Source organism: Bradyrhizobium sp. CIR18 (assembly GCF_014198295.1).
GTDB lineage: Bacteria > Pseudomonadota > Alphaproteobacteria > Rhizobiales > Xanthobacteraceae > Bradyrhizobium.
Map to the genome: position 1 here is coordinate 1 of NZ_JACIHF010000010.1, position 56690 is coordinate 56690.

Genomic DNA, 56690 nt, shown 5'->3' on the forward strand with positions numbered 1-56690 from the left:
GAGGGCGAACACTACAGACTTGGCTGGCAATTGCCGTGACCGCGCCCCTCTCTCCTCATGTCCTCAGCCTCCAAGACCGATAACGCAACAGGCCCCTCGTGGGAGAAGGAGGCTCGCCGCAAAGCGGCGAGACGGATGAGGGGTATCTATCGGCGCGGAAACTCGCGAGATCCCGAGGCGCGGAAACAACCCCTCATCCGGCGCTGCCATCCCTTCTCCCACAACAAGGGGAGAAGGGATGGCAGCGCCGATGACGCTAGAAGCCTACGTGAACAACGTCGGCTGCCGTGCGGCGCGCTCCTGCGCTTCGACGACCGCGACGGCCGTCATGTTGAGGATGCCGCGCGCCGTCACCGAGGGGGTGAGGATATGCGCCGGGCGCGCCGGGCCGACCAGGATCGGGCCGACGGGCAGCGCGTCCGCAAGCGACTTGATCATCTGATAGGCGACGTTGGCGGTGTCCAGCGTCGGCATGATCAGGATGTTGGCCTCGCCCTCGAGATTGGAGTGCGGCAGCACCATTTTTCGCGCCGCAGCCGAAAGTGCCGTGTCACCCTGCATCTCGCCGTCGGCCTCGATCTCCGGATGCTTATCCTTCAACAGCTGGGTCGCGCGGCGCATCTTGCGCGAGGAATCGGTGTCGTAGCTGCCGAAATCCGAGTGCGAGACGAAGGCGATCTTCGGCTTGATGTTGAAGCGCTGGACGTGGACCGCGGCGAGCGATGCGATCTCGGCGAGCTCCTCCGCGCTCGGATTGGGGCGAACCTGCGTGTCGGCGATGAAGAAGGCGCCCTTGCTGGTGATCAGCAGCGCCAGCGCCGCGTAGTCGCTGATGCCCGGGCAAAAACCGACGATCTCGCGGACATGGCGCAGATGGCTCATGTAGCGGCCCTCGACGCCGCAGAGCATGGCATCCGCCTCCCCGCGCGTCACCGCGAGCGCAGCGATCACCGTGTTGTTGGTGCGCACCACCGTGCGCGCCGCATCCGGCGTCACGCCGCGGCGACCGGCGACCTCGACATAGGACTGCACATAGGAGCGATAGCGCGGATCGTCCTCGGGATTGACCAGGTCGAAATCCTTGCCGGCGCGGATCGAAAGACCGAAGCGCTTGATGCGCGCCTCGACGACCGAAGGACGGCCGACCAGGATCGGCCGCGCCAAATTCTCCTCCAGCACCACCTGCGTGGCGCGCAGCACGCGCTCGTCCTCGCCTTCGGCATAGATCACGCGCACCGGCTGGGTCTTGGCCTTGGCGAACATCGGCTTCATGACGAGGCCGGAGCGGAAGGCGAAGCGCTCGAGCAGCGCGGTGTATTCGTCGAAATTGGTGATGGGCCGCGTCGCCACGCCCGACTCCATCGCCGCCTTCGCCACCGCCGGCGCGATGCGTAGAATCAACCGGGGATCAAAGGGACTCGGGATCAGCGAGCCCGGGCCGAACCCCTGCGTCTCGCCGGTGTCAAAACCCTGCGCGACCGCATCCGAGGGCGCCTCGCGCGCGAGCTGCGCGATGGCCTCGACGGCAGCGTGCTTCATCTCCTCGTTGATGGCGCTGGCGCCGACATCGAGCGCGCCGCGGAAGATGAACGGAAAGCACAGGACGTTGTTGACCTGGTTCGGATAGTCGGAGCGGCCGGTGCAGATCATGGCGTCAGGGCGCACCTTGCGCGCCTCCTCCGGCATGATCTCCGGGGTCGGGTTGGCGAGCGCCATGATCAGCGGCTTGTCGGCCATCGCCTTGGCCATCTCGGGCTTGAGCACGCCCGGCGCCGAGAGACCGATGAAGATGTCGGCGCCGCCGATGACGTCGCCGAGCGTGCGCTTGTCGGTCTTCTGCGCATAGACCGCCTTCCAGCGGTCCATCGTGGTGTTGCGGCCCTCATGCACGAGGCCGTCGATGTCGCAAACCCAGATGTTCTTGCGCTGTGCGCCCATCGACACCAGCAGATTCAGTGTCGCGATGGCCGCGGCCCCTGCGCCGGAGGCGACGATCTTGACGTCCGACAGCTTCTTGCCGTTCAGCCTGAGCCCGTTGGTGATGGCGGCGGCGACGATGATCGCGGTCCCGTGCTGGTCGTCATGGAAGACCGGGATCTTCATGCGCTCCTTGAGTTGCGCCTCGATCTCGAAGCACTCCGGTCCACGGATGTCTTCCAGATTGATGCCGCCGAAGGTCGGCTCGAGCGCCGCCACGGTCTCGACCACGCGGTCGATGGTGTCGGCGGCGATTTCGATGTCGAACACGTCGATGCCGGCGAATTTCTTGAACAGGACGGCCTTGCCCTCCATCACCGGCTTGGAGGCCAGCGGTCCGATATTGCCGAGGCCGAGCACGGCGGTGCCGTTGGAGACCACGGCGACCAGATTGGCGCGGGTGGTCAGCGTGGCGGCTTCCGCCGGGTTCTTGGCGATCTCGGTGCAGGCCGCGGCGACGCCCGGCGAATAGGCCAGCGCGAGATCACGCTGGTTGGCAAGCGGCTTGCTTGCCTGGATCTCGAGCTTCCCAGGGCGCGGCAGACGATGGTAGGCGAGCGCCGCCTGGTGGAGATCATCAGAATAGGACGACATGCGGTGTCTCGCCTCGCGTTACCGGCCTCAAAAATGCACGATCCGAAGCCGCGGTCCAAGCGGACCGTATTTCCGGGTCATGGAAACGGGATGAAGCACGCCGGGCGCCCCGGTGGCAACATCCGATTGCGCGCCCATCAACAGGGCGCGCGGTCAAATATTTGAAAACCATAGCTTTCCCTGGACCGCGCGGCGTTTCGCGAATATGGCAGGTTGCGCGGTGCAAAACGAGCAACTGGAGCTGGGAATGAAGCGAATCCTGATCGGCCTGATCGTGGCAGCCGTGCTCGGCGCGGGCGGATGGTTCGGCTTCAACCTCTATGTCCAGCATCGGATGACCAGCGAGGTCGAGGCGGCGTTCGAGCGGCTTCGCGCCGGCGGCAGCAAAGCCAGCCACGGCAAGATCGCCTTCGAGCGGTCGAGCCGGACGCTGACGATCGAGGACATTGCAATCGATCCCGGCAACCCGTTGCAGGGGCACGTCAAGATCGGCGCCTTCAAGAGCTCGGGCGTCCGCCAGATCGGCGAGACTCGCTTTGCCGCTGACGGCATCGACATCTCGGGTGTCGAGATTGCGTTGGATGAAGTCGGCCCCGGCAAGCTGAAAGTGGCCTACAAGATCCCGCAGGTGACGCTGCGCGACTATGCGGGCCCCCTGCGCGTTGAAAACGTGCCGGCATCGAGCTCCTTGAGCGACATGTACCGGTTCGTGCTCGACCAGTTCGCGAGCCTGACGGCAACGTCCGTGATGATCCCGTCCATCAACATCAGTTTCGACGCCGGCAGCAGCGGCGGCAGCGGTGAAGTGGTCTATTCGGGCCTCGCGCTCCAAAACCTCGGCCGCGGCAAAGTCGATGCAATGAAGATGGACCGCGCCACCTTCACGATCAACGTTACGCAGCCGGGCAAGGCGGACAAGCTGACTGGCGAGATCTCCGGCATGATCGTCAATGATTTCGACTCGACCCCGATCCTCGCCGCACTCGATCCGCAGACGAGCGGTGACGACAGCTACCGCCGGGTCTACCGACAAATCTCCGCCGGCCCTTCTGTACTCAAGTCCGCGCTGGGCCTGCGTATGGATATCGACGGCATCGCCATGGAAGACATCGACGTGCAGCCGTCGAAGCTCCATTTGTTCGAGATGTTTGCCATGCTGCCGCAGGATAAGTCGGCCTCGCCAACGCCGACGCAAACGCGCGAGCTGATGGAGAAGGTCGCCGGATTCTACGACGCTATTCGCATCGGCAAGGCCGAGATCGGCCAGACCTCGATTGGCACACCGCAGGGAACAGGGAAGATCAACGCGATCCGCTACCGGCAGGGCGAATTCGCGATCGAGGGCGTCGATGCACCTTCGCCGCAGGGTCAGTTCAAGATGGAGCGCTTCGCGCTCAAATCCTTCAGCATGCCGAACCTGATGCGCTGGGCTTCGGGTCTCACCAATCCCGGGCAACCGCCCTCGCCCGATCAGATGCTCGGACTGTTCCGCGTGCTCGAAGGCGCCGAGATCAAGGGCGTGGTTGCGCCGCATAACAACTCGCGGCAGCCGATCACCGTCGACACGATCAGCCTGAACTGGGGCCAGCTGGTGGGATCGATCCCGAGCAAGGCCAGTCTGGTCGTGAAGATGGTCACGCCGACCGATCCCGCCAATCCGGCGCTGCAGCCGCTGATCGTGGCAGGCGTGGACAAGCTCGCGATCGACCTCGATCTCGGCGCGGCCTGGACGGAAGCGTCAGGCGCATTCGCGCTGGCGCCGGCCACGCTCGATCTCGGCAACCTCGCCAAAGCGCAGGTAAGCGTGGCGCTCGCCAAGGTGCCGCGCGACCTCTTCACCACGACGGACCCGCTCGAGGCCATGGGCCAGTTGGCGCAGGTCGAGACCGGCGCAATCGAGCTGTCGTTGCGCGATCGCGGCGTTGTCGATCTTGTCGTGGCCCAGTTTGCGCGCGTGCAGAATGTCAGCCGTGATGCCGCGCGCAGCGCCCTCGTTGCGATGATCCGGGCGCAGGGCGAGAAGATCGCCGCCTCAAATCTCGATGCCAAGGCCGCGGTCGATGCGCTGGCCGGCTTCGTCGAGGCATCAGGCCAGACGCTGACCATCAAGCTGACGCCGCTCGGCAAGCTGCCGGTACTTCAGCTCATGGACGTCCTCGACAACGAGCCGATCATCGCGCTGGCGCAGTTCAGGATCGAGGCGTCGACGGGGTTGTAGGTGACGGCGGCGGTGCGCTGCCTCGCCCCGTTCTTACGGGGGAGAGGGTTGGGGTGAAGGGCCGCCTCCGCAATCACGGTGAGAGTTAGACTCGCTGAGAGTCCCCCTCACCCGCCTCGCATCTTCGATGCAAGGCGGCCTCTCCCCGCATGGGGGGAGAGGCAAAGCACACTCACTTCTGCGGCAGGTTCACCCGCACATGCAGCTCGCGAAGCTGCTTGGTCGTCGCTTCCGACGGGGCGCCCATCAGGAGGTCCATGGCCTGCTGGTTCATCGGGAACAGCGAGATCTCGCGCAGATTCGTGGTGCCACACAGCAGCATCACGATGCGGTCGACGCCGGCGGCCATGCCGCCGTGCGGCGGCGCGCCGTACTGGAACGCGCGGTACATGCCGCCGAAGCGGTCGACCACTTCCTGCTCGCCGTAGCCTGCGATCTCGAACGCCTTCACCATCGCTTCCGGCACGTGGTTGCGGATGCCGCCCGAGGCGATCTCGTAGCCGTTGCAGGTGATGTCGTACTGGAACGCCTTGATGGTCAGCGGATCCTGGCCCTTCAGCGCATCAAGGCCGCCCTGCGGCATCGAGAACGGGTTGTGCGAGAAGTCGACCTTCTTGTCGTCCTCGTTGTACTCGTACATCGGGAAGTCGACGATCCAGGCGAGCTCGAACCGCTCCTTATCGGTGAGGTTCAATTCCTCGCCGACCTTGTTGCGGGCGAGCCCTGAGAACTTCCAGAACTTGTCGGGATCGCCGGCGACGAAGAAGGCGGCATCGCCTTCCTTGGTGCCGATCTGCGCGCGGATCGCAGCGGTGCGCTCGGGACCGATATTGTTCGCAAGGGGACCTGCACCCTCGCCGCCCTCGCGCCACATGATGTAGCCGAGGCCGGGCTGGCCTTCGCCCTGCGCCCACGAATTCATGCGATCGCAGAAGGCGCGGCTGCCGCCGCCCGGCGCGGGGATCGCCCAGACCTGGTTCTTGGGGTCTTCGAGCATGCGCGCAAAGACCTTGAAGCCGGAGCCGCGGAAATGCTCGGAGACGTCCTGCATCTCGATGGGATTGCGCAGATCCGGCTTGTCGCTGCCGTATTTGCGCAGCGCCTCGGCGAACGGAATCCGGCGCCAGCCTTTGGTGACCGGCTTGCCCTTGGCGAACTCCTCGAACACGCCCGTGATCACGGGCTCCATCGCCGCAAAGACGTCTTCCTGCGTCACAAAGCTCATCTCGACGTCGAGCTGGTAGAACTCGCCCGGCAGGCGGTCGGCACGCGGGTCCTCGTCGCGGAAACAGGGCGCGATCTGGAAGTAGCGGTCGAAGCCACTCATCATGAGCAGTTGCTTGTACTGCTGCGGCGCCTGCGGCAGTGCATAGAATTTGCCGGGATGGATGCGCGAGGGCACCAGGAAGTCGCGCGCGCCTTCCGGCGAGGACGCGGTCAGGATCGGGGTGTTGAACTCGAAGAAGCCCTGCCCCTCCATGCGCCGGCGCATCGACTTGATGATCTCGACGCGCGTCATGATGTTCTGGTGAAGCTTTTCGCGACGCAGGTCGAGGAAGCGGTACTTCAGGCGGATGTCTTCAGGATATTCCTGGTCGCCGAACACAGGCAGCGGCAGATCACCGGCCGGACCCAGCACCTCGATCTCGGTGACATAGATCTCGATCTTGCCGGTCGGCAGATCGTCATTGTCGGTGCCCTCGGGGCGGCGGCGGGCCTTGCCGTCCATCCGCACCACGAATTCCGAGCGCAGCTTTTCGGCCAGCGAGAACGCCGGCGAGTCCGGGTCGACCACGCATTGGGTCAGGCCGTAATGGTCGCGCAGGTCGATGAACAGCACGCCGCCATGGTCGCGGACGCGATGGACCCAGCCTGACAGGCGGACCGTCTCGCCGATGTTGCTCTCGCGGAGCGCGCCGCATGTATGTGACCGGTAGCGATGCATGGTCGTCCCAAAAATGATGTCGGTGGAAGCGAATCGGACCGCCTGTCACGGCCGGTCCGAGATTGCGGCAGGGTTTACCCGACGAGGCCGGGGGCGGCAACCAAGGGAACGGCCTGTTTTGGGCCGGAAGCGCCCATTTTTGCCCGATCTGGGCCCATCCCTTTGCCATCAGCCGTTCCAGCCCTATCTTGAGGGCATGACGGTGCATTTCCCCTTCCAGAACTCCTATTCGGCGCTGCCCGACAGCTTCTTTGCCCGCGTCGCCCCGACCCCTGTCGCCGCCCCCCGGCTGATCAAGCTGAACCGGCCGCTGGCGGTCCAGCTCGGGCTCGATCCTGACCTGCTGGAGACGGCGGAAGGCGCGGCGATCCTGGCGGGGAAGACGGTTCCCGACGGCGCCGATCCGATCGCCATGGCCTATGCCGGCCACCAGTTCGGGCAGTTCGTCCCGCAGCTCGGCGACGGCCGCGCCATCCTGCTCGGCGAGGTCATCGACAAAGACGGCGTCCGCCGGGACATCCAGCTCAAGGGCAGCGGCCCCACCCCGTTCTCCCGCCGCGGCGACGGCCGCGCCGCGCTCGGACCGGTCCTGCGCGAATACATCGTCAGCGAAGCGATGTATGCACTGGGCATCCCGACCACCCGCTCGCTTGCCGCCGTCGTCACCGGCGAGCACGTCATCCGCGAGACCGCGCTGCCGGGCGCGGTGCTGACGCGTATCGCCTCCAGCCATATCCGCGTCGGCACCTTCCAGTTCTTCGCCGTGCGGCGTGACACCGAGGCGATCCGCCGGCTCGCCGATCACGTCATCGCCAGGCACTATCCGGAGCTGCGTGATGCGGAGCGGCCCTATCACGAACTGCTCGCCGGCGTCGTCGCCCGCCAGGCCGAGCTCATCGCGCGCTGGCTGCTGGTCGGCTTCATCCACGGCGTGATGAACACCGACAACACCTCCATCTCGGGCGAGACCATCGACTACGGCCCCTGCGCCTTCATGGACGCCTACAACCCTTCGCAGGTGTTCTCCTCGATCGACGAGATGGGCCGCTATGCCTATGCCAATCAGCCGCGCATCGCGCTGTGGAATTTGACCCGCCTCGCCGAGTGCCTGCTGCCGTTGTTCTCCGACGAGCAGGAGAAGGCGGTGGCCGAAGCCCAGGACATTCTCGGCGCCTTCTCCGAGATTTTCAGCACGGCTTATCAAGCCGGCTTGCGCAAAAAGGTCGGCCTGTTCACGGAGCGTGAAGGCGACGACGCCCTGATCCAGGATCTGCTCGAAGCCATGGCCAAGAACCAGGCCGACTTCACCCTCACCTTCCGCAAGCTCGGCGATTCCGCCGTTGATGACAGCGCCGATGCGCGTGCGCAGTTCATGGAGCCCGCAGCCTTCGACGAGTGGTCCCGCCGCTGGCGCGCACGCATCGCGCTGGAGCCGCAGACCGCAGCCGAGCGGCAGGCCGCCATGCACGCCGTCAATCCGGCCTTCATCCCGCGCAACCACAGCGTCGAGGCCGTGATCCAGGCCGCGGTCAACGACGACGACTACGCCCCGTTCGAGGAGCTGGTGCAAGTGCTGGCCAAGCCGTTCGAGGACCAGCCGGAGTTTGCCGCCTACGCCGATCCGCCGCTGCCGGACCAGCGGGTGTTGCGGACGTTTTGTGGGACGTAAACCTGTTCTGGATTGCAAGATGACGCAGCTCTCGGCCCTGACAGATGACGAGATCGAAGCGATTAAGGCGCGCTGCGAGCAGGCGACCGCGGGTCCTTGGAAATCGTTCATCGAGAAGCGCGATGAACTAAGCGGATCGGACTTCGTCCAGACCGGAGGCGAAGACATCTACCTCACTGGCGCGACGCTCGCCGATCAGGAATTCATCGCCAACGCGCGACAGGACATTCCGAGATTGATCGCCGAGATCAAGCGCCTGCGCGCGATCGACCGTTAGCTCGATCCGCGGGACAAGAACCAAGTTTGCGCGCTTAGATTAGCTCTGCTCCGCGCAGCACCGCAACTCAAGGTAAGCCGGAACTTTGAATTACCCCTTCGGCTAATCCACCGTGCGCAGCGCGCTGCTGTGGACACGGGAACCACTGTCATCAAACTGAAACACACGCACTCTAACGGGCTGGCAGGGCCGTCCTGCCGGAGGCGCCCATCCTCCAACCGTCCCGACAAAGCGTGCCATGCCGTTCAAATTCATCCACCTCACCGACACGCATCTCGCGAACCCCGGCTTGACGCTCTATGGCCTCGATCCGCGCGCCCGGCTGGATGCGGCGATCGCCGACATCAACACGCACCAGTCCGACGCCGCCTTCGCTGTCGTGACCGGCGACCTCACCCATTGGGGCGAGCCGGAATCTTACACCAATTTCGCAGACGCAATGGCCGCGCTGAAGATCGCGTACATCGCCATGGTCGGCAATCACGACCGCCGCGTCACCTGCCTCGACGCGCTGAAGGCCGCGCCGCGCGATTCAAACGGCTTCGTGCAGGGCACGAAGACCACCGAGCACGGCCTGTTCGTCTTCCTCGACACGCTGGACGAAACCAGCCACGCCGGCGAGATGTGCGCCAAGCGCCTCGACTGGCTCGCGAACACGCTGGCGGCCGCGCCCGCCAACCAGCCGTTCGTCGTGTTCATGCATCATCCGCCCTTCCCGGTCGGCGTCCACGCGATGGACGAGATCGCGCTGAAACAGAGCGCGGAGTTCGCCGAGGTGATCGCGCCCTATCGCGCGCGCATCCGTCACCTCTTCTTCGGCCACGTCCACCGCCCGATCTTCGGCAGCTACGGCAAGATCCCGTTCTCCACCTTGCGCGGCACCAACCACCAGGTCTGGTTCGAGCTCGACGCTGACGCGCCGCACCTCGCAAGCCACGAACCGCCCGCCTATGGCGTCGTCTTGATCGACGACGAGAACCTCGTCGTGCACAGCCACGACTTCCTCGACACCAGTCTGCGCTTTCCCTTCGAACCACCCGTGGGAACGGACGGCCGCGACTATGCGCTCAATTTCCCGGCGCGGTGAGATGAGCCTCGCCGAACCCGCGGCTCTTCCGGTCGCGACCTCGGCGGCGCCGCGCCTGGACGTCCTGAAGCGCCTCGGCACGCGCTTCAAAGCTTCGCTGCCCGCCTATCTCCTGTTGCTGCCCTCGCTGGTCTTTCTCGCGCTGTTCACCTATGGCGCGATGGGCCGCGTGTTCATCGATGCGCTCTACCAGCGCGCCACGCCGAAGGCGCCGGTCCGCTTCGTCGGCCTCGACAATATCAGCGCGGTGCTGGCCGACCCCGCCTTCACCGGCGCCGTCGTCAACAATCTCGTCTATGCCATCGGCACGACGATCCCGAGCATCGGCCTCGCGCTGCTGTTTGCGCTCGCGCTGTCGCGCACCAACGCCGTCAGCAGCGCGCTGCGGGCGGCGCTGTTCCTGCCGGTGCTGATCCCGATGGTCGCGGCCTCGGCGCTGTTCATGTTCATCTTCCTGCCCAATGTCGGCCTGCTCGACTTCTATATCGGCCGCCTGCTTCCGGTGCTGCCGAACTGGCTCGGCGATCCCGACATCGCGCTGTATGCGATCATGATCATCACGATCTGGAAAAACGCCGGCTATTACATGCTGTTCTTCCTTGCCGGCCTTCAGGCCGTGCCTGAGGACGTCATGGAGGCCGCGCATCTCGATGGCGCCGGGCCTTACATGCGCTTCCGCCACATCATCTTGCCCGAGCTCAAGCCCACCTTCCTGTTCGTCATCGTGATCGCCACGCTCAACGCGGTGACGCAGGTCGACCACGTCTTCGTCATGACCCAGGGCGGGCCGTCCAATTCGACCAACCTCGTGCTGTTCTACATCTACCAGCAGGCGGTCGAGCATTACGACGTCGGCAAGGCCTCGGCCGCGACGCTGCTGACGCTCGCCGCGCTGATGGGCCTCACCGCGCTTTCCTTCCGTACCATGGCCAATCGCGAGGGCGGGCCATGAAGCTGATCGACGCCATCTACAAGGACGCCCCGCTCGCCACCCGCAACGAGATCACGCCCAAGCTCGGCTTCCTGCTGACCGTGCTGCTCGCGATCGTCTGGCTCATTCCGTTCCTGTGGATGGTCGTGGCGACGCTGCGCCCGGCCTCCGACGGCATCAATGCCATGGCCGAACTGATGCCGAGCCTGAAGCCGACACTCGACAATGTCAGGGATGCCTGGGAGATCGGCGATTTCCCGCGCTACACGCTCAACACCACGATCATCTGTGCCGGCATTTTGCTCGTGCAATTCGTCACGATCACGCTGGCGGGCTTTGCCTTCGCGCGCCTCGACTTCCTCGGCAAGACGCCGATCTTCTATCTGTTCCTGATGCAGCTGATGCTGGTGCCGGTGCTGCTGATCGTGCCGAACCTGTCGCTGGTGGCGCAACTCGGCCTCTACGACACGCTCACCGGCGTGATGATGCCGTTCTTCGCCTCCGCCTTCGGCACCTTCCTGATGCGCCAGGCGTTCGAGGCGATTCCGACCGAGCTGGAAGACGCAGCCCTGATCGACGGCGCCAGCCTGCTCCAGCGCATCCGCCATATCTACGTGCCGCTGTCGATGCCGAGCTTCTCCGCCTTCGCCATCATCTCCGTGACCAGCCACTGGAACGACTTCCTGTGGCCGCTGATGGTGATCAACTCGCCGGACAAGCGGCCGCTCACGGTCGGGCTCTCCGTCTTCACCAAGACCGCCGAAGGCACGCAGGCCTGGGGCACCATCGCCGCCGGCACGCTGATGGTGATCGGCCCGCTGCTCATCACCTTCCTGATCTTCCAGAAGCGCTTCATCAGCTCTTTCGTCACCTCAGGCATCAAATAGGAGATTCTTCGATGCTGTTTTCCCGCAGGCTCATGCTCGGCCTTGCCATGGCAGGCTCCATGGCAAGTGCCCTCGCCCTTCCGGCGCTCGCCGGCGAAGGCCCGACCGAGATCGATCTGTTCTTCCCCGTCCCCGTCGACGGCAAGCTCGCCCGCGACATGGGCACCTTGATCAAGGAGTTCAACGAGACCCATCCGGACGTCAAGGCGACCGCGGTCTACACCGGCTCCTATGACGACACGCTGATCAAGACGCGCGCCGCAATCAAGGCCGGCAAGCCGCCGTCCGCCGTGATCATGTCGGCGAACTTCCTGCTCGACATGCAGATCGAGAACGAGCTCACCAATCTCGATGCCCTGATCAAGGCCGACGGCACCACCAAGGAGCAGTTCCTCGGCCAGTTCTTCCCGGCGCTGCAGGGCAACGCGGTGATCAACCGCTCGGTCTACGGCGTGCCCTTCCATAATTCGACGCCGCTGCTCTACATCAACGCCGACAAGGCCAAGGAAGCCGGCCTCGATCCGAGCAAGCCGCCGCAGACCTGGGCTGAGCTCACCGACTGGGCCAAGAAGCTCACCAAGCGCGAGGGCGACAAGGTGACCCAATGGGGCATCGCGATCCCCTGCGCGTATGACTATTGCGGCTGGATGATGGAAACGCTCACCATGAGCAATGGCGGGCGCTACTACAACGAGGAGTTCGGCGGCGAGGTCTATTACGACACGCCTTCGATGCTCGGCGCACTGACCTGGTGGAATGACCTCGTCTACAAGCACAAGGTCCACGCCCCCGGCGCCACGCCTGGCCCTGCCGTCAGCACTTCCTTCATCTCCGGCAACGCCGCGATGATGATGCTATCGACGGGCTCGCTCACTTACGTGCGCGACAACGCCAAGTTCGCCTACAAGGTCGCCTTCATCCCGCGCAACGTCCGCAACGCCGTGCCGATCGGCGGCGCCTCGCTGATCGTTCCGGCAGGGCTCGAGGCCGACAAGCAGAAGGCCGCATGGACGCTGATCAAGTGGATGACCTCGCCCGAGAAGAGCGGCTGGTGGAGCCGCGCCACCGGCTATTTCGCGCCCAACATGGCCGCCTACAAAACGCCAGAGATGGTCGACTTCCTCAACAAGAACCCCGACGCCAAGACCGCCGTCGAGCAACTCGACGTCGCAAAGCCCTGGTTCGCGACCTACAAGACCGTGCCGGTGCGCAAGAACCTCGAGGACGAGGTGATGCTGGTCCTCAACGGCAAGAAGCAGCCGAAGGAAGCCCTCGCCGCCGCCCAGAAGGCCGCGGATGAGACGCTGAAGCCGTACAATGCAGAGACGTCGCTGAAGCTGCCGTAAGGCTGCCTTGTAGGGTGGATTAGTCACGCAGTAAGATTAGCCCGCGACCGCGTGAAACGCCGTCGCGGGCGTAATCCATCCTGCGAGCCACGAACGCGATCTCGTAGGGTGGGCAAAGGCACACAATGCCGTGCCCACCTTTCTATCTATTGAGCGATGGTGGGCACGCTTCGCTTTGCCCACCCTACGAAACTACACCTCGAAATGCGCGACCTCAGATCGTCACGACAATCTTGCCGAACTGCGTGTTCGACTCCAGGAAGCGATGCGCCTCGACAATATCCTCGAACTTGAACGTTCGCGCGATGATCGGCTTCAACGTGTCGTCCGCCACCCCATCGAGGATGAAAGCCTTGGCCTGCCCAAGTCGCGTCGGATCGCGGACGATCTCGTGCACGAGGTAGCCGCGCAGGACCAGGCTCTTGGTCAACACGTTGAAGAGTGGGAACGGCGTCGGCTCAGGGCTTAGCCCGCCATATTCGATCAGGATGCCGCCCGGCGCCATCGCGCCAGTCAGCGGCTCGAACGCCGGACCGCCGACGGCATCAAACACCACGCGGACGCCGTTTGAACCGGCGATCTCCGCCAGCCGCGCTGCGATATCCTCCTCGTCTGAGGCCACGACGTAAGCGGCACCGGCATCGAGCAAGGCCCGCCGCTTGGTCGATGTCCGGGTCAGGGCGACCGGGACAGCCCCGATCCGGTTCGCGATCTGGATTGCTGCAAGCCCGACACTGCTCGATGCCGCCGTGATGGCGACCACGTCCCCTCGCAAGAGTCCGGCGATGTCAACCAGCGCGCCGTAGGCCGTCAGATACTGCATCCATAGCGCTGCCGCTGTCTCGAAGCTTAGATCGGGTGGATGCTTTACGACGAGTTCGGCCGGAAAAGTTGCGAGCTCCGCATAAGCCGGCCATCGCACCATGGATGTCGGCGGCACGATACTGACGGCATCGCCCGGCGCAAAGCCGGCCACGCCTTCGCCAACAGTCTCGACAAGACCCGCCGCCTCGAGACCAAGACCGGACGGAAATTGGGCGGTCTCGATATAGGACCCCGACCGCAACAGAGCTTCCGCACGGTTGAGGCCGAGCGCCCTGATCCGAATCTGAACCTCGCCCTTCGCCGGCGGCAGAACGTTGACGGTCTCGATACCCAGCACTTCGGGACCGCCATGGCGGTGAAAGCGAACGACGCGGGCCATGGATACACTCCAAAACAATTGAACTGAATGGAGCTATGCCGATCCCAAGGAAGTGGATAAATCGGCAAAGTGAGCGAACAGTCGAAACCAGGAGTTTTCAATCATGGACCGCCTGACCAGCATGGCCGTGTTCGTCCGGGCTGTCGATCTCGGCTCGTTCGCAGCCGCGGCCGACGCCCTGGAGATGTCGGGGCCGATGGTCGGCAAGCATGTGCGCTTCCTCGAAGAGCGCCTCGGCGTCGGCCTCCTCAACCGCACCACACGGCGACAGAGCCTGACTGACGCGGGCCAGGCCTATTACGAGCGCTGCCGCGCGGTACTGCTCGAAGCGGACGCCGCCGATGCCGTCGTTACCGACGAACTGTCCGAGCCGCGCGGCAGGCTCCGCGTGACCATGCCAGCCCTGCTGGGCCGGCACTGCATTGCCCCCTTGCTGATGAAGCTCGCGCGAAAACATCCGCGGCTCGAACTCGACCTTTCCTTCGGCGATCCGATCACCGACCTCATCGAGGCCGGCTACGACCTTGCGATCCGGACCGGCGATCTCATCGACCAGTCCGGCCTGATCGCACGCCGCATCGCAAGCCAGCGCATGGTGGTGTGCGGCGCGCGCTCGTACTTGCGGGCGAGCGGCAAGCCGAAATCGATCGACGATCTCACCGCGCATCAGGCGATCATCTATCGCCGCTCGGGGCGCATCCGTCCGTGGCTATTTCCACAAGGCAGCGGGCCCGTGCGCGAGATCATGCCGTCCGGCAGGCTACGGCTCGACGATCTCGAGGCGATTGCCGATGCCGCCACGCAGGGCATGGGGCTCGCCTGGCTACCGTACTGGCTGGTCCGCGAGCGCCTCGCCACCGGAGCGCTCATCAGGCTCCTCAGCGGCCAACCGGAATTCCTCTACGAATGCCACGCGCTATGGCCGCGCTCACCCCGGCTGCCGCCAAAGGTCCGGGTGGCCGTGGATACCTTGGCCGCAGCCCTGCCGAAGCTGATGACATGAAGGGCGGTTTCCGCCGTTAACCCGCCGTCCACCATCCAGCCCGCCCCGGCGGCCGGTAACCATCGCAATTAACAGACCCTCAACGCACCCCCGACAAGTCTATCAATGTTTCTGGAGATTTCGCCGTGGATCTGCTGGTTTTCGAGTTCCTGGGGCTGGCGCTGGTCGCCATGTGCGTGGTCGTGGTGGCGTTGCCCTGCGCCCGCAAATCCTCGCACCGGGTCCGCTACGAATAGGAATTTCGTCGGAAAAAGCGATTTCCTTTCAAATACAAGGCTCGAATTCGCATCGAGCCCCTTGACATCACAGCGCTTTCGGCAGAACGGCTGATATCAAGTGTCATGGGCCGTTCATGGATTTGATTACCACCACCGCTGACCTCGCGGCTGCCTGCAGCCGGCTGGCTAAGCACCCCGTCATTACCGTCGATACCGAGTTCCTGCGCGAGACCACCTACTACCCGCTGCTATGCGTGGTGCAGATGGCCAGCGCCGAGGAAGCCATCGTCGTCGATACCCTGGCCGAGGGGATCGACCTCAAGCCGTTCTTCGAGCTGATGGCCAATGAGAGCGTGCTGAAGGTCTTCCACGCTGCCCGCCAGGACATCGAGATCATCTGGCACCAGGCCAACATCATCCCTCATCCGGTGTTCGACACCCAGGTTGCTGCGATGGTGCTCGGATACGGCGACAGCATCGCCTACGACGCGCTGGTCGAGAAAGTCACCGGCCACCGCCCGGACAAGACCCACCGCTTCACCGACTGGTCGCGCCGGCCGCTGACCAAGGAGCAGATGCACTACGCCGTGTCCGACGTCACGCATTTGCGCGACGTGTTCGCAGCGCTCGATGCCGACCTCAAGAAGCGCCGTCGCAGCGAATGGGTCTCCATCGAGATGGAGGTCCTGACCTCCCCCCGGACCTACGACTTCCACCCCGAGCGGGCCTGGGAGCGGCTCAAGACGCGCGTGCGCAAGCCGAAGGATCTCGCGGTCCTGATGGAGGTCGCCGCCTGGCGCGAGCAGGAGGCGCAGAGCCGCGACGTGCCGCGCGGCCGCGTGCTGCGCGACGAGGCCATCAGCGATATCGCGACCCACGCGCCGAACACTCTGGAAAAGCTCGCCCATCTGCGCTCGGTGCCGAAGGGTTTTGAGAAATCCAAATGGGGCGCGGACATCGTCGCCGCGGTCGAGCGCGGGCTGGCGCGGGATTTTTCGACGCTCCCGAAGCTGGAGAAGCCGCGCAACAACAACAACGGCGCCGCCATCGTCGAGCTCTTGAAGGTGTTGCTGCGCATGACCGCCGAGAAGCATGCGGTCGCCAGCAAGGTGATCGCGACCGTCGACGATCTCGAGGAGATCGCGGCCGACGACGAAGCCGACGTGCCGGCACTGCGCGGCTGGCGTCGCGAGCTGTTCGGCGACGCTGCCTTGAAGCTCAAGCGCGGCGAGCTGGCACTGGCGGTCGAGAAAGGCCGCGTGATCGGGGTTCAGCGGGCGTAATGTTCAGCTGAGCGGATCAACTGTTAGCTCGTCATCCTGAGGTGCGAGGCGGGCGGTGCAACGCACCGCACGAAGGATGAACGCCCGCGCAGTAGCAGCCGGGCCGTCGCCCTTCGAGGCTCGCCAAAGAGGCGAGCACCTCAGGGTGACGGAGATAGAGTTGGGCCCAGCAGTTACGCCGGCGTCAGCTTGGCCACTTCCGCCTTCATGTCGTTCAACACGCCGGAGATCGCGTCCACCAGCCCGTCGATGTCCGCCTTGGTGACGATCAGCGGCGGGCAGATGGCGATGGCGTCCAGCATGTTGCGCGAGATCACGCCGCGCTCCTGGAGTATGCGGCTGGCGATGCCGCCGACGGCGCCCGGCGTCGCCGCTGCGGTCTTGCGGCCCTTGTCGAGCACGAGCTCGATCGCCGCGATCATGCCGACGCCGCGAACCTCGCCGACCAGCGGATGGCTGGTGAGCTCGCGCAGTCTGCCCTGCATGTAAGCGCCGAGCTCGGCGGCATGTGCGACCAGGCCGCGCTCCTCGATGATCTTGAGGTTTTCCAGCGCAACCGCCGAACCGACCGGATGACCGCCCGCAGTGAAGCCGTGGCCGAGCACGCCGATCTTGTTGCTCTCGTCCGCGATCGGCTCGAACATGCGGTCGTTCATGATGATCGCCGAGAACGGGAAATAGCTCGAGGTGATCTGCTTGGAGACCACGAGCACGTCGGGCTTGATGCCGTAGGTCTCGCAGCCGAACATCTTGCCGGTGCGACCGAAGCCGCAGATCACTTCGTCGGCGACCAGCAGGATGTCGTACTTGTTCAGGACCGCCTGGATCTTGTCCCAATAGGTCGCCGGCGGCACGATGACGCCGCCCGCGCCCATCACCGGCTCGCCGAAGAACGCCGCGATCGTATCGGGCCCTTCCTTCTGGATCAGCGCGTCGAGCTCCTCGGCCCGGCGCGTCGCAAAGGCTTCCTCGCTCTCGCCGGGCGCGCCGTCCTTGTAGAAATGCGGCGAGCCCGTGTGCAGGATGTTCGGCAGCGGCAGGTCGAACGAGCGGTGGTTGTTCGGCAGGCCGGTGAGGCTCGCCGAGGCAATGGTGACGCCGTGATAGGCGCGCATCCGGCTGATCACCTTCTTGCGCTGCGGCTGACCGAGCGCGTTGGAGCGATAGGCGATCAGCTTGAGGACGGTGTCGTTGGCTTCCGAGCCGGAATTGGTGAAGAACACCTTGCTCATCGGCACAGGCGCGAGCGCGACCAGCTTCTCGGCGAGGTCGATCGAGGGCCCGTGCGATTTGGCGGAGAACGTGTGATAGAACGGCAGCGCCTGCATCTGCTTGTGCGCGGCCTCGACCAGCCGCTTCTCGTTGAAGCCCAGCCCAACGCTCCACAGGCCGGCCATCGCCTCGAAATAGCGCTTGCCCGACGCATCGAAGACGTAAGGACCCTCGCCGCGCTCGATCACCAGGGGACCTGCCTGCTGATGGGTGCGCGCGTTGGTGTAGGGATGGAGCTGATAGGCTACATCCCGGGCCTCTTGCGAATTGGGCAGCATGGACATTTGCGGAGATCCTTGAAAGCGTCACGTCGCAGGCATAGCCGGCGTCATCACTCGATGATCAAGTACCTTGGCTATTGCGACAGCGCAGAACTTGCAACGCCAATTCGTCGGCAGCAAGCGCTCAGCAGCGATGCACAAAAATGCACGCGACAAGGCTGCACGTGACATTGCCGCACGTGACAAATCCGCTCATGACGAAGCAACATGTGGAGCATCTCTCATGCCGCGTCGTCGTCATGCCCGTCGTCAGTGCCGGCAGCGGCCTCCCTCACCTCCACCAGCGCCATCGAGAGCAGATAGACCGTCGTCGGCAAACCAAGCCCGCGCGCCCTCTCGGCCGCACGCGACAGATCGCTCGCCAGCTCCTTGAGCTCGTCTCCCCGTGACAATCTCTCACCCCATCCGCCGGCCGCGGCCGCCTACACCGCAACGGCGCCGCTGGTTCTGATCAGTTCGGCGCTGGACTGGATTGTAGCAAAATTCCCGATGACATTCACTACCGCATGCTTATAGGCGGCGGAATCGCCCGTACCCGGCTGCCGGCAAGCCACGGCGTCAGCGACGACCTGGTAGCGATGGCTGCGGTGAAACCCTTCGGCTGCGGTGGCCAGGATGGTCTCGTCCAGGGAAAAACCGATCAGAATGCAGCGCACGGTCCGGATATTGGACATGTAGTCCACAAACCGCGACGAGCTGTAGGCCGACGGCAGCGGATGGTCGAACGTCATCTCTCCCGGCCGCGGCTTGGTCTCCGCGATCCAATCGGTCAGCCTCGATGCCGGATTGAACCACGCCGCCTGCGCGATGCGCTTCAGATGCATCACCGGCCAGAGATTGCCCCGCCACAAGGTCAGCAGTTCCAGGCAGCGCGTCGTGACGGCGTCGCCGTCGAGGACGACGTGGCGGCGCCCAGGGGTCAGATACTCGACCTGGAGATCCGCGCAAATCAGGATCGGCGGATCATCGTGGATGGAAGCCAGCATTGTCTTGCGCAGAGCTGCACCAGTTTCAACGGTCGGCGAGCGCGAGATCCCGCAGCGGTGAAGTCACCGCCCGCCCCGCCGAGGCGTCGAGCACGCCCGGCCGGTCCCAATCGCCTTCGGGGCGGATGATCACGTACGGATCGCTGTCCAGCGTGATCGCGTCCGGGCCCGGCTCGATCTCCAGCAGCATTTCCGTGTAGGAAAAATCCGAGAATGTGATCTTGCGATTGTGGCCGAGCGGCTTGGCGCCGAAATGGGCCCAGAAATCGACCAGCCTGTCCTGTGCCTGGCCGTAGATCTTGCGAAAGCCCTTGCGCTTCACATAGTCGACGCTGGCCTGCACCAGCTTGAACGAGACGCGCGAGCGCCGGTATTGGTGACGGACCGCGAGCCGCTCCACCTTGGCGAAATCGCCGAAGAAGCGCACCCGCAGGCAGCCTGCGGGCTCGTTGCCCACGAAGCCGATGAAATGGGCCGCGACCATGTCGTTGCCGTCGAACTCCTCCTCGAACGGACAATCCTGCTCGGCGAGATAGACTGCCGAGCGAATGGCGGTGACCAGCATGAGATCGCTTGGATCGCGCGCAAGGCGGATGGTGATGGCGCGGGAACAGGGCTGGGCGACAGGGATCCTAGTACCGTGCATCTGCAAAACTCCTTGCTTGGATGATCGCGCCCGGCATGCGCAGCGGCTGGCGATGCCAGGGCCGCTCGTAGCACCAGAGGTCGGGCTGGAAGCTCGGGACCGGCGCAAAGCCGGTCGCCTTCATGATGTCGCGTCCGGCCACCGTTGACGGCTGCGCATAGCAATCGGCGCTGCGGAACCTTAGCTGTCGCAGATGTGCTGCAGCCTTGCCGAGACCGGCGATACCGCGTCCCGTCGCCGCGATCGCCCAAATATAGATGGCAGCGACCTCTTCGTTCGCGGAAGCGAGATAGCGCGTCTCGGGCGCGGTGAGGCAGATCTCGTCGAGGAGCAACGCATCGTGCCCGCGGTCATTGAGAAACAGGAAGGCCATGCCGCCGACGAGATCGCCCTTCCGGCTGAACGTCAGGATGCTCTGGGGATCGAACGTGAAGTAATGCGCAAGCTCGGCTGTCCCGATCCGCACGCCCGGCACCAGCCGGTGCGCCATCTGCGAAAGCGGTGCAATTTCGGACAATTGCGCGCAGCGGACATCCACATCCGGGCTCAGCGGCAAGGCGTCGAAATCATGCCTTGCGGCAAACGAGCCCCTTTCCATACCCATGTCACGCCTCTATCGTTCGAGACTTTCGTGCCCCGCTACGCCGACGAGCTTAGCGGCTGGGGATCAGGAGTATGCAGCAGTTATTGCACCGGGGTGCTGCGATGACGCAGCACCGTGAAGAAGTCCTGGGCGCGTCCTGGGACGATTTGAAACTGTTTTTAGCGTGCGCAAAGTATAAAAGTTTTCGCAATGCCGCCGAGGAGCTCGGGCTCACCTCGACCACGCTGATGCGCCGCGTCGACCGGCTCGAAGAGAGCATCGGCTGCAAGCTGTTCCTGCGCGACCAGAGCGGGCTCACGCTCAGCGATGAAGGCATCGCAATGATCGCCGACGTTGCGCATATGGAGCGTCATGCCTTCAACGTCTTCCGGCGCGCCGCGCGGTCGTCGAACGACACATCAGGCACAGTGCGCGTCGCGGTGACGGAAGGCCCGGGCAATTTCTGGATCCTGCCGCGACTGATCGACTTCCAGAAGACCTACCGCAGGATCACCGTCGATCTGCGCTGCGCGATGGAGCAGGCCGACGTCGCACGGCTTGAATCGGACATCGCGATCCAGCTCGAACCACCGACCAATCCGGATCTGATCGTCGCCAAGCTAGGCCGTCTGCACATCTATCCCTTCGTCTCCAAGGAGTACGAAAACCTCTACGGCGTGCCGGCGACCCTAGCCGACCTGAAGAACCACCGCATCATCAAGCAGAGCGCGCCGCAGGTCGACGACGGCGCCTACGCGCGCGTGCTCGGACTGAAGTCGCTCGAGGGCATCGTTGGGATCAAGACGAATTCCTCGGTCGGCGTGCTCTATGCAGTCGAGCGCGGCGCCGGCATCGGCTTCCTGCCGACGGTCTCGACCGCGCTCGGCGCGCCGCTGATCGCCGTCGATCTCGGCGTCAGCCACCACGCCGATCTCTGGCTCACCTATCACCGGGAATTCCGCACCTCCGAGCGCCACAAGATCGTGGTCGACTGGCTGAAGAAGATCTTCGATCCCAAGACCTATCCCTGCTTCCGGGACGAGTTCATCCATCCGAACGCGCTGGTGCCGATGATGACGGCGGCGCGCGAGGGTTTTGGATTGACGGGATATGTCGCGGCGACGCCGACCTAGGAGGCTGCGCCTACCAGCGATATTCGAAGCCGACCGTGCCCTGGTGCGAGGTCAGCTCGTTGCGGAACTTGCCGTCGTAATTGACGTAAAGCCGCGCCACGCTGGTCAAGCTGAGCGAAGCCGAGGCACCGGCATCCACGCCGTAACGGCTCTCGCCGATGCCGGGAACGACGATGTTCTGAGCGCCGAGGCTGACCTGGACTGAGCCCAGATCCTGGTGGAAATTGTCGACGAACTTGCCGTAGCCGGACAGGTCCAGGATCTTCTGGTCGATGATGAAGTAGCGGCCGATCTCGGCCCCGATCATGATGCGTGCGCGCGAGAGCGCCGTCGAGCCGACGTTGAGCGGATCGAGGCCGCCGGCCTCCTGGAACGCCGCACTGGTGGCGCGCACATATTCCAGTGCGCCTTTGGGCACGATGCGCATCTGGTCCTTGGTCCAGTAATAGCTGATCTCGGTCAGCGCGCCGTCGACCGCGGCGCGATAGCCGGCGGTCGCGAGGCCAAGGCCGGTGTCGCGGCTGGAACGGACCTTGCCGAAACCGTGCACCACGGCAAAAGCCCAGGTCCATGGCCCCTTGTCGACCGAGCCGTTGAAGCCGATTTGCGTCAGGTCGAGCGTGGCCGATTGCAGCGCCAGCGGCACGTCGATGTCGGTATGGCTCTGGTCGACGGAAAAGCCGAGATTGACGCCCGGGGCCACGCGCGCGCCGAAGCCGGCGACGCCGCCAACCGTCTTGCGCCGGTCGCCGACGAAGTCGCCTTGCGCATCGGTCCGGACCGAGATGCCGTAGCCCTCGAACCAGGTGCGGTAGCGCGGATCTTCAGTGCTGGCGGACGCACCGCCGCCGCCGGGATTGGTGCGGAATGTCCGGTTGAAACCGTTCGACGCCTGGTTGCCGAGCCGCTCCAGGAAGTTCGAGCCGAGATCGAGCGCAGCGTTGCCGGCCGACGGGGACGGGATCGGGGTGGGTGACGGCGTGGGCGTCGGTGTCGGAGTCGGCGTAGGCGTCGGGCTTTGCGCGAAGACCGGCGACGTGGCCGACATCATCACGACGATCGCAAACGCCGCCGCGATCGCTGCCGCGACCCTGCGGACGCGGTCCAGCCCGATCGTCTGCCGTGTCCCGGACGGCTGCGATGTGCAGCACATGACGACAAATCCCGAAGCAAATGGCGGCGCGCAAAAATGCAACACGCGCGGCGCACGCATGTCGCGATTTGTGCCGAACTGCCACGGAGGGTCAACCGCTTAGCCCGCGGTCACCGAGGCTATTGCCCTCGATTGTGGTTCCGCGACCACAGGTCGGAAATTGCAGAACGGCACAATCCGTCTGCCCTTGAAATTTAACCGCAGCTTGCTAACGGGCGATTTTCATGTTGCAATGTTGGACACAATCGGAATTGGCCGCTCTGCTGTGCGTTTCGCGACATTAAGATTCAAGACTCGAACAGACTCCCGGAAGCCCGTTTGTGGCGTGGCACGCGAAAAGCGGCCGCGTCTTTTTTATATCTAGTGGAGGAGACTGAGGATGCCGCAAAAGGGCACCGTCAAATGGTTCAACCCGACCAAGGGCTATGGGTTCATCAAGCCGAACGGCAGCGACAAGGACGTGTTCGTCCACATCTCCGCCGTCGAGCGTGCCGGACTTTCGACCCTCAACGAGAACCAAGTGGTTGAATACGACCTCGTGGAGAACCGCGGCAAGGCATCCGCGGAGAACCTCAAGGTCTCCTGAATTCTCTCAAAGCTACACGCGAGAGATCATGACGTTGCCCCCGGCTCTGCCGGGGGATTTTGTTTGTGAGACCGCCGCGAGGACGGCGCTTCAGCTCACCACCGGCGCAACCAGAAAATTCTCCGACGCGGAACTTCCGTCCGTCTTGCACACATCGCCCTCGATCCGGACCTTGCCGGTCGCGAGCAGCCGCAGCGCTTCGGGATAGATGCGGTGCTCGACTTCGAGGATGCGCTCCGACAGCGTATCCCCCGTGTCGTGATCGCCGACGGGAACCGCACCCTGCATCACGATCGGGCCTGCATCTGTCTCGGGGATCACGAAGTGCACCGTCGCGCCTGATAGCTTGACGCCCGCGCGCAGCGCCTGGCCGTGCGGGTCGAGGCCGGGGAAGGACGGCAGCAGCGAGGGATGGACGTTGAGCATCCGCCCGTACCAGGCCCTGGTGAACTCGGCCGTGAACAGGCGCATGAAGCCGCCGAGGCAAATCAGCTCGATCCCATGCTGGTCGAGCGCCGCCTGCAGCACCTTTTCGAAGCCGGCGCGGTCCTTGCCGAACGGCTTGCTCTCGATCACCAGCGTGTTCACGCCGGCTGCCTTGGCCCGCTCGAGCCCGAGCGCATCGGCCCTGTTCGAAATGACGAGCGAGATTTCCGCCGGGAAATCCGCAGCAGTGGCGGCCCTGATCAGCGCGGACATGTTGGAGCCGCGGCCGGAGATCAGGATGGCGACGCGACGCTTCATCGCAGCGCCAGTCATCACAGCGCCATGTCGAGATGGCCGTTATAGACGACGCGGTGCTCGCCCTCGGCCGGAATCACGGTGCCGAGCTGCGCCACGGTCTCGCCGGCGTCGGTGAAGACCTGCACGACCTCGTCGACCTTGTCGGGCTCGACGATCGCGATCATGCCGATGCCGCAGTTGAAGGTGCGCAGCATCTCCAGCTCGGCGATGCCGGCCTGCGCCGCCAGCCATTTGAACACCGGCAGCACCGGCAGGCGGGCCAGATCGATGCCGACGCCGAGGTTGCTCGGCAGCACGCGCGGAATGTTGTCGGTGAAGCCGCCGCCGGTGATGTGGGCAAGGCCCTTCACCGCGCCGGTCTCGCGGATCGCGCGCAGGCAGGATTTGACGTAGAGCTTCGTCGGCGTCAGCAGCGCGCCGCCAAGGGTCATGACCGGGGCGAACGGCGCCGGCGCCTCGAAGCCGAGGCCCGATTGTTCCACGATCTTGCGCACCAGCGAGAAGCCGTTCGAATGCACCCCCGATGAGGCGAGGCCAATCACGGCGTCGCCAGCGGCGATGTCCTTGCGCGGCAGCAGCGTGCCCCGCTCCGCGGCACCGACGGCAAACCCGCCGAGGTCGTAATCGCCGTCCTTGTACAGGCCAGGCATCTCGGCGGTCTCGCCGCCGATCAGGGCGCAGCCGGATTCGCGGCAGCCTTCGGCGACGCCTGCGACGATCGAAGCCGTCGCCTCCGGATCGAGCTTGCCGCAAGCGAAATAGTCCAGGAAGAACAGCGGCTCGGCGCCCTGCACCACGAGGTCGTTGACGCTCATGGCGACGAGGTCGATGCCGATCCCGCCATGCAGGCCGGTCTCGATCGCGATCTTGACCTTGGTGCCGACGCCGTCGGTCGCGGCCACGAGGACCGGATCCTTGAAACCGGCCGCCTTGAGGTCGAACAGGCCGCCGAAACCGCCGATCTCGGCGTCGGCGCCCGGCCGTGCGGTGGCGCGCACCATCGGCTTGATCAGGTCGACCAAGCGGTTGCCCGCATCGATATCGACGCCTGAATCGGCGTAAGTGAGGCCGTTTTTGCGGTCGGTCATGCCCGATTTCCAGTGGGTTCGCGGCTGGTTACGTCGAATTCCGGGGACGCGCAATGGCTCGCATGGCGCACCGCCGTATACTATGTAGAGATATCAACCGGTTCAGCCTCCCGAGAGGCCGGATTCGAGGTCAGACCGGGTGCCGGGAAGCGCTTTCGTGAGTATTCCGAACATCATTACCCTGGGCCGCATCATGCTGGTCCCGATCATCGTCTGGGCCATCGTGTCGAGCCAAATGGAGGTCGCGTTCGCCGTCTTCCTGATCGCCGGTATCAGCGACGCCGTGGACGGCTTCCTGGCCAAGCGCTTCAACATGACGAGCGAGCTCGGCGCCCTGCTCGACCCGCTCGCGGACAAGGCGCTGCTCGTCTCGATCTACATGGCGCTCGGCATCTGGGGCGCAATTCCGCGCTGGATCGTGATCCTGGTGGTCTCGCGCGACATCATGATCGTCGCCGCCGTGATCGTGTCCTGGCTGTTCGACCGGCCCGTCGAGATGAAGCCGTCGAAAGTGTCCAAGCTCAACACGGTGGCACAAGTGGCGTTCGCGGCGCTCGTGCTGGCGGCGCTTGCCTTCGGCTTCAAGCCGGCCCCGTATGATATCATCCTGATGGGCCTCGTCACGGTCTTCACGCTCTCCTCCGTGTCGCTCTATCTGGTCGAGTGGCTGCGGCACATGAGTACGATCGAGGCCAAATGAGAGGGGATGCGGCCCCGTAAAAGGCCAACTCCCGCTCGATACGTCCGACCTCTTCAAATGACGCCGGCGCGCCGGCATGGAGCAAAGCAAGCGTGCCAGGCCGCGTTCACCCCCGACAATTGGCGTTTTCGCTTCCGCATGCGGAGAGCCTCAGCCGGGACAATTTCCTCGAGGGACCGGCCAATGCAGCCGGTCTCGGCCTGATCGACAGCTGGCCGGAATGGCCGAACCGGATCATGTGGCTGGCCGGCCCGGAAGGAAGCGGCAAGAGCCATCTCGCCGCGATCTGGGCCGAGGAGGCCGGCGCCCGCTCCACCACGGCCAATGCGCTGACCGCTGCGGGCGTTCCGGGCACGCTCGCCACCGGTGCGCTCGTGGTCGAGGATCTCAAGGCCAGGGAATTTGACGAACGCGCCCTCTTCCACCTGATGAACCTCGCCCGCGAGGATGGCGCCTACGTTCTGTTCACCGGACGCGAGGTGCCGGCCTCGCTGGAGATCGAGCTTCGCGACCTGCGCTCGCGTCTGCGCGCCGTTCCGGTGGTCGCGCTGCTGCCGCCCGACGACCAGCTCTTCCGCGGCCTGATCGTCAAATTCTGCGCCGACCGCCAGCTCACCGTGGACGAGAGCGTAGTCGGCTACCTCGCCACGCGCCTGGAGCGGTCCTCGGCCGCCGCCCGCCAAGCCGTGGAATTGCTCGACAGCGAAGCCCTGCGACTTGGCCGCCCGGTCACCCGGGCGCTGGCCGCCGAGCTGCTGCGGGACGCTTGATCGGCCACGCGGCCGCGCCCAAGGCCTACGCGAGCCCGCTTGACGCGGCGAAGCGGCGGAACATCAATGTCATCGAAACGTCATCGCTCTAACACATGCTCCGGCCGGTTTTGCGCATAAGTCGCAAATTGGGGCGAACTGGATGGACCGACTTCTGATGGACTCTGCGCAAGCTGTTGAAACTAAAGAAAAAGCCCCAGAGACCGAGAGCCTGCCGGCGATCGCATCGAGTCCCGAGCGATTCATCAACCGCGAGCTTTCCTGGCTGCATTTCAACCGCCGCGTCCTGGAGGAATCGGTCAATCCCAGCCATCCCATGCTGGAGCGGGTGCGATTCCTGTCGATTTCCGCAAATAACCTCGACGAGTTCTTCATGGTTCGCGTCGCCGGAATCAAGGCGCAGGTGCGCGAGGGCATTGCCGAACGCAGCCCCGACGGCCTGACGCCATCCGAGCAGCTCGCCCTGATCAACCGCACCGTCTCCGAACTCGCCTCCGACCAGCAGGCGATCTGGCGCGATTTGCGCGGCACTCTGGCCGATGTCGGCATCGTCCTGGTCGACGGCAAGGACGTCACCAAGGCGGAACGGACCTGGATCGAGGACTATTTCCTCAGCAACGTGTTCCCGCTGCTGACGCCGCTGGCGATCGACCCGGCCCACCCCTTCCCGTTCATCCCGAGCCTCGGCTTCACCATCGCGCTCCAGCTCACGCGCGCCGCCGACGGCAAGCAGATGAACGCGTTGATCCGCATGCCCGGCAAGATCGACCGCTTCATCCGCCTGCCGGCCGACGGCAAGGTGGTCCGGCTGATCTCGCTGGAGCAGGCGACCGCCCTGTTCATCAACCGCCTGTTCCCCGGCTACAATCTGCACGGCCAAGGCGCCTTCCGCATCATCCGCGACTCCGAGCTCGAAATCGAGGAAGAGGCCGAAGACCTCGTCCGCCTGTTCGAGACCGCGCTGAAGCGCCGCCGCCGCGGGTCGGTGATCCGACTCGAGATCGATGCCAAGATGCCGGAGGAGCTGCGCAGCTTCGTGCAGCACGCGCTGTCGGCCGCCGACGACGAGGTGTTCCTGGTCGACGGCGTGCAGGCGATGAACGAGCTCTCGCAGCTCACGCGCCTCGATCGGCCCGACCTCGAATTCACCCCTTACGTGCCGCGTCATCCCGAGCGCGTGCGCGAGCATGGCGGCGACATCTTCGCCGCGATCCGGCAGAAGGACCTCGTCGTCCATCACCCCTACGAATCCTTCGACGTGGTGGTGCAGTTCCTGCAGCAGGCGACGCGCGACCCCGATGTCGTCGCGATCAAGCAGACGCTCTACCGCACCTCCAACAACTCGCCGATCGTGCGCGCGCTGGCGGAAGCCGCCGAGGCCGGCAAATCCGTCACCGCGCTGATCGAGCTGAAGGCGCGCTTCGACGAGGAAGCCAACATCCGCTGGGCACGCGATCTCGAACGCGCCGGCGTGCAGGTCGTCTACGGCTTCCTCGAACTGAAGACGCACGCAAAACTCTCGATGGTGGTGCGTCGCGAGGGCGGCAGCCTCACGACTTACGTCCATACCGGCACCGGCAATTATCATCCGGTCACCGCGCGCATCTACACCGACCTCTCCTACTTCACCTCCGATCCGACCATCGGCCGCGATGCCGCGCGCGTGTTCAATTTCATCACCGGCTACGCCGCGCCGAGCGATCTGGAAAAAATGGCGGTGTCACCGCTGACCTTGCGCAAGCGCATCATCGAGCACATCCAGGGCGAGACCGCGCACGCGCGCCACGGCCGCCACGGCGCGGTCTGGATGAAGATGAATGCGCTGGTCGACCCCGACATCATCGACGCGCTCTACGAGGCCTCCCAGGCCGGCGTGCAGGTCGAGCTCGTGGTGCGCGGTATCTGTTGCCTGCGCCCCGGCATTCCCGGCCTGTCCGAGAACATCCGCGTCAAGTCGATCATCGGACGCTTCCTGGAACACGGCCGAATCTACTGCTTCGGCATGGGCCAGGGTCTGCCGAGCGCCAAAGCGGCTGTGTATATCTCCTCCGCCGACATGATGCCGCGCAACCTCGACCGCCGCGTCGAGGTGCTGTGTCCGCTGCAAAATCCCACGGTGCATCAGCAGGTTCTCGAACAGATCATGGTCGCGAATCTCAAGGACAATGAGCAGAGCTGGCAATTGTTGCCGGACGGGTCCTCAACGCGTATGAAGACCGCGAAGGGCGAAGAGCCTTTCAACGTCCACAACTACTTCATGACAAATCCGAGTCTGTCTGGCCGTGGAAAGTCGCTCAAGGAATCCTCGCCGCGTCGTCTCACGCGCCGGAACGAACGCCATCAATCCTGATCGGGGATGTTCGGCGTGAAGCGGCCGCGCAAGCGCGGCTCGAGCGTCGCGGTCATCGATATCGGTTCCAACTCGGTCCGTCTCGTCGTCTACGAGGGACTGACGCGGAGCCTCATTCCGATCTTCAACGAGAAGACGCTGTGCGGCCTCGGACGCGAGGTGCAGAGCACCGGCCTGCTCGCGCCCGACGCCGTCGACAAGGCGTTGACCTCGTTGAGGCGCTTTCGCGCGTTATGCCGCGTGATGCAGGTCGGGCGCGTGTTCGCGATCGCGACCGCGGCCTGCCGCGACGCCTCCAACGGCCCCGACTTCATCGCGAAGGCCGAGCGCATTTGCGCGGTGAAGATCGAGATCCTGTCGGGTCCGCGCGAGGCGCGGCTGTCGGCGCTCGGCGTGATCTCCGGCATCCATCATCCCGACGGCATCGTCGGCGACCTCGGCGGTGGCTCGCTCGAACTGATCGACGTGCGCAGGAACAGCGTGCGTAGCGGCGTGACGCTGCCGCTCGGCGGGCTCGCGCTCCAGGACCTCGCGCACAAATCGCTCAAGCGCGCCGACCGCATCGTGCGCGAGGCGATCGACGAGGTGCCACAGCTCACCGCGGGCCGCGGCCGCACTTTCTATGCGGTCGGCGGCACCTGGCGTGCGCTGGCGCGCATCCACATCATCCAGAGCGGCTATCCGCTCCAGGTGATGCACGGCTATTCGCTGACCGCGGCTGAAGCGCTCGACTTTTCGCGCCGTCTGCGTCGGCTTGCGGCCGCGGACATGCTCGCCGACATCGAGATCGTCGCCGATGCGCGGCGCCCGCTCCTCACCTATGCGGCGTTGGTGCTCGAGCACATCATCCGCGTCGCAAAACCCAAGACCATCGTGTTCTCGACCTTCGGCGTGCGCGAGGGCCTGCTGCACGAGAAGCTGTCGGAGCCGGAACGCAACAAGGACGGCCTGATCTGCGCCGCGGAAGAGCTGAACCAGCTGCTGTCGCGCTCGGCCAAGCACGCCCACGAGCTGATCGCCTGGACCGACCGCCTCGCGCGCGTGGTGAAGCTGCGCGAGACCGAGGAGGACCGCCGCTTGCGCCACACCGCGTGCCTGCTGTCCGATATCGGCTGGCGCGTGCATCCCGATCACCGCGGCGAGCAGACGCTGAGCCTTGTCGTCAACGGCAATTTCGGCGCGATCACCCACACCGAGCGCGCCTTCGTCGGCCTGTCGGTGTTCTATCGCTATGCGGGCCTGAGCGAGGAAAACCAGCCGCCGGTTACCATGCAGGAGCTGCTGACGCCGGCGCAGCTCGAACGCGCGCGCCTCTTGGGCGCTGCGTTCCGCGTCGCGCATCTGATCTCGGCGGCGCGCCCGGGCGTGCTGCCGGCCACGCATTTCCGCAGCCAGGGCCGCAAGCTGATGCTGGTGTTCGAGCATCGCCTCGGCGACCTCGTCGCCGACCGCGTCGGCAGCCGCTTCCGCGCACTCGCCCGCCTGGTCAGCCGCGCCGGCTCGATCGTGCGGCGCTAGCGCATGATCCGGAAAAGTGCGTAGCGGTTCTCCGAAAAGATCATGCTCTAACAAAAACCTAAAGCGCAACGAGACAGGTGCAAGCGACAGGCATCTGCACCGACATCTACTTCGCGACGAATCGGCTGCCATTCCAGCGCAGCTTCCGGCTGGTTCCGTTGCGGTCGAGGAGCTCGACGAAGGCCTGGTTGTTGACGGATGATAGTCGGATGTCATAGGTGCGCACCGTGAGCACGCGGCGGTATCGGCCGGCCGTCGCGACATACACTTCGTGAAGACATCCCGCGGAATTGCAAAGAACGGCTCTGCTGCGGCACTGAAAATCGTCGAAGTGAAGGGCCACGAACTCGGCGCCTGGCACGGTCAGATAGAGCGCAAAATGTTGGGCGGCCGCTATCGAGCCCCCGCACGTAGCGTTCCATTTCTGCACGTCTGCGCGGATTTCGTCCGGGAGCATGTCAATGTGCGCGGGGCTCCAAGGATCCTGCGCCGTTCCACTGTGGGAAAGCGCGGGCTGCACGAGAGCAAGCGCCGCAATGACACTGCCCAGCAGTGTGCACAAGAGTCTGCTCAATTTCACGACTTTGCTCCTGCGTAGTTCAGAACAGCCTTGGCTGTTGCGCCCCGCGATAAGCAAACCACCCGGAGCCCACCTCGGCCCACAGCCGGATCGATGCCATCTCCGGCGCGCCTCGTGCAAAAATATCCTGCGCAGGCCAAGCGCGCTTGATGCACATCAACCCACCACCGTCGCGCCGGCGTTAGCGAGATACAAATGCTGCGCTCCGGACGACTTCCGCCATGCAACTGCCCTATGGGATTTTCCGTCTGAGCCCCGCTCGGAGCGCGACTGCCCGTGCTCTCCTAGCGCTTGTATTGAGTCTTTGGCCCTCCGCGCCGAATGCACAGGACGAGGTGAAGCTCAGCGATGCGCAGGCGCGCAATCTCGGCGTCCGCGTCACCCATCCTGTCGCGAGCCGGACCGATCTGACGCTGCCCTATCCCGTCCAGATCGTCATCCCGACGCAGCAATTGTGGGTCGTCAGCGCGCCGGTGGCCGGCATGGTCGCCAAGCTCCTGGTGGGGCGCGGTGACCGCGTCACGGCCGGTCAGCCGCTGGTCACGCTGGAGAGTCCGAGCTTCGTCTCCCAGCAGCGCGACTATCTGCACGCGATCGCGCAGGAGCACCTCGCCAGCCAGCAGCTCAATCGCAACGTGGATCTGTTCGAAGGCAAGGCCGTGCCGCAACGCGTGCTCGAAGCCAGCCAGGCCGAAGCGCGCCAGGCCGCCCTCGTCGTCGCCGAACGGCGTCAGATGCTGCATCTGAGCGGGATGTCCGACGATGCAATCTCCCGGCTGGCCCAGCAAGCGGCGATCAGCGGGACGCTCACGGTCAATGCCCCGCAAGCCGCGTCCGTGGTCGAGCTCGCTGTGTCACCAGGGCAGCGGCTCGAACAATCCGCACCGCTTGTCAAGTTGGCGCGGCTCTCGCCGCTATGGGCGGAAATCGCGGTCCCTGCCGCCAATATTCGAGCGATCCGTACCGGCGCGAAAGTCGAGATCGAGGGCTATTCCACCCCGGGCAAGGTCGTGTTGGTCTCAGAGACCATCGATCCTGCCACCCAGACTATTCTGGTTCGCGCGGAAGTCCCCAACGACGGCGAGCTGCATCCCGGCCAGACCACCGCGGCCCGCATCGGATTTCTCTCGACCGGCGAAAGCGCCTGGGAGATCCCTTACAGTGGGCTGGTCCGGCGGGGCGAGCAAACGTCGGTCTTCGTCGCCTTTGACGGCGGCTTCCGGCTGGTGCCGGTCAAGCTGCTTGCGGAAGATCAGGACCATGTGGTCGTAGCGGGCGCCGTCTCGGACCGGGATGAGATCGCGATCGGCGGCATCTCGGCGCTTCGCGGTATCCTCTCCGGACTGGGGCAGTAAATGCTCCGGCGCCTGGTTGCGTTCGCACTGTCGCAGCGACTGTTCGTCATGCTCGGCGTGCTACTGGTGATCGGCGCCGGCGCTGTCCTCCTGCCCGGCTTACCGATCGATGCCTTTCCTGACGTTTCGCCGGTTCAGGTCAAGGTCATCATGAAGGCGGCGGGCCTCACTCCCGAAGAGGTCGAGCAGCGCATCACCGTTCCCGTCGAGCTCGAACTGCTCGGATTGCCGAACAAGAAGGTGCTTCGTTCGACCACGAAATACGCGCTGGCAGACATCACCGTCGATTTCGAGGACGGCACCGACATCTACTGGGCGCGCAACCAGGTCTCGGAGCGGCTGTCGAACATCTCGCGCGATTTCCCCGACGGGGTGAGCGGCGGTCTGGCGCCGATCACGAGCCCTCTCGGCGAGATGTTCATGTTCACGATCGACAGTCCCGAGCTGTCGCTCGCGGAACGCCGCACCCTGCTCGATTGGGTGATCCGCCCGGCCTTGCGGACCGTCCCCGGCGTTGCGGACGTCAATGCGCTCGGCGGCTATGTCCGCGCCTTCGAGATCGTGCCGCGCAACGATGCGCTGGCCGCGCGCGGCATCACCTACGATGTGTTTCGCCGGGCCATCGAAGCCAACAGCCGCAACGACGGCGCCGGGCGGGTGAACCAAGGCGAGGACAGCGCCCTGGTCCGGATCGAAGGCAGCATCCGCTCGATCGAGGACATCAAGGCGATCGTCGTCGACACCCGCGAGGGCGTGCCGATCCTGGTCAACGACGTCGCGAGCGTCAAAGTCGGGACGCTGACCCGCTATGGCGCCGTCACGGCGGACGGCCGCGGCGAAACCGTCGAGGGACTGGTCCTCGGCTTGCGCGGCGCCAACGCGGGTCAGCTCATCCGTGACGTGCGTGCTCGGCTCGCGGAACTGCAACCCTCGCTGCCGAAGAGCGTGTCGATCAACGTGTTCTATGACCGCAGCCGCCTGGTCAACCGCGCCGTCGGCACCGTGGTGCGGGCCCTCGGCGAGGCCACCGCCCTCGTCATCGTCCTTCTGCTGCTCTTCCTCGGCAACTGGCGGGCCTCGCTGGTGATCGCTCTCAGCCTGCCGCTTGCCATCGTCATCGCCTTGATCGTCATGCGTGTGGTGGGAATGTCGGCCAACCTGATGAGCCTCGGCGGACTTGCGATCGCGATCGGCATGTTGATCGACGCGCTGGTGGTCGTGGTCGAGAACATCGTCGGGAACCTCGGCAAGCACGAGCCGGGCAAGGCCACTCCGCTGATCCACCTGATCTACCGGTCGGTCTGCGAAGTCCTGGAACCGGTCGCCTCGGGCGTGCTCATCATCATCATCGTGTTCGTCCCCCTGCTGACGCTGCAGGGGTTGGAGGGGAAGCTGTTCATCCCCGTCGCGCTGGCCATCATTTTCGCGCTGGGCGGGTCGCTGCTTCTGGCGCTCACAGTGATCCCGGTCGCGACCTCCTTCGTGCTCAAATCTGCATCGCATCGCGATCCCGTGCTGGTACGCGCGGCCCAACGGGTCTACGCGCCGGCATTGACCTGGGCGCTCAACAACGAGCGCAAGGTGATGACTGTGGCACTGATCGGCCTCGTCGCGGCGGGCTTCGCCTATACCAAGCTCGGCAAGACCTTCATGCCGACCATGGACGAAGGCGACGTCATCGTCAGCGTGGAGACGCTTCCGTCCGTCAACCTCGACGAGTCGCTAGCGATGAATGCAAGGCTGCAGACCGCGCTTCTGGCCGTGCCTGATATTGCCGGCATCGTCGCGCGAACCGGGTCGGACGAGCTCGGCCTCGACCCCATGGGCCCCAACCAGACCGACACGTTCCTCGTGCTCAAGCCGGCCGCCGAGCGCGCGACCGACAATCGCGAGGCCCTGCTGCAGAAGCTTCGCGAGGTCCTCACCGGCTTCCCCGGCATTTCGCTCAGCTTCACCCAGCCCATCGACATGCGTGTGCAGGAGATGATCAGCGGCGTGCGCGGTGACGTCGCCGTCAAGATCTTCGGCCCCGACATCGCCAAGCTGAACGAAACCGCGGCAAAGCTGTCGGCGATCCTATCCAGCATCGACGGTGCCGAGGATGTCTACACCACGCTGAACGAAGGCGCTCAATACTACACGGTTGCGGTCAACCGCATGGAGGCCGGCCGCCTCGGCCTGACGGTGGATTCCATCGTCAACTCGCTGCGGACGCAGATCGAGGGCCGGACCATCGGGACCGCGCTCGAGGACGGACGCCGCACGCCGATCCTCATCCGGGGCAGCGAGACGACGCGGGAAGCGCCGACGCTGCTGGCGAGCCTGCCGCTCACGCTCGCCTCCGGACGGCACGTCGCGCTGTCGCAGGTCGCCCGCATCCAGCGCGTGGACGGCCCGGTGAAGATCGACCGCGAGGACGGCGCCCGCATGAGTGTGGTGCGCGCCAACATCCGCGGTCGCGACATGGTCGGCTTCGTCGAAGCGGCCCGCCAGAAGGTCGCGACCGAACTCCCGCTGCCCAGCGGTTACCGGCTGACCTGGGGCGGGCAGTTCGAGAACCAGCAACGCGCCGCCACGCGCCTATCCGTCGTGGTCCCCGTCGCGATCGGCCTGATCTTCGTGCTGCTCTTCACAACATTCGGTGCCATCCGCCAGGCCCTGCTGGTGCTCGTCAACATTCCCTTCGCCCTGATCGGGGGCGTCTTCGCCCTGGTCGTGACGGGCGAGTACCTGTCGGTGCCGGCTTCGGTCGGATTCATCGCGCTGCTCGGCATCGCCGTGCTCAACGGCGTCGTGCTGGTCTCCTACTTCAATCAGCTCCGCGCCCACGGCCTTCCCGAGGATCGCATCGTCGTCGAAGGCGCCATGCGCAGGCTTCGCCCCGTGCTGATGACCGCGAGCATCACGGCGCTCGGCTTGATCCCGCTGCTGTTCGCCACCGGCCCGGGATCCGAGGTGCAGCGACCGCTCGCAATCGTCGTAATCGGAGGACTGCTGTCCTCCACCCTGCTCACCCTGATTCTCCTGCCGATCCTGTATCGCCGCTATGGCGGATCATCGAAGGTGGCCAAATGATCGAGCAGCCGGTCTGTCTGACGCTGATTGTGCCGCATCTCCTGCGCGAGGAGGTGCTCGACTATCTCGCTGAGCAGACCGACCTGGTTTCGGGATTCACGGCATCGCACGGAGCCGGTCACGGCACTGAGATCCGTTTGCATACGGCCGCCGAACGCGTGAAGGGCCACGCCGATCAGGCTGTCGTGCAAGTGGTTCTGTCGAGCAGTGATGCCGGCCGCTTGCTCGACCGTCTGCGGGTTTCGTTCGCCGGAACCAAGCTGGTCTACTGGACCATACCCGTGACGGAACTCGGCACGATCGACTGAGCGGGCCTACTCCGCCGACGCCCGGGCGTGGCGCTCGGACGATTCCAGCGCCGCTGCGGTCAGCTTGCGGCGGCGCCAGATGGTGCCGACCACCAGCACGACGATGACGCCGAGCGCGGCGCAGAAATATTCGCCGCCGGCTCCGCCATGGCCGAATTGCGGCGGGATGCGCAAGGCACCGAGCATGCTGTCGAGAGAGGCACCGAACGGACCGTCGAACAGCGTGTGCAGCTTCGGCGCGACACCGGGATCGGTCGCCATCACCTCGCCCGCGATCCAGCCGAGCAGCGCAGCACCGGCCCAGACCAGCACCGGCAGCTTTTCGAGCAGCGCCATGATCAGCGCCGCACCGGCGACGATCAGCGGCACGCTGATGGCAAGGCCGAGGATCAGGAGCGGCACGCTGCCATTGGCGGCGGCTGCGACCGCAATGACGTTGTCGAGCGACATGACGATGTCGGCGACCACGACGATCTGGATGGCCTGCCACAGATGCGAGGCCGCGTCGACGTCGTCGTCCTCGTCATGCTCCGGCACGAGGAGCTTGGCCGCGATCACGATCAGGGCGAGACCGCCGATCAGCTTGAGATAGGGCAACTCCATCAGTGTCGCGACGATGCCGGTGAAGATGATCCGCAGCATCACGGCTGCGCCGGCACCGAAGATCATGCCCCACAGCCGGTGTCGCGGCGAGAGGCCGCGGCACGCCAGCGCGATCACCAGCGCGTTGTCGCCGGACAGAAGGATGTTGATCCAGATGATCTTGCCGACCGCAATCCAGAAGGTCGGTTCGGCCATCTCGTTGCGAAACTGGGTGAAGAATGCCCCGATCGTCGCGGGATCGAAGATCTGCCAGAGCCAGCTCACAATAGGTCCCCTCGCCCAGTCTCTAAATTACGGCCGGCTGATCAGCCGACGATCTCGTTGCCCGAGAAGAACTGCGCGATCTCGATCGCGGCGGTCTCCGGCGCATCCGAGCCGTGTGCGGAATTCTCGCCGATCGACTTGGCGTAGAGCTTGCGGATGGTGCCGTCGGCGGCCTTGGACGGATCGGTCGCGCCCATCGCGTCGCGGTACTTGGCGATGGCGTTCTCGGCTTCCAGCACCTGGACGACGACCGGGCCCGAGGTCATGAACTCGACGAGCTCGCCGAAGAACGGCCGCGCCTTGTGGACGGCATAGAAGGTCTCGGCCTGTTCCTTGGTCATGCGGATGCGCTTCTGCGCGACGATGCGCAGGCCCGCCTTTTCGATCACGGCGTTGACGGCGCCGGTCAGGTTACGCGCGGTCGCGTCGGGCTTGATGATCGAGAAAGTGCGTTCGATGGCCATAATCTTGTCCTTGGAAGAAAAGCGGTGGTTGTCGAGTTGCGGGGCTTATATCGGCGCCTTTGCCATCCGGCAAGCGACCGCCGATATGACGTCACAGACGCTTCGCCGCAGGACCGGACCCCTGCAGTTTCAATCTGGATTACGACAATTTCACCCAGATGAACCCAATCTGAAGCCCCTGTCAGGATTCGGTTCAGCCTCGCCGGCGTAGGGTTGGCCCCATCGAAACCGAGCCCGATCACAGGGCGGACCGTTTCGGCGGCCTTTCCATCGACGCGGATGCCCCCGCGCCGGCAGTTTTGAGGAGATCACCATGTTGAGGAAACTTTCGCTTGCCGCTGTCGCTGCGGTTGCGCTGGGTGCCGCGCTGGCGCCGACCTCGGCTTCCGCCCACTGGCACGGTGGCGGCCCGGGCTGGCACGGCGGCGGCGGAGGCTGGCACCGCGGCCACGGCTGGGGCGGACCGCGCTTCTATGCCCCCGTCTCCTACGGTTATGGCGGCTGCTATGTGCGCCGGCTGGTCCCGACCCCCTGGGGACCCCGCTGGCGGATGATCAACCGCTGCTACTGAGCCCGACAGCACCTTGACTTAAAGGCTACCGCCCCCCACGGTTGCCTTCCAAGAGAAGCCCCGGCGATCCCCCCGCCGGGGCTTCGCATTTTGGGCGGATATTGCGGGGTTCATACAATTTTGACGAGAATGCCGGCATTCCCCCAAAAACCGCGAAACCATTTTGGGGGCCAATGACTTGGTACCGTGTCCTTACTTTGAGCACACGGAACCTGCGCGATGGCTGGCCTTTTTGCCAATGACAGCGAACAGATCGATCGGCGGACCAGCCGCTCGATTTGCGATGCGGTGGGCGAACGGCTCCAGCAGAGCCTGCGTCCCGAACCTCAGCTCCCGACCCACCTCGAGCGGCTCATGAACGAGCTGAGGCAGCGCGACCGCGACTCGCATTGAGCGGCTAAGAAAAACGGGTTGCGTTCGACGCGCCTTGCGGTGACAAGGCCGCATGCTTGTCATCACCGACCTCTCCCTCCGCCTCGCCGGACGCCTTCTGATTGACCAGAGTTCCGTGCAGATCACGCCGGGATCGCGCGTCGGCCTGGTCGGACGCAACGGCACCGGCAAGTCGACGCTGTTCAAGGTGATCCGCGGGGAGCTCGCGGCCGAGCACGGCTCGGTGACCCTGCCGCCGCGCTGGAGCGTCGGCAGCCTCGCCCAGGAAGCCCCGAACGGACCCGACAGCCTGATCTCCGTCGTGCTCAAGGCCGATCTCGAACGCGACGCGCTGCTCGCGGAAGCCGAGTGCGCGACCGACCCGCACCGGATCGCCGAGATCCAGACCCGGCTGGTCGACATCGACGCGCATTCGGCGCCGAGCCGCGCCGCCGCGATCCTCTCCGGCCTCGGCTTCTCCGCCGCCGATCAGCTCCGCCCCTGCGCCGAGTTCTCCGGCGGCTGGCGCATGCGCGTCGCGCTCGCCGCGACGCTGTTCGCAGCCCCCGATTTGTTGCTGCTCGACGAGCCCACCAACTATCTCGACCTCGAGGGAACGTTGTGGCTGGAGGATCATCTCGCGCATTATCCGCGCACGGTGATCGTGATCAGCCACGACCGCGACCTCCTCGAAAGCTCGGTCGACCAGATCCTGCATCTGGAGCGCGGCAAGCTCACGCTCTACAAGGGCACCTATTCCTCGTTCGAGGAGCAGCGCGCCGCGCGCGAGCTGCTCGATGCCAAGCAGGTCAAGCGCCAGGAAGCCGAGCGCGCCCGGCTGCAAGCTTTCGTCGACCGCTTCAAGGCCAAGGCTTCGAAAGCCCGCCAGGCACAGTCTCGCGTGAAAATGCTGGAGCGGCTGAAGCCGATTACCGCGCTGGTCACCGAGGACGTGCGCGAGATCAGCTTTCCGGCGCCGGAGAAGATCCTGTCCCCGCCGATCATCGCGGTCGACAACGCTTCCGTCGGCTACGATCCCGCGGCGCCCGTGCTCGGCCGCGTCACGCTGCGCATCGACAATGACGATCGCATCGCGCTGCTGGGCGCCAACGGCAACGGCAAGTCGACGCTCGTCAAGCTGCTCGCCGGAAGGCTCGCGCCGTTCTCCGGCAAGGTGACGCGCGCGGACAAGCTGTCGATCGCCTATTTCGCGCAGCATCAGCTCGACGAGCTGAACGAGGACGCCTCGGCCTATGACCACGTTCGCAAGCTGATGGGCGATGCGCCCGAAGCCAAAGTGCGGGCACGCGCAGGCGCGATCGGTTTTTCGGGCAAGGCGGCCGACACCAAGGCCGGCAAATTGTCGGGCGGCGAGAAGGCGCGGCTGCTGCTGGGCCTTGCGACCTTCTTCGGCCCCAACATGATCATCCTGGACGAGCCGACCAACCATCTCGATATCGACAGCCGTGCCGCGCTGGCCGAAGCCATCAACGAATTCCCCGGCGCCGTCATCATGGTCTCGCACGACCGCTATCTGATCGAGGCCTGCGCAGACCGGCTTTGGATCGTCGCCGACCGCACCGTCACTAATTACGACGGCGACCTCGACGAATATCGCCGCCTGGTGCTGTCCACGCGCAACGCCGAGCCCGCGCCGCGCGAGCGCAGTGTCGCGAGCGAGAAACCGCAGCGCGCGCGGCCCGACAATCGCGGCTCGCTGAAGAAACGCATCACCGAAGCCGAAGCCGAGATCGCCCGCGTCAGCGACATCATCACCAAGATCGACACCGCCCTCGCCTTGCCCGACATTTTTACGCGCGATCCCAAGCAGGCCGCACAGCTGTCAAAGGCGCGCGCCAATGCCGCCGATGCGCTGGCGCGCGCGGAGGAGCAGTGGCTCGAGGCGAGCACGCAGTTCGACGAGGCTGCGGGCTGAATCCAAATCTGGGAAAACAACCCCATGCACAGTAGCGGTAATAAATCACCCTGCATCAAGTAGCTGGCCACGCTACCCTTCATGGGATTGTCCGCTCAGTCCGCGAACTGCCCGGCCGCCTTGATGATCGGAGCCCAGCGGTCGACTTCGCTCGTCAGCATCGCGCCCAGCGCCTCAGGCGTCGCCTTGTCCTGCGGCACCGGCTCGGTGTTGATGTCGTTGAACCGGGCGATCAGCGCCGGATCCTTGAGCGCCGCCTGCAGCGCGGCCGTCAGCTTCTGCACGACCGCGGGCGGAGTGCCCTTGGGAGCATAGAGGCCATGCCAGACGCCGAGTTCGAACCGCTTGAGGCCCGCCTCATCGGCCGTCGGCAGATCGGGCAGACTCTTCAGCCGCTCCTTGGTGGTGATCGCGTAGGCCTTGACCTGCTTGGCCGTGATCGGCCCGGTGGTGTTGGTCGCCTGGTCGCAGGTGAGATCGATCTGCTTGCCGAGCAGATCGTTCATGATCGGGCCGTTGCCCTTATAGGGCACCGTGGTGAGCTGCTTCTGGATCGCGGTCATGAGCAGCATGCCGCAGAGATGCGATGCCGCACCTAACCCGGCATTGGCGTAGGTCAGCTTGTCGCCCTGCTGCTGGGCGTAGGCGACCAGCTCCTTGAGCGTGTTGGCCGGAAAATCCGGACGCGCAATGATCGTCATCGGCGCGTTGGTCACGAGGCCGATCGGCGCAAACGCCGTCTTCGTGTCATAGCTGAGATTGCGGTACAGGGTCGCGGCGGTCGAGATGCCGACGTGATGGATCAGCAGTGTGTAGCCGTCGGGCTGGGCGCGCGCGGCGCGGGTCGTGCCGATGGTGCCGCCGGCGCCGGTCGCGTTCTCGACAACGATTTGCTGTCCCAGCGACTTCCCCATGCCTGCGGCCGTCAGGCGCGCGATGGTGTCGGTCGGCCCGCCCGCCGCGAATGGAACCAGCATGGTGATGGGCCTCGTCGGATAGTCCTGGGCAACGGCCGCGCCGAGCGGCAGAAGCAGAGCCGATACGAGGGCAATCGAGAACCGCATAGTCTCCTCCAGATTTTTATAGCTCCATATGAGCGCATTCCTGGCCGCAAGACCATCAGGAAAGCGGCTCATCAGAAGCGTGCAGCAATTGTTCGGCCGCAGCGGCGTTCCGGGAACATGTCGCGAAGAGCTGCCGTCAATTGCGCCCGCTCGCCCTGCACTAGGTCTGGCTCTCTGTCTCGTTCTCGAGCTTCGTCCGCAGGTCTGCAACGACGCGATGAACGGTTTGCAGGTCCTTGACCGTAAGCCCCTCCGAAAGGCCGTTGACCCACGGCGCCTGCAAAGCCATGGCGGCATCGAAAGCATGCCGTCCCTTGTCGGTCAGAACGACAAGCTGCGCTCGGCGGTGATGCGGGTTGGCCTCGAAAGCAACGAGGCCTTCCGCGTGCAGGTCATTGACGATCCGCTGCACGTTCTGGCGATTGGCCCCCAGATCGCGGGCAAGCCAAGCCACCGGCTGGGGGCGCTCCGCGTGCACGATGGCGCCGAGAATCTGCCAGCGAGCGCTCGTGAGCCCGAGCCGGGCGACCAAGCGGTCCCCTGCGGTCAGGAGCAGGCTATTCAGCCGGAACAGGTCAAGCACGAGGTTCGACAGCGCATCGCCGGCCGGCGTTCGCAAGGATTTCGGCATCCGTCACCATAAACTGTTATTGACATCATGATGTCAAATATCTAAGGTGTGTATAGTACCACATTGACACCATATTGCCATATCGAATGGAGCCTGCCATGGCGCACCTACGTCCTTTGGACCCTAACTTTCCCATCGAACGTCAGCTTGGCATCGACACCAGCCCTGCGGTGCTGGTGAATGTGTTCACGCTCGACAAGACCGACGAGCAGAGCTTCCTCCAGGTTTGGCAGGACGATGCAGCCTTCATGAAGCGGCAGCCGGGCTTCATTGCCACCCAGCTTCACCGCGCGATCGGCGATAGCCCGACATATCTGAACTATGCCGTCTGGGAATCGACGGCCCACTTCCGGGCTGCATTCACGCATCCTGAGTTCAGATCGAAAATCGCAGCCTATCCCTCATCTGCCGTCGCCTCTCCGCACCTGTTCGAAAAGGTCGCCGTGCCCGGCATCTGTGTGGCGTAGCGCGCTTCGAAACGGCAGGACCCCGATGACCAGGATCATCCACCCCGTCGCGGGCGCGGTCGCGCTGACGACGATTGCGACCTTCTGGCTCTCCACGGCTCTCACCGAGCTATTTGCGTCGCACGCGAGCATAGCCACGGTGAAAATGGCCATACCCTGGGGCTTCCTGTTGCTGGTTCCGGCGTTGGCGGTGACGGGAGGCTCAGGATTTTTCCTGGCAAAGGGACGACGTGGTGGCGTGATCGGCGCGAAGATCAAGCGCATGCCGTTCATCGCCGGCAACGGCATCCTGCTTCTCATTCCTGCCGCGTTGTTTCTTGCGTTCAAGGCGAAGGCCGCGGAGTTCGACACCACGTTCTATGCGGTACAGACTCTCGAATTGTTGGCCGGCGCGATGAACATCGCTCTTCTCGGCCTCAATATGCGCGACGGCTTCAAGATGAAGAGCCGGTTCCGCGTTCGCCAGCCCGATCGCTTGCCGGTGCTCTGACGGCGCGCGCGAACCCGGCTTTCGATCGGGTCCGCCACGCTCGCAGGCGGTCCCGCCTACGCGTGCTTCTTCTTCGGCTTCACCGCCCTCGGCGCTGGCTGCGGATCGGGATTGCCCTCGATTGACGACAGACGTCCAGCCGTGAAGGTGTAGATGCCGGCGCGCGGTCCCGTGGCCCAAGTGACGACGGCAACGCGGCGACCGGCGGCGTCATTGGAGAGATTGATGTTCGATGGCGCGCCGATGCCGCGCACCACGTCGCATTCGGTATGGCCCAGCGCGACCGTACCGCCCATCGGCGCCGGAGCCGTCGTCGATGCGTTGGCATCGGCCGGCCCGGGAGGCGGCGCCATGCCGGGACAGGCGCCGTCAGCGCTGACGAGATCCTCAGCTCCGACCGGCTTGTCGGGGGTCAGCGGCGGGGATTCGATCGAGATGTTCTTGATGAACAGCCGGCTCGGCGTGTTGAACCATTGTGCGTCCTTCGACAGCAGATCGGACGCGCCCGAGCAGCCGGCGAGCAGCGGAGCCGCGGCAGCCAAAGCAACAAGAAGCGACCTGGGAAGCTTTTGATGTCGCACGATAAACCAAATTCCCCGCGTGAAGGACCAGCCCTAAGCGATTGTCCCAACATCACTTTGCGGCACGAAGGTGACAAAAGCCAGCATCGCCCGAAAAGTGCAAATTATCATTAATTGCGAAGGACCCCTAATTCCGACGCTGCCACCGGCCCCGCTCGTCGGCCTGCCAATAGGTGACATCAAATCCCCGCTCCTTGCAATCCGTCCAGGCGCTGCGGGCAAGCGCGAGTGCATCCGGATCGTCGCCGTTGAACAGCAGCACCATGCGCGCATAACCCTGCGCGTCCTGCGGCAAGGCCGCATTGTCGACCAGGAATCGGACATGGGCGCCGTTGGGATTGCCCTCCTCGATCGCCAGCACGATCGGCTGATCGGCGGCATCGTTCACGCGCCATGTCGCATGCGGCAGGAAGGAATCGTCGCGGTAGGTCCATAAATGCGCGTCGAGCGCATCGGCGCGCTCTTCCGAGGTCGACTGCACCACGACGCGCCATCCGCGCTCGAGCGATTTCTCGAGAAGCGGCGGCAACACGTTCTCCACCGTCATGTTTTGCAGATGATAGAACAGGACTTCGGTCATCTCAGATCATTTGCGCTCGTAATGGTCGGCGACGAGACGGTCGAGCAGGCGGACGCCATAGCCGCTTGCCCAGCTCTGGTTGATGTCGGTCTTCGGCGCGCCCATGGCGGTGCCGGCGATGTCGAGATGGGCCCAGGGCGTGCCATCGACGAAACGCTGCAGGAACTGCGCGGCGGTGATCGAGCCGCCGTGGCGACCGCCGGTGTTCTTCATGTCGGCGAACTGGGAATCGATCAGCTTGTCGTATTCGGGACCGAGCGGCATGCGCCAGACCTTGTCGCCGCTCTCGATGCCGGCCGCCAGCAGGCGTTCGGCGAGCTCATCATTGTTGGAGAACATGCCGGCATGCTCGGTGCCGAGCGCGACCACGATCGCGCCGGTCAGTGTCGCCAGATCCACCATGAATTTCGGCTTCACCTTCTTGGCGACGTACCAGAGCACGTCGGCCAGCACGAGGCGGCCTTCCGCGTCGGTGTTGATGATCTCGATGGTCTGGCCCGACATCGAGGTGACGATGTCGCCCGGCCGCTGCGCATTGCCGTCGGGCATGTTCTCGACGAGGCCGATGGCGCCGACCACATTGACCTTGGCCTTGCGCGCGGCAAGCGCGTGCATCAGACCGACGACGCAGGCCGCGCCTCCCATGTCGCCCTTCATGTCCTCCATGCTGCCGGCTGGCTTGATCGAGATGCCGCCGGTGTCGAAGCAGACGCCCTTGCCGACGAAGCTCACGGGCGCCTCGCCCTTCTTGCCGCCGTCCCAGCGCATGATCACGGTGCGGCTCGGCCGCGCCGAGCCCTGGCCGACGCCGAGCAGCGCGCCCATGCCGAGCTTCTGCATCGCCCTGACGTCGAGCACCTCGACCTTGACGCCGAGCTTGCGGAGCTGACTGGCGCGGCGAGCGAATTCCTCGGGGAAGAGCACGTTCGGCGGCTCGTTGACGAGGTCGCGCGCGATGATCACGCCGTCGACGACGTGGCCGGCCGAGGCAAACGCCTTCTTCGCGGCAGCGGCATCGCCGACCGCCAGCGAGATGTCGGCGCGCGAGCCGCCCTCCTCGCCGTCCTTCTTCTTCGTCTTGTAGCGGTCGAACTTGTAGGCGCGCAGGCGCAGGCCCGAGGCGATCGCGACCGCCTGCTCGCTCGTCATCGCGCCACTGGGCAGTTCCGCCATGATCGTCATGGCGGCCGCCCCGGCGGCAAGCTTGCCCGCCGCCACACCACCGAATTTGAGGAAATCGTTCGCCTTCAGGCCGGCCGCCTTGCCGGCGCCGATCACGAGCAGACGGGTGGCCTTGACCCCTTCCGGCGCCAGGATGTCGAGTGCTGCCCCGCTCTTGCCCTTGAAGGCGGCGGCGGCGGCCGCACGCTTCACGAGTTCGATAGCGCCGCCCAGCGCCTTGGCCGTCGCCGGACCAACCTTCAGACTATCGTCGCAGAACACGACCATGATGCCACGGGCGGCGGCAGACAACGGGACAAAGCCGACCTTGATGGCATCGGACATGGGTAACTCCTTCAAAAACTTGGTCTTTTTGCTGCTCACGGTCCCTGGCCAGGGCCGGACATGAACGGCGATTCACTGAGCCATCTGCACTATGGGCCAGCGCCCCGGCAGATGCCAAGCACCCCCCGTGGCCTCAAGGTCACAACGAGCGAAATATTAACCATATATTGAGGGTGCCACGGGGCAGCCATTTTGTTGACGGATCAAAGGGATGGTAGTGAGAGAGTGAGCTGGCGGAAGAGGCGCTGGCCAACCTTGGGGATCCCCTGATCGGGGATTGGTTGGACAGCGGAGTTTCGGCCGACATTGGGGACTTGGTGGGATTCGTGCGGTAGCGCATGGGGTCGATCGATAGGTATATCTTCCGCACGACGCTGGCGTCGTTTGCGCTGATCCTGGTCAGCCTCACTGGCGTGATCTGGATTACGCAGGCGTTGCGCGGCATCGACCTGATGACGAGCCAGGGTCAGACCATCCTCACCTTCCTGGGCATCACCAGCCTCGTCGTGCCGGCCCTGGTCCTGATCATCTCGCCGATCGCGCTGATGATCGCGATCTCGCACACGCTGAACAAGCTCGCGACCGATTCCGAAATCATCGTGATGAATGCCGCCGGCCTGTCGCCGTTCCGGCTGTTCTATCCGTTCTTTTACGCCACCTGCGTGGTGGCGCTGCTGGTTGCGTTCATAGCGGCATATCTCGCCCCCGACGGCATGCGGCGGATCAAGCAGTGGGATGCCGAGATCACCGCGGACGTGCTCACCAACATCCTGCAGCCCGGCCGCTTCGCCCAGCTCGACAAGAACCTCACGATCCGGATTCGCGAACGCCAGCCCGGCGGCATCCTTGCCGGCATCTTCATCGACGACCGCCGCGATCCGAACGAGCGCGTCTCGATCGTCGCCGAGCACGGCGAGGTCGTTAAGAACGAGACCGGCTCGTTCCTGGTGCTGGAGACCGGCAATCTCCAGCGCTTCGAGGCGGGCAAGCGCGATCCCGCGCTGGTGGCCTTCGGCCGCTACGGCTTCGACATGTCGAAGTTCTCCAACCAGGGCCGCGACGTCACCCTCGGCATCCGCGAGCGCTATCTCTGGGAGCTGCTTGCGCCGTCCGATAACGACCCCGTCTACAAGCAGATCCCCGGCCAGTTCCGCTCGGCCCTGCATGACAGCCTGCTCGCGCCGATCTATCCCTTCGCCTTCGCCGTGCTGACCTTCGCCTTCCTCGGTGCGCCCCGCACCACCCGCCAGAGCCGTAATTTCTCGATCGGCACTTCGGTCGTTGCGGTGTTTGGCCTGCGCATGGCCGGCTTTGCCTGCTCGGTGATGGCGGTGAAATCGCCGAGCCCGGTGCTGGTGCAATATGCGATGGTCATGGGCGCCATCGGCATCGGGCTGTGGATGATCATCCGCGGCGTTGTGGTCGAGCCGCCCCCTGGCCTCATGGAGGCCATCAACAGGTCGAACGCGCGCATCGCGCGGCTGTTCGGACGGCCGGCCACCGCATGAGCATGCTCACCAACACACTCGGACGCTATTTCGCCGGCCGCTTCGTGGTCGCGGCGCTCGGCGTGTTCTTGGGCATTTTCCTGCTGCTGGTGCTGGTCGACTACATCGAGATGGTGCGCAAGACCTCGGGGCTGGCGTCCGCCTCGGCGCTCATGGTGGCCGAGACCTCGCTGTTCAGGGTGCCGCAACTGCTGGAGAAGCTGACGCCGTTCTGCATGCTGATCGGCGCCATGACCTGCTATCTCGCCCTCTCCCGCCGGCTCGAGCTCGTGGTTGCGCGCGCCGCCGGCATCTCCGCATGGCAGTTCATCTCACCGGCGCTCGGCAGCGCGCTCCTGATCGGGGTGATCGCAACCGTCGCCTACAATCCCATGTCGGCGAATCTGCGTGAGCTCTCCAAGCGCATGGAAGCCGAGCTGTTCGGCTCGGCGCCCGGCGGCGGCATCCAGGACGCCTCCGGCTTCTGGCTCAATCAGGTGACCAGCGACGGCCAGACCATCATCAACGCCGCGCGCAGCGAGCAGCAGGGCGTCCGACTCACCGGCCTGACGCTGTTCCGCTTTGACACAGACAGTCACTTCAAGGAGCGGATCGAGGCGCGCGAGGCGACACTGGAGTCCGGCCATTGGCTGTTCAAATCCGTTCGCCGCTTCTCGCTGGACTCCCCGCCGATCGACCAGGCCACCTTGGAGATTCCAACGACGCTCACCGAGGCGCAGGTCCGCAACAGCTTTTCCACCCCCGAGACTGTGTCCTTTTGGCAACTACCGAGCTACATCCGCTCATCCGAAAGCTCAGGCTTCGCGACAGCCGGATACCGACTCCAGTATCAGAAGCTTCTGGCACAGCCGTTTTTGCTTGCGGCAATGGTGATGCTCGCGGCCTCCGTGTCGTTGCGCTTCTTCCGGATGGGCGGCGTGCAGAAGATGGTTTTGAGTGGCGTGGGCGCAGGCTTTCTGCTCTACGTTCTGTCGAAAGTGACTGAAGACTTGAGCAAGGCTGAGTTGATGCATCCGATCGCTGCGGCGTGGTTGCCCGTAGTGGTGGGCGGCCTCACCGGCTTTTTGGCCTTGTTGTACCAGGAGGACGGTTAGTGACTGCCGTCCATCGAGGACCCGTGTCTCGTTTGACGCGCCGCATCGTGATGCGCGCGAACGGGTCCGGCTTGTCTCTTCGCAGGCTCATGATGGCTGTCGCTGCCGTGGCATCGCTCGGCGCGCTGATCGATGTTGCCGCCGTGGCCCCCGCCTCGGCCCAGAGCTTCACCTATAATCCGCTGCCGCCGCGTCCGAAGCCGCCGAAAGCCGCCAACGACAACCAGATGCTGGTTCAGGCGACCGAGGTCGACTACGACTACAACAATTCGCGCGTCTCCGCGGTCGGTAACGTCCAGCTGTTCTACAACGGCACCAGCGTCGAGGCCGACAAGGTCATCTACGACCAGAAGACCAAGCGGCTGCATGCCGAAGGCAACATCCGCATGACGGATGCCGACGGCAAGATCACCTATGCCGAGATCATGGATCTCTCCGACGATTACCGCGACGGTTTCGTCGATTCGCTGCGTGTGGACACCGCCGACCAGACCCGCATGGCCGCGAGCCGCGCCGACCGCTCCAGCGGCAATTACACGGTGTTCGAGAACGGCGTCTACACGGCCTGCGCGCCGTGTAAGGACGATCCGAAGAAACCGCCGCTGTGGCAGGTCAAGGGTGCCCGCATCATCCACGACCAGCAGGAGAAGATGCTGTATTTCGAGACGGCGCAGATCGAATTCTTCGGCGTGCCGCTCGCCTACATGCCGTATTTCTCGACGCCCGACCCGACTGTGAAGCGCAAGAGCGGCTTCCTGATGCCGGGCTATGTTTCCGGCACGTCGAACACGGGCTATGGCGTCGAGGTTCCCTATTATTGGGCGATCGCGCCCGACATGGACGCGACCATCAACCCCCGCTTCTTGTCGCGGCAAGGCGTGCTGCTGCAGGGAGAATTCCGGCAGCGCCTGATCGACGGCGCCTACCAGATCCGCGCCTATGGCATCGACCAGCTCGATCCCGGCGCGTTTGCCGGGCAGCCCGGCGACAAGCAGTTCCGCGGCGCCGTCGACACCAAGGGTCAGTTCGCGCTGAACGACAAATGGGTCTGGGGTTGGGACGGCGTCCTGATGTCCGACTACTACTTCTTCTCGGACTACCGGCTCTACCAGTACCGCGATCCGCTCGGCTCGTTCCTGCTGCTGCCGACGGAGGCGCTGTCGCAGCTCTATCTGACCGGCGTCGGCAACCGCAGCTTCTTCGACGCGCGCACGATGTACTGGCTGAGCTATTCGGGTAACCAGAGCCAGGTGCCGATCGTCTATCCGGTGATCGACTACTCCAACGTGCTCAACTATCCGGTGTTCGGCGGCGAGTTCAGCTACAAGACCAATTTCGTGAACCTGTCGCGTGACCAGGCGGTGTTCGATCCGATCACCACGATCGCGAACACCAACAGCCTGTGCACGACGGCGTCGGCCGATCCGCTCGCCCGCACGCCGTCACAGTGCCTGCTGCGCGGCTTCCCCGGCACCTACACCCGCCTCACGGCCGAGGCGCAGTGGCGCAAATCCTTTACCGATCCGCTCGGCCAGATCTGGACGCCGTTCGCCAGCCTGCGCGCCGACGCGATCAACTCCTCGGTCTCCAACCAGCCGGGCGTGTCGAACTATCTTCCCATCGGCGACACCCAGGCGTTCCGCCTGATGCCGACCGTGGGCCTGGAATACCGCTACCCCTTCATCAACGTTCAGCCCTGGGGCTCGACCACCGTCGAGCCGATCGCGCAGATCATCATCCGGCCGAACGAGACCTATGCAGGCAAGCTCCCGAACGAGGACGCCCAGAGCATGGTGTTCGACGCCTCGAACCTGTTCAGCGTCGACAAGTTCTCCGGCTACGACCGCGTCGAGGGCGGCGGCCGCGCCAATGTCGGCGTGCAGTCCACCACGCAGTTCGACAAGGGCGGCGCCGTCAAGGCCCTGTTCGGCCAGTCCTACCAGCTGTTCGGCATGAACTCCTTCGCGGTCCAGGACCCCATCAATACCGGCCTCAATTCCGGCCTGGACAAGCCGCGTTCCGATTACGTCGCGAGCGCCAGCTACTCGCCCAACAGCACCTACACGTTCAGCGTCCGCTCCCGCATGGACGAGCAGACCTGGAACGTGCAGCGCTTCGAGGCGGAAGGCCGCGCCAACTTCAATCGCTGGGCGGTCAGCGTGCTGTACGGCAGTTACGCGGCGCAGCCGGAGCTCGGCTATCTGACCCGCCGCGAGGGCATCCTGACCTCGGGCTCCATAAAGGTTGCGACCAACTGGGTGGTGTCGGGCTCGGCGCGGTGGGACCTCGAAGCCAACAAGATCAACCAGTATGTGCTCGGCGCCGGCTATGTCGACGATTGCTTCGTGCTGGCGGCGAACTACGTAACTTCGTATAGCTATTCGGCGGGCACCGCGCCGCCCGTGCTGAGCCATGCGTTCATGTTCCAGATCGGCCTGCGCACGCTGGCGACCTCGTCGACGACCAGCAGTTCCGCCGGCCTCCAGTGAACGGTTTGAAGTGCCGGCCGCGCTTGCCCCCATCACAGGCTCGACGCGGCTGACATGCGAGCGACAATCATGACGACCCCATTGCCCGTCTTCCGCCTCCTCCTCACCATCGCTGCCGGACTGGTCCTGACCGGACTGCCCTCGCCGTCGCGCGCGCAGAACATCGTCGTCATGGTCAACGGCGACCCGATCACCGATTTCGACATCGAGCAGCGCTCCAAGCTCGACCAGCTGACGACGCAGAAGACCCCGAGCCGGCAGGAGGTCATCAACGAGCTGATCGACGACAAGGTGAAGATGAAGGAGGGCAAGAAGTACGGGGTCGACCCCGGCATCTCCGACATCAACCAGTCCTACGAAGGCATGGCGCAGCGCATGCGCATCACGCCGGACCAGCTCACTAAGTCGCTCGAATCCAAAGGCGTCCGCCCCGAAACGCTGAAGGGCCGCATGAAGGCCGAGATGGTCTGGACCAGCCTGGTGCGCGGCCGCTTCAAGGAGAAGCTGCTGGTCGGCGAGCGCGACGTCGCGCAGGCCGTGCAGGCCCAGACCGGCGACAAGCTCCAGATCGAGGGCACCGAATACAAGATGCAGCCGATCGTGCTGATCGTGCCGCGCGGCTCGTCCGCGGCGTTCCTGGAAACGCGGAAGAAGGAAGCCGAGAGCTATCGCGCGCGCGTCGGAAGCTGCGAGGAGGCCAACTCGCTGTTCCGCTCGACGCCGAACGCCACCATCCGCGACAGCGTCACCAAGACCACCGCGGAGCTGCCGGAAGCGCTGCGCAAGGTGCTCGACGACACCCCGATCGGCCATTTGACCGCGCCCGAGATGACCAAGAATGGCATCGAGATGGTGGTGCTGTGCTCGCGCAAGCCGACAATGATCGACACGCCGAAGAAGCGCGAGGTCCGCGAGAAGATGTATCAGGAGAAGTACGAGAAGACCCAGAAGGCCTATCTCGACGAGCTCCGCAAGGCGGCGATGATCGAATATCGCAACCGCTGATGGCCAATCGCGCAGCCAAACCGCATAGCCTTCCCCTTGCCCTGACCCTGGGAGAGCCCGCCGGCATCGGCCCCGACATCACGATCGCAGCCTGGCTCCGGCGCCGTGAACTGAACCTGCCCGCCTTCTATCTGCTCGGCGACGAGGCGCTGATCGCCCGGCGCGCCAAGGCGCTCGCCGCCGCGCTGGGGGCCGACGTCAGGACCGCGGCGGTGCGCCCCGGAGAGGCCGCTTCCGCCTTCGCTGATGCCCTCCCCGTGGTCGCCACCGGCGAGCGCGCGACCGCCGAGCCCGGCACGCCCGACGCATCGAGCGCGCCGGCCGCGCTCGCCTCGATCCGGCAGGCGGTCACCGATGTCCGCGAGGGCCGCGCCGGCGCCGTCGTCACCAATCCGATCGCCAAGAGCGTGCTCTACCGCTCAGGCTTCCGTCATCCCGGCCACACCGAATTCCTCGCCGAGCTCGCCGCGGAAGGCGGCCGCGTGCCGCAGCCGGTGATGATGCTGTGGTCGCCCCGGCTTGCCGTGGTGCCCGTGACCATCCACGTCTCGATCCGCGATGCGCTGGCAGAGCTCACCAGCGAGCTGATCGTCTCGACCGTGCGCATCGTCGCAGCCGAGCTGAAATCGCGCTTCGGCATCGCGCAGCCGCGTATCGCGGTCTCCGGCCTCAATCCGCATGCCGGCGAGGACGGCTCGCTCGGCCACGAGGAGCAGACGATCATCGCCCCGGCGCTTAAGGTGTTGCGTGGCGACGGCATCGAGACCAGGGGGCCGCTGCCCGCCGACACCATGTTCCACGAGGCCGCGCGCAGCACCTATGACTGCGCAATCTGCATGTATCACGACCAGGCGCTGATCCCGATCAAGACCGTCGCCTTCGACGACGCCGTCAACGTCACGCTCGGCCTGCCCTTCATCCGCACCTCACCCGATCACGGCACCGCCTTCGACATCGCCGGCACCGGCAAGGCCAATCCGGCCAGCCTGATCGCGGCGCTTCGGCTGGCCAGCCGCATGGCGGCTTCGCAAAGCCGATGAGCGCGATCGACGACCTCCCGCCGCTCCGCGAGGTCATTCGCCAGCACGCGCTGTCGGCGCGCAAATCGCTCGGCCAGAATTTCCTGCTCGACCTCAATCTCACCGCCCGCATCGCGCGCGCCGCAGCACCGCTCGACGATTCCACCATCGTGGAGATCGGCCCCGGCCCGGGCGGGCTGACACGCGCGCTGCTTGCGCTCGGCGCGAAGCGCGTCATCGCCATCGAGCATGACGAGCGGGCGATCCCGGCCTTGCAGGATATTTCCGCGCGCTATCCTGACAGGCTCGAGATCGTGCATGGCGATGCCATGACCTTCGATCCCCGCCCGCTGCTCAATGGCGAACGCGCGAAGATCGTCGCCAACCTGCCCTACAATATCGCGACCCAGCTCCTGATCGGCTGGCTCACCACCGAGCCCTGGCCGCCCTGGTACGACATGATGGTGCTGATGTTCCAGCGCGAGGTCGGCGAGCGCATCGTCGCGCGCGAGGACGAGGAGGCTTATGGCCGGCTCGGCGTGCTCGCCAATTGGCGCTGCGAGACCAAGATCCTGTTCGACATTGCGCCGTCCGCCTTCGTGCCGCCGCCGAAGGTCACCTCCTCCGTCGTGCGCCTCACGCCGCGCGCCGAGCCTCTCCCTTGCGATCGCAGGCTGCTCGAGCAGGTCGCCGCCGCCGCCTTCGGTCAGCGCCGGAAAATGCTGCGCCAGAGCCTGAAATCGCTCGGCGTCGATCCGGCGCGGCTCGCCGCCGCCGCCGGCGTCGATGCGACGCGGCGCGCGGAGACCATTCCGATATCCGGCTTTGTTGCCATGGCCCGTGAATTGGCCAATATACGAACCGAAGAAGCATGATCCGGAAAAGTGTGAAGCGGTTTTCCGAACGAGATCATGCTCAAACAATGAGATAATTTCGGAGGAAGAAATATGGCGTTGATGCGTCGGCAGTCCCTGGTCAAGTTCGATGCGCCGCTGTGCGAGACCATCGTCGACACGCCCAAGCCGCAAGGACGCGAAGTCCTGGTGCGCATCGAGCGCTGCGGCCTCTGCCATTCCGATCTGCACATCCAGGACGGCTATGCCGATCTCGGCGGCGGCAAGAAGCTCGACACCACGCGCGGCATGACGCTGCCCTTCACGCTCGGCCACGAGATCGCCGGCGTCGTCGACGAAGTCGGCCCCGACGTGCCGGCCGGCCTCATTGGCGCGAAGAAGGCCGTCTTCCCCTGGATCGGCTGCGGCCAGTGCCGCGACTGCGCCAATGGCGACGAGAATCTCTGCGTCAAGCAGCGCTTCCTCGGCGTCTCCATCGACGGCGGCTTCGCCACCCACGTGCTGGTGCCCGACGCGAAATATCTGCTCGACTACGATCCCCTGCCCGTCAACCAGGCCGCGACCTTGATGTGCTCCGGCGTCACCGCCTATGGCGCGCTCAAGCGCCTGGTCGACCGCCCGCGCCAGCGCAACCTGCTGCTGATCGGTCTCGGCGGCGTCGGCATGATGGGCCTGTCGTTCGCGCAGGCGATGTTCAAGCAGCCGATCACGGTCGCCGACCTGTCGCCAGCCGCGCGCGAGACCGCGCTGAACAACGGCGCCGCCAATGCCTATGATCCGTCCGAGCCCGACGTGATCAAGCGCATCCTGAAGGAGACCGAAGGCGGCTTCGACGAGATCGTCGATTTCGCCGGCAACGAGAAGTCGATGGCCTTTGCGGTCGCGGTCGCCGCGCGCGGCGGCAAGATCGTGGTCTCCGGCCTGATGGGCGGCCAGTTCACATTGCCGATGGTGCAATGGGTCTACAAGCGCATGACCATCGAGGGTTTCATGGTCGGAACGCTCAACGAGGCGCAGGAGCTGATGGCCCTGGCGCGCGCCGGCAAGATCAAGCCGACGCCGATGCGCGAGGAGCCGATGGGCGACGTCCAGAAATGGATCGACGAGCTTCGCGCCGGCAAGGTCGTCGGCCGCATCGTGCTGAAGAACTGAGCCGCGCGCGCGGGTCCCAAGTTGGGCCCGCGTGACGGAACGCCTGCGGCCCCGCCGCGTTGGCAGCGCATGTCCATTCGCTGCACCGTCGAAAGCGCATTCTTCATCGCCTGGAGCTGCCTGGAGCAGAGCGGCGAGCTCGGCCCGCCGGACGAGAGCGCCAACGTCATTCTCGACGCCATCGAAGGTCAGCTCAAAACCGGCGAACGCCGGCAGCTGATGCTCGCCAACAAGGCGATCGACGCCTATCGCGCGCACGCGGCGCTGCGCCGATCCTCGTGGGATCGCGAAGCACGCTTCGGCTGATGATCTTCGCCGCCCCTCGGGCCGCCGGCCCAGCGGCGTTCTGGCGGATTGAGGCCGGCGGTCCTCGGGCAAAGCGCACGGAGTACGGCGCTCGGCGCCACACGCTACGCCAATCCACAAGCCCGCTATGTTCACTCCTGAACAGACCTCGCCAGATCAACGCTGCCGGGCAGCGCACGCATGCAGCCTCGCTCCCAACTTTCCGGAAGTCCGCAAAGCCCACGCGCCAGCATCTCAACTATGCAACGGCCGCTTGTGTGCACTTTGGAACCGTCGGTTCCGCCATGGAAACGTAGGGTTCTGGCTGGCGCCGATTCCCGGCCAGCCCAGAGACGCAACTGTGACCGGTCGGCCCCCGAACGATCTGCTCCGGCAGCTCACCCACCAGGATTTCGAACTGCTCGCGCCTCACCTTCAGCCGGTCGAACTCGCGGCGAGCCACGTTCTGCATCACGCCGGCGACGACGTGGCGGCGGTGCATTTTCCCTGCGGTCCCGCACTTGTGTCGTTCGCCGTGCCGGTCGAGGACGATCGCGAGGTCGAAAGCCTGCTGGTGGGCCGCGAGGGTGCGGTGGGCATTGCCGCAGGCCGCAACCCTTCGCTGGCTTATTCGCGCATCGTTGTGAAGCTGGGCGGCAGCCTCGTCCGTCTGCCGCTGCGCGCGCTTGAGCAGGCACAGCAGCGATCAGCCACGCTCCACGAGGTCTTTTCGCGCTACGCCGACTGCCAATTCGCGCAGCTGCTGCAGACGGCGGCCTGCAACGCGGCGCATTCGATCGAGCAGCGCGCCGCCAAGTGGATCATCTCCGCGAAGGAGAGTATCGGCGGCGCCGAGATCCCCCTCACCCACGAGCAGCTCGCCGGCATGCTCGGCGTCTCCCGCAGCTATGCCAGCCGCGTCATCCAGATGTTCAAGGCAAGGCGCATCCTCGCGACCCGCCGCGGCGCCATCCTGATCCTCGACGGGACAGCGCTCGAAGCCAGAGCCTGCTGCTGCAATGATTGGGTGAGGAAGCACTTTGACGAGATGCTGGGCGGAGCGTCACCTGCCGATGGCTAAAGCGCGATGCGATCAGGATGCATCGTCATCCCGCTTTAGCTTGTTGTTCAAGCATGATCTTTTCGGAAAACCGCTGCGCACTTTTCCGGATCATGCTTTAGCATCTTTGCGGCCTCACCCCTCCGGTGGCGACTGGCGTTTCAGATGCAGATAGGCCGGGCTGAAATCGCCGAGCCGCTGCAGCTCGCGCCATTTCAGGACGATGAGCTCCCCGTCGCGCAGATCCATGGTGCCGCCCCGCCTGAGGTCAGCGAGCGTCCGGTTCACGGTCGCGATCGCCATGCCGAGCGTCTCGCCGAGCTGCACCAGGCTGATGGGCAGGCGGAAGCGATTGCCGCGGACGAGCTGCGCGGCGCGGGCGCGGTAGAACAGCTCGCAGAACAGGTGCGCCATGCGCGCCTGCATCGGCCGGGCGCTGTTGTTGGTGATGGCCTCGCGAAAGATCGAGGCATCGAGCAACGTCTCGCGCCAGACCGAGAGCGCGAAAGTGGGACGGCGCCGGAAGGCTATGAACAATTCGCGATGCGGGATGAAGGCGACCGAGGCGTGCCCGAGCGCCGAGAGCCCATGGTCCATCTGGTCGATGAACAGGCCCTGGGAGTCCGGGAGGTCACCGGAGATATGGAACGCGAGATATTGCCGTCCCCCGCTGCCGAGCAGATGGTAACGCGCCACCATGCCGGAGACGACCAGCGCCGAATGTTCAGGCTCCTCGCCCTGGCGGATGAAATCCTCGTTGGGCGCGACATCGCGCTGCGTGAAGGTGAGCGCGCGGATCTCGTCGAGATCCTCCCCGGTGAGCGCGGTGTGCTCGCTCAGGTTCCGGATCAGCACGTCGTGGGCTTTTTCCATGAGACCACCAAAAATCGCGCCGGATCTATCAAATGATACTTCTGGCCCTGGTTCA

At 64.9% G+C, this 56690-nt stretch carries 52 protein-coding genes; 32 read left to right on the plus strand and 20 right to left on the minus strand.

Annotation, left to right across the window (positions count from 1 at the left end):
* Nucleotides 1-264 precede the first annotated feature (264 nt).
* Entirely contained in the window at nt 265-2571 is a 2307-nt protein-coding gene (locus GGD65_RS26680; RefSeq protein WP_018317506.1) for an NADP-dependent malic enzyme, read from the minus strand.
* 247 nt (nt 2572-2818) lie between these two features.
* Here GGD65_RS26680 and GGD65_RS26685 point away from each other — a divergent pair, with 247 nt between their 5' ends.
* A complete protein-coding gene (locus GGD65_RS26685) occupies nt 2819-4789 on the plus strand; it encodes a hypothetical protein (protein ID WP_183237146.1) in 1971 nt (656 codons plus the stop codon).
* A gap of 172 nt (nt 4790-4961) precedes the next feature.
* Here the strand turns inward: GGD65_RS26685 and aspS are convergent, their stop codons facing one another.
* Nucleotides 4962-6734, minus strand: coding sequence for an aspartate--tRNA ligase (gene aspS, locus GGD65_RS26690; protein ID WP_018317508.1), 1773 nt, complete (start codon nt 6732-6734; stop codon nt 4962-4964).
* 196 nt (nt 6735-6930) lie between these two features.
* Here aspS and GGD65_RS26695 point away from each other — a divergent pair, with 196 nt between their 5' ends.
* From GGD65_RS26695 to GGD65_RS26720, 6 genes are all read left to right on the plus strand, one after another.
* A complete protein-coding gene (locus GGD65_RS26695; RefSeq protein WP_183237290.1) occupies nt 6931-8403 on the plus strand; it encodes a YdiU family protein in 1473 nt (490 codons plus the stop codon).
* Between the two features lie 19 nt (nt 8404-8422).
* Nucleotides 8423-8680: a hypothetical protein gene (locus GGD65_RS26700; protein ID WP_092252969.1), complete on the plus strand. Its 258-nt coding sequence runs from the start codon at nt 8423-8425 to the stop codon at nt 8678-8680.
* 238 nt (nt 8681-8918) lie between these two features.
* Nucleotides 8919-9767 (plus strand): phosphodiesterase, encoded by an 849-nt coding sequence (locus GGD65_RS26705; RefSeq protein WP_183237147.1) that lies wholly within the window; start codon nt 8919-8921, stop codon nt 9765-9767.
* Nucleotide 9768: 1 nt separating this feature from the next.
* Complete coding sequence (locus tag GGD65_RS26710) at nt 9769-10719, plus strand: carbohydrate ABC transporter permease (RefSeq protein ID WP_183237148.1); 951 nt, start codon at nt 9769-9771, stop codon at nt 10717-10719.
* Nucleotides 10716-11585: a carbohydrate ABC transporter permease gene (locus tag GGD65_RS26715; RefSeq protein WP_183237149.1), complete on the plus strand. Its 870-nt coding sequence runs from the start codon at nt 10716-10718 to the stop codon at nt 11583-11585. Before GGD65_RS26710 ends, GGD65_RS26715 begins: the two co-directional genes overlap by 4 nt.
* Before the next feature lie 11 nt (nt 11586-11596).
* Nucleotides 11597-12931 (plus strand): ABC transporter substrate-binding protein, encoded by a 1335-nt coding sequence (locus GGD65_RS26720; RefSeq protein ID WP_092252963.1) that lies wholly within the window; start codon nt 11597-11599, stop codon nt 12929-12931.
* Nucleotides 12932-13145: 214 nt separating this feature from the next.
* Here GGD65_RS26720 and GGD65_RS26725 read toward each other — a convergent pair whose 3' ends face one another.
* On the minus strand, nt 13146-14135 hold the full coding sequence (locus tag GGD65_RS26725) for a zinc-dependent alcohol dehydrogenase family protein (protein ID WP_183237150.1): 990 nt from the start codon (nt 14133-14135) through the stop codon (nt 13146-13148).
* A gap of 103 nt (nt 14136-14238) precedes the next feature.
* On the opposite strand from GGD65_RS26725, the gene GGD65_RS26730 reads away from it, so the two are divergent.
* Together GGD65_RS26730 and rnd are read left to right on the plus strand one after the other, a co-directional pair.
* A complete protein-coding gene (locus tag GGD65_RS26730; RefSeq protein WP_183237151.1) occupies nt 14239-15138 on the plus strand; it encodes a LysR substrate-binding domain-containing protein in 900 nt (299 codons plus the stop codon).
* Between the two features lie 352 nt (nt 15139-15490).
* The gene (rnd, locus tag GGD65_RS26735; RefSeq protein WP_179730683.1) at nt 15491-16639 is read left to right on the plus strand and encodes a ribonuclease D; all 1149 of its coding nucleotides are present in this window, start codon (nt 15491-15493) and stop codon (nt 16637-16639) included.
* Nucleotides 16640-16812: 173 nt separating this feature from the next.
* Here the strand turns inward: rnd and GGD65_RS26740 are convergent, their stop codons facing one another.
* From GGD65_RS26740 to GGD65_RS26760, 5 genes are all read right to left on the minus strand, one after another.
* The gene (locus GGD65_RS26740) at nt 16813-18195 is read right to left on the minus strand and encodes an aspartate aminotransferase family protein (protein WP_183237152.1); all 1383 of its coding nucleotides are present in this window, start codon (nt 18193-18195) and stop codon (nt 16813-16815) included.
* A gap of 218 nt (nt 18196-18413) precedes the next feature.
* The gene (locus GGD65_RS26745; protein ID WP_162832232.1) at nt 18414-18584 is read right to left on the minus strand and encodes a hypothetical protein; all 171 of its coding nucleotides are present in this window, start codon (nt 18582-18584) and stop codon (nt 18414-18416) included.
* Between the two features lie 30 nt (nt 18585-18614).
* Nucleotides 18615-19178 (minus strand): isochorismatase family protein, encoded by a 564-nt coding sequence (locus GGD65_RS26750; RefSeq protein ID WP_018317521.1) that lies wholly within the window; start codon nt 19176-19178, stop codon nt 18615-18617.
* 25 nt (nt 19179-19203) lie between these two features.
* Nucleotides 19204-19824 (minus strand): GNAT family N-acetyltransferase, encoded by a 621-nt coding sequence (locus GGD65_RS26755; protein ID WP_018317522.1) that lies wholly within the window; start codon nt 19822-19824, stop codon nt 19204-19206.
* Complete coding sequence (locus GGD65_RS26760; RefSeq protein WP_018317523.1) at nt 19811-20428, minus strand: hypothetical protein; 618 nt, start codon at nt 20426-20428, stop codon at nt 19811-19813. Before GGD65_RS26760 ends, GGD65_RS26755 begins: the two co-directional genes overlap by 14 nt.
* Nucleotides 20429-20499: 71 nt before the next feature.
* Here GGD65_RS26760 and GGD65_RS26765 point away from each other — a divergent pair, with 71 nt between their 5' ends.
* A complete protein-coding gene (locus tag GGD65_RS26765; RefSeq protein ID WP_018317524.1) occupies nt 20500-21540 on the plus strand; it encodes a LysR family transcriptional regulator in 1041 nt (346 codons plus the stop codon).
* Between the two features lie 10 nt (nt 21541-21550).
* Here the strand turns inward: GGD65_RS26765 and GGD65_RS26770 are convergent, their stop codons facing one another.
* Nucleotides 21551-22693, minus strand: coding sequence for an autotransporter outer membrane beta-barrel domain-containing protein (locus GGD65_RS26770; RefSeq protein WP_183237153.1), 1143 nt, complete (start codon nt 22691-22693; stop codon nt 21551-21553).
* A 379-nt stretch (nt 22694-23072) separates the two neighbouring features.
* Here GGD65_RS26770 and GGD65_RS26775 point away from each other — a divergent pair, with 379 nt between their 5' ends.
* Nucleotides 23073-23279 (plus strand): cold-shock protein, encoded by a 207-nt coding sequence (locus tag GGD65_RS26775; RefSeq protein ID WP_007591938.1) that lies wholly within the window; start codon nt 23073-23075, stop codon nt 23277-23279.
* 90 nt (nt 23280-23369) lie between these two features.
* Here the strand turns inward: GGD65_RS26775 and purN are convergent, their stop codons facing one another.
* Both purN and purM read right to left on the minus strand, forming a co-directional pair.
* Entirely contained in the window at nt 23370-24023 is a 654-nt protein-coding gene (gene purN, locus GGD65_RS26780) for a phosphoribosylglycinamide formyltransferase (protein WP_183237154.1), read from the minus strand.
* 14 nt (nt 24024-24037) lie between these two features.
* Nucleotides 24038-25111, minus strand: coding sequence for a phosphoribosylformylglycinamidine cyclo-ligase (gene purM, locus GGD65_RS26785; protein WP_183237155.1), 1074 nt, complete (start codon nt 25109-25111; stop codon nt 24038-24040).
* Nucleotides 25112-25268: 157 nt separating this feature from the next.
* Between purM and GGD65_RS26790 the strand changes: the two genes are divergently transcribed.
* The 4 genes from GGD65_RS26790 (at nt 25269) to ppx (ending at nt 30449) form a co-directional block, all read left to right on the plus strand.
* Nucleotides 25269-25811, plus strand: a complete 543-nt coding sequence (locus GGD65_RS26790) for a CDP-alcohol phosphatidyltransferase family protein (protein WP_025035876.1) — start codon at nt 25269-25271, stop codon at nt 25809-25811.
* Nucleotides 25812-25903: 92 nt separating this feature from the next.
* Nucleotides 25904-26581: a DnaA ATPase domain-containing protein gene (locus GGD65_RS26795; RefSeq protein WP_091955349.1), complete on the plus strand. Its 678-nt coding sequence runs from the start codon at nt 25904-25906 to the stop codon at nt 26579-26581.
* 157 nt (nt 26582-26738) lie between these two features.
* Nucleotides 26739-28931: an RNA degradosome polyphosphate kinase gene (locus GGD65_RS26800; RefSeq protein ID WP_018317534.1), complete on the plus strand. Its 2193-nt coding sequence runs from the start codon at nt 26739-26741 to the stop codon at nt 28929-28931.
* A 15-nt stretch (nt 28932-28946) separates the two neighbouring features.
* Nucleotides 28947-30449 carry an exopolyphosphatase gene (gene ppx / locus GGD65_RS26805; RefSeq protein ID WP_026201867.1) on the plus strand — a complete coding sequence of 501 codons (1503 nt, stop codon included), beginning with the start codon at nt 28947-28949 and terminating at the stop codon, nt 30447-30449.
* Between the two features lie 106 nt (nt 30450-30555).
* Here the strand turns inward: ppx and GGD65_RS26810 are convergent, their stop codons facing one another.
* Entirely contained in the window at nt 30556-31029 is a 474-nt protein-coding gene (locus GGD65_RS26810; protein ID WP_179730691.1) for a hypothetical protein, read from the minus strand.
* A gap of 221 nt (nt 31030-31250) precedes the next feature.
* Between GGD65_RS26810 and GGD65_RS26815 the strand changes: the two genes are divergently transcribed.
* The 3 genes from GGD65_RS26815 to GGD65_RS26825 are packed head-to-tail and all read left to right on the plus strand — an operon-like array spanning nt 31251 to nt 35767.
* The gene (locus tag GGD65_RS26815; protein WP_409333926.1) at nt 31251-32384 is read left to right on the plus strand and encodes an efflux RND transporter periplasmic adaptor subunit; all 1134 of its coding nucleotides are present in this window, start codon (nt 31251-31253) and stop codon (nt 32382-32384) included.
* Nucleotides 32385-35459 carry an efflux RND transporter permease subunit gene (locus GGD65_RS26820; RefSeq protein WP_183237157.1) on the plus strand — a complete coding sequence of 1025 codons (3075 nt, stop codon included), beginning with the start codon at nt 32385-32387 and terminating at the stop codon, nt 35457-35459.
* Nucleotides 35456-35767 (plus strand): DUF3240 family protein, encoded by a 312-nt coding sequence (locus tag GGD65_RS26825; protein ID WP_092252942.1) that lies wholly within the window; start codon nt 35456-35458, stop codon nt 35765-35767. The genes GGD65_RS26820 and GGD65_RS26825 overlap by 4 nt, the downstream gene beginning before the upstream one ends.
* 6 nt (nt 35768-35773) lie before the next feature.
* Here the strand turns inward: GGD65_RS26825 and GGD65_RS26830 are convergent, their stop codons facing one another.
* Nucleotides 35774-36634 (minus strand): TerC family protein, encoded by an 861-nt coding sequence (locus GGD65_RS26830; RefSeq protein ID WP_018317540.1) that lies wholly within the window; start codon nt 36632-36634, stop codon nt 35774-35776.
* A 41-nt stretch (nt 36635-36675) separates the two neighbouring features.
* Nucleotides 36676-37098: a nucleoside-diphosphate kinase gene (gene ndk / locus GGD65_RS26835; RefSeq protein WP_018317541.1), complete on the minus strand. Its 423-nt coding sequence runs from the start codon at nt 37096-37098 to the stop codon at nt 36676-36678.
* Between the two features lie 313 nt (nt 37099-37411).
* Here ndk and GGD65_RS26840 point away from each other — a divergent pair, with 313 nt between their 5' ends.
* The 3 genes from GGD65_RS26840 (at nt 37412) to GGD65_RS26850 (ending at nt 39977) form a co-directional block, all read left to right on the plus strand.
* Nucleotides 37412-37669 (plus strand): hypothetical protein, encoded by a 258-nt coding sequence (locus tag GGD65_RS26840; protein ID WP_018317542.1) that lies wholly within the window; start codon nt 37412-37414, stop codon nt 37667-37669.
* A 219-nt stretch (nt 37670-37888) separates the two neighbouring features.
* A complete protein-coding gene (locus tag GGD65_RS26845; protein WP_183237158.1) occupies nt 37889-38062 on the plus strand; it encodes a hypothetical protein in 174 nt (57 codons plus the stop codon).
* A gap of 52 nt (nt 38063-38114) precedes the next feature.
* Entirely contained in the window at nt 38115-39977 is a 1863-nt protein-coding gene (locus GGD65_RS26850) for an ABC-F family ATP-binding cassette domain-containing protein (protein WP_183237159.1), read from the plus strand.
* Nucleotides 39978-40072: 95 nt separating this feature from the next.
* On the opposite strand, the gene GGD65_RS26855 is transcribed toward GGD65_RS26850, so the two are convergent.
* Nucleotides 40073-41041, minus strand: coding sequence for a tripartite tricarboxylate transporter substrate-binding protein (locus tag GGD65_RS26855; protein ID WP_183237160.1), 969 nt, complete (start codon nt 41039-41041; stop codon nt 40073-40075).
* A gap of 160 nt (nt 41042-41201) precedes the next feature.
* Complete coding sequence (locus GGD65_RS26860) at nt 41202-41672, minus strand: MarR family winged helix-turn-helix transcriptional regulator (RefSeq protein ID WP_183237161.1); 471 nt, start codon at nt 41670-41672, stop codon at nt 41202-41204.
* 98 nt (nt 41673-41770) lie between these two features.
* On the opposite strand from GGD65_RS26860, the gene GGD65_RS26865 reads away from it, so the two are divergent.
* Both GGD65_RS26865 and GGD65_RS26870 read left to right on the plus strand, forming a co-directional pair.
* On the plus strand, nt 41771-42139 hold the full coding sequence (locus tag GGD65_RS26865) for an antibiotic biosynthesis monooxygenase (RefSeq protein ID WP_026201869.1): 369 nt from the start codon (nt 41771-41773) through the stop codon (nt 42137-42139).
* 25 nt (nt 42140-42164) lie between these two features.
* Nucleotides 42165-42629 (plus strand): hypothetical protein, encoded by a 465-nt coding sequence (locus GGD65_RS26870; protein ID WP_092252932.1) that lies wholly within the window; start codon nt 42165-42167, stop codon nt 42627-42629.
* Between the two features lie 56 nt (nt 42630-42685).
* Here GGD65_RS26870 and GGD65_RS26875 read toward each other — a convergent pair whose 3' ends face one another.
* From GGD65_RS26875 to GGD65_RS26885, 3 genes are all read right to left on the minus strand, one after another.
* On the minus strand, nt 42686-43171 hold the full coding sequence (locus GGD65_RS26875; protein ID WP_018317549.1) for a hypothetical protein: 486 nt from the start codon (nt 43169-43171) through the stop codon (nt 42686-42688).
* Nucleotides 43172-43337: 166 nt separating this feature from the next.
* Complete coding sequence (locus GGD65_RS26880; protein ID WP_018317550.1) at nt 43338-43790, minus strand: DNA polymerase III subunit chi; 453 nt, start codon at nt 43788-43790, stop codon at nt 43338-43340.
* 6 nt (nt 43791-43796) lie between these two features.
* Nucleotides 43797-45296: a leucyl aminopeptidase gene (locus GGD65_RS26885; protein WP_092252928.1), complete on the minus strand. Its 1500-nt coding sequence runs from the start codon at nt 45294-45296 to the stop codon at nt 43797-43799.
* A gap of 338 nt (nt 45297-45634) precedes the next feature.
* Here GGD65_RS26885 and lptF point away from each other — a divergent pair, with 338 nt between their 5' ends.
* From lptF to GGD65_RS26930, 9 genes are all read left to right on the plus strand, one after another.
* Nucleotides 45635-46804: an LPS export ABC transporter permease LptF gene (lptF, locus tag GGD65_RS26890; protein ID WP_018317552.1), complete on the plus strand. Its 1170-nt coding sequence runs from the start codon at nt 45635-45637 to the stop codon at nt 46802-46804.
* Complete coding sequence (gene lptG, locus GGD65_RS26895) at nt 46801-47898, plus strand: LPS export ABC transporter permease LptG (RefSeq protein WP_018317553.1); 1098 nt, start codon at nt 46801-46803, stop codon at nt 47896-47898. The genes lptF and lptG overlap by 4 nt, the downstream gene beginning before the upstream one ends.
* Nucleotides 47898-50387 (plus strand): LPS-assembly protein LptD, encoded by a 2490-nt coding sequence (locus GGD65_RS26900; protein WP_026201870.1) that lies wholly within the window; start codon nt 47898-47900, stop codon nt 50385-50387. Before lptG ends, GGD65_RS26900 begins: the two co-directional genes overlap by 1 nt.
* A gap of 69 nt (nt 50388-50456) precedes the next feature.
* Nucleotides 50457-51392, plus strand: coding sequence for a SurA N-terminal domain-containing protein (locus tag GGD65_RS26905; RefSeq protein ID WP_018317555.1), 936 nt, complete (start codon nt 50457-50459; stop codon nt 51390-51392).
* Entirely contained in the window at nt 51392-52432 is a 1041-nt protein-coding gene (pdxA, locus tag GGD65_RS26910; protein ID WP_183237162.1) for a 4-hydroxythreonine-4-phosphate dehydrogenase PdxA, read from the plus strand. Before GGD65_RS26905 ends, pdxA begins: the two co-directional genes overlap by 1 nt.
* On the plus strand, nt 52429-53286 hold the full coding sequence (rsmA, locus tag GGD65_RS26915; protein WP_179730699.1) for a 16S rRNA (adenine(1518)-N(6)/adenine(1519)-N(6))-dimethyltransferase RsmA: 858 nt from the start codon (nt 52429-52431) through the stop codon (nt 53284-53286). Before pdxA ends, rsmA begins: the two co-directional genes overlap by 4 nt.
* Before the next feature lie 72 nt (nt 53287-53358).
* Complete coding sequence (locus GGD65_RS26920; protein WP_183237163.1) at nt 53359-54417, plus strand: alcohol dehydrogenase; 1059 nt, start codon at nt 53359-53361, stop codon at nt 54415-54417.
* A 69-nt stretch (nt 54418-54486) separates the two neighbouring features.
* The gene (locus GGD65_RS26925) at nt 54487-54723 is read left to right on the plus strand and encodes a hypothetical protein (RefSeq protein ID WP_018317559.1); all 237 of its coding nucleotides are present in this window, start codon (nt 54487-54489) and stop codon (nt 54721-54723) included.
* Nucleotides 54724-55063: 340 nt separating this feature from the next.
* A complete protein-coding gene (locus GGD65_RS26930; RefSeq protein WP_183237164.1) occupies nt 55064-55783 on the plus strand; it encodes a Crp/Fnr family transcriptional regulator in 720 nt (239 codons plus the stop codon).
* A 114-nt stretch (nt 55784-55897) separates the two neighbouring features.
* Here GGD65_RS26930 and GGD65_RS26935 read toward each other — a convergent pair whose 3' ends face one another.
* Nucleotides 55898-56635, minus strand: coding sequence for a Crp/Fnr family transcriptional regulator (locus tag GGD65_RS26935; RefSeq protein ID WP_018317561.1), 738 nt, complete (start codon nt 56633-56635; stop codon nt 55898-55900).
* Nucleotides 56636-56690: the final 55 nt, after the last annotated feature.

Excerpts from the sequence above, each read along its gene's own strand:
- GGD65_RS26680 (WP_018317506.1), bottom strand. The coding sequence starts at position 2,571 with ATGTCGTCCTATTCTGATGATCTCCACCAGGCGGCGCTCGCCTACCAT.
- GGD65_RS26685 (WP_183237146.1), top strand. The coding sequence starts at position 2,819 with ATGAAGCGAATCCTGATCGGCCTGATCGTGGCAGCCGTGCTCGGCGCG.
- aspS (WP_018317508.1), bottom strand. The coding sequence starts at position 6,734 with ATGCATCGCTACCGGTCACATACATGCGGCGCGCTCCGCGAGAGCAAC.
- GGD65_RS26695 (WP_183237290.1), top strand. The coding sequence starts at position 6,931 with ATGACGGTGCATTTCCCCTTCCAGAACTCCTATTCGGCGCTGCCCGAC.
- GGD65_RS26700 (WP_092252969.1), top strand. The coding sequence starts at position 8,423 with ATGACGCAGCTCTCGGCCCTGACAGATGACGAGATCGAAGCGATTAAG.
- GGD65_RS26705 (WP_183237147.1), top strand. The coding sequence starts at position 8,919 with ATGCCGTTCAAATTCATCCACCTCACCGACACGCATCTCGCGAACCCC.
- GGD65_RS26710 (WP_183237148.1), top strand. The coding sequence starts at position 9,769 with ATGAGCCTCGCCGAACCCGCGGCTCTTCCGGTCGCGACCTCGGCGGCG.
- GGD65_RS26715 (WP_183237149.1), top strand. The coding sequence starts at position 10,716 with ATGAAGCTGATCGACGCCATCTACAAGGACGCCCCGCTCGCCACCCGC.
- GGD65_RS26720 (WP_092252963.1), top strand. The coding sequence starts at position 11,597 with ATGCTGTTTTCCCGCAGGCTCATGCTCGGCCTTGCCATGGCAGGCTCC.
- GGD65_RS26725 (WP_183237150.1), bottom strand. The coding sequence starts at position 14,135 with ATGGCCCGCGTCGTTCGCTTTCACCGCCATGGCGGTCCCGAAGTGCTG.
- GGD65_RS26730 (WP_183237151.1), top strand. The coding sequence starts at position 14,239 with ATGGACCGCCTGACCAGCATGGCCGTGTTCGTCCGGGCTGTCGATCTC.
- rnd (WP_179730683.1), top strand. The coding sequence starts at position 15,491 with ATGGATTTGATTACCACCACCGCTGACCTCGCGGCTGCCTGCAGCCGG.
- GGD65_RS26740 (WP_183237152.1), bottom strand. The coding sequence starts at position 18,195 with ATGTCCATGCTGCCCAATTCGCAAGAGGCCCGGGATGTAGCCTATCAG.
- GGD65_RS26750 (WP_018317521.1), bottom strand. The coding sequence starts at position 19,178 with ATGCTGGCTTCCATCCACGATGATCCGCCGATCCTGATTTGCGCGGAT.
- GGD65_RS26755 (WP_018317522.1), bottom strand. The coding sequence starts at position 19,824 with ATGCACGGTACTAGGATCCCTGTCGCCCAGCCCTGTTCCCGCGCCATC.
- GGD65_RS26760 (WP_018317523.1), bottom strand. The coding sequence starts at position 20,428 with ATGGGTATGGAAAGGGGCTCGTTTGCCGCAAGGCATGATTTCGACGCC.
- GGD65_RS26765 (WP_018317524.1), top strand. The coding sequence starts at position 20,500 with ATGCAGCAGTTATTGCACCGGGGTGCTGCGATGACGCAGCACCGTGAA.
- GGD65_RS26770 (WP_183237153.1), bottom strand. The coding sequence starts at position 22,693 with ATGTGCTGCACATCGCAGCCGTCCGGGACACGGCAGACGATCGGGCTG.
- GGD65_RS26775 (WP_007591938.1), top strand. The coding sequence starts at position 23,073 with ATGCCGCAAAAGGGCACCGTCAAATGGTTCAACCCGACCAAGGGCTAT.
- purN (WP_183237154.1), bottom strand. The coding sequence starts at position 24,023 with ATGAAGCGTCGCGTCGCCATCCTGATCTCCGGCCGCGGCTCCAACATG.
- purM (WP_183237155.1), bottom strand. The coding sequence starts at position 25,111 with ATGACCGACCGCAAAAACGGCCTCACTTACGCCGATTCAGGCGTCGAT.
- GGD65_RS26800 (WP_018317534.1), top strand. The coding sequence starts at position 26,739 with ATGGACTCTGCGCAAGCTGTTGAAACTAAAGAAAAAGCCCCAGAGACC.
- GGD65_RS26815 (WP_409333926.1), top strand. The coding sequence starts at position 31,251 with ATGCAACTGCCCTATGGGATTTTCCGTCTGAGCCCCGCTCGGAGCGCG.
- GGD65_RS26820 (WP_183237157.1), top strand. The coding sequence starts at position 32,385 with ATGCTCCGGCGCCTGGTTGCGTTCGCACTGTCGCAGCGACTGTTCGTC.
- GGD65_RS26825 (WP_092252942.1), top strand. The coding sequence starts at position 35,456 with ATGATCGAGCAGCCGGTCTGTCTGACGCTGATTGTGCCGCATCTCCTG.
- ndk (WP_018317541.1), bottom strand. The coding sequence starts at position 37,098 with ATGGCCATCGAACGCACTTTCTCGATCATCAAGCCCGACGCGACCGCG.
- GGD65_RS26840 (WP_018317542.1), top strand. The coding sequence starts at position 37,412 with ATGTTGAGGAAACTTTCGCTTGCCGCTGTCGCTGCGGTTGCGCTGGGT.
- GGD65_RS26845 (WP_183237158.1), top strand. The coding sequence starts at position 37,889 with ATGGCTGGCCTTTTTGCCAATGACAGCGAACAGATCGATCGGCGGACC.
- GGD65_RS26850 (WP_183237159.1), top strand. The coding sequence starts at position 38,115 with ATGCTTGTCATCACCGACCTCTCCCTCCGCCTCGCCGGACGCCTTCTG.
- GGD65_RS26855 (WP_183237160.1), bottom strand. The coding sequence starts at position 41,041 with ATGCGGTTCTCGATTGCCCTCGTATCGGCTCTGCTTCTGCCGCTCGGC.
- GGD65_RS26860 (WP_183237161.1), bottom strand. The coding sequence starts at position 41,672 with ATGCCGAAATCCTTGCGAACGCCGGCCGGCGATGCGCTGTCGAACCTC.
- GGD65_RS26865 (WP_026201869.1), top strand. The coding sequence starts at position 41,771 with ATGGCGCACCTACGTCCTTTGGACCCTAACTTTCCCATCGAACGTCAG.
- GGD65_RS26870 (WP_092252932.1), top strand. The coding sequence starts at position 42,165 with ATGACCAGGATCATCCACCCCGTCGCGGGCGCGGTCGCGCTGACGACG.
- GGD65_RS26880 (WP_018317550.1), bottom strand. The coding sequence starts at position 43,790 with ATGACCGAAGTCCTGTTCTATCATCTGCAAAACATGACGGTGGAGAAC.
- GGD65_RS26885 (WP_092252928.1), bottom strand. The coding sequence starts at position 45,296 with ATGTCCGATGCCATCAAGGTCGGCTTTGTCCCGTTGTCTGCCGCCGCC.
- lptF (WP_018317552.1), top strand. The coding sequence starts at position 45,635 with ATGGGGTCGATCGATAGGTATATCTTCCGCACGACGCTGGCGTCGTTT.
- lptG (WP_018317553.1), top strand. The coding sequence starts at position 46,801 with ATGAGCATGCTCACCAACACACTCGGACGCTATTTCGCCGGCCGCTTC.
- GGD65_RS26905 (WP_018317555.1), top strand. The coding sequence starts at position 50,457 with ATGACGACCCCATTGCCCGTCTTCCGCCTCCTCCTCACCATCGCTGCC.
- pdxA (WP_183237162.1), top strand. The coding sequence starts at position 51,392 with ATGGCCAATCGCGCAGCCAAACCGCATAGCCTTCCCCTTGCCCTGACC.
- rsmA (WP_179730699.1), top strand. The coding sequence starts at position 52,429 with ATGAGCGCGATCGACGACCTCCCGCCGCTCCGCGAGGTCATTCGCCAG.
- GGD65_RS26920 (WP_183237163.1), top strand. The coding sequence starts at position 53,359 with ATGGCGTTGATGCGTCGGCAGTCCCTGGTCAAGTTCGATGCGCCGCTG.
- GGD65_RS26925 (WP_018317559.1), top strand. The coding sequence starts at position 54,487 with ATGTCCATTCGCTGCACCGTCGAAAGCGCATTCTTCATCGCCTGGAGC.
- GGD65_RS26935 (WP_018317561.1), bottom strand. The coding sequence starts at position 56,635 with ATGGAAAAAGCCCACGACGTGCTGATCCGGAACCTGAGCGAGCACACC.